The following is a 57,671-nucleotide window of genomic DNA, read 5'->3' on the forward strand; positions in this document are numbered from 1 at the left end:
GCCCGAGGGTCGGATCAGCCCGCAGGACACCGGGTTGTGGTCCGGCGCGCACGTCGACGCGTGGCGTCCCGTGACAGCGTTCGTGGCCGCCCACGGCGCGGTGCCGGCCGTCCAGCTCGCGCACGCCGGGTTCAAGGCCTCCACGTACCGGCCGTGGGCACCGGAGCGCGGCGGCGTACCGGACGTCGAGGGCGGCTGGACGCCCGTCGGCCCCGGATCGGAGCCGTTCGCCGCCGACTACCGGACGCCGACAGCCCTCGACGCGGCAGGCATCGCCGGGGTCATCGAGGCATTCGCCGCAGCCGCCGAGCGGGCCCTCGCCGCCGGGTTCGCCGCCGTGGAGATCCACGCCGCGCACGGCTACCTGCTGCACGAGTTCCTGTCGCCGCTGAGCAACCACCGCACCGACGCCTACGGCGGTGACCGGGCCGCCCGGATGCGGCTCACAGTTGAGGTGGCCCGCGCGGTACGCGCAGCGGTCGGCGAGAGCGTGCCGGTGCTCACCCGCATCTCCGCCACCGACTGGGTCGACGGCGGCTGGACGATCGAGGACAGCGTGGTGCTCGCCGGCGAGTTGGCAGGTGTCGGCGTGGACCTCGTCGACGCGTCCTCCGGCGGCGTCAGCGTGGACCAGCGCATCCCGGTCGGCCCCGGCTACCAGGTGCCGCTGGCCGCCCAGATCCGCCGCGAGGCCGGCGTACCGACAGGCGCTGTCGGACTCATCGTGGAGCCCGAGCACGCCGAGCAGATCATCGCCAGCGGCGAGGCGGATCTCGTGCTGCTCGGCCGGGAGCTGCTGCGTGACCCGTACTGGCCCCGCCGGGCCGCCGCGAAGCTCGGCGTCGCGTACACCGGACCGGCGCAGTACGCCCGCGCCTCCTGAACCCGGCGCCCCCTGAACCCCGCTGGCTCGTGAGCTGCGCCGGCCGGGTGGCTGCCGTTGTTCGGCAGCCACCCGGCCGTTCAGCCAGCCAGGTGCGACCAGTCGCCCTCCAGGTCCCGCCAGGTGCCCTGGGCCGCCACAGTGCCGGCTTGCAGGACCACCACGTGGTCGGCCCGGACCAGCGCGGCCCGCTTCGCGGTCGACCCCACCACTGTCACCCCGTGCGCCCGCAGCGCCTGCCACAGCGCCAGCTCCGTCGTGACGTCAAGCGCCGACGACACGTCGTCGGCCACCAGCAATTCGGTACGCGGTGCCAGCGCCCGAGCCAACGCCAACCGCTGCAACTGCCCACCGGAGAGCCGGGTGCCCTTGTGCCCGATGAGCAGCCCCAGCCCTCCACCAGCTGCGGCCAGGTCGTGGTCGAGCTGCGCGGTGGTGACAGCCCCGGCAGCGTCCACCTGGTGCCCGAGCGCGATGTTGTCGGCCACCGTGCCGGACAGCACCCGGGGCAGCTGGCCGACGTAGCCGACCTGGTTGGGGCGCAGGAACAGCTCCGGCTCGGTGACCGGGTCGCCGTTCCAGGTCAGCTCACCGGTGTGGTGCACGATCCCGGCCAACGCCCGCAACAGCGACGACTTTCCCGCGCCGACAGGCCCCACGACCAGCACCAACTGCCCACGCTGCACGGTCAGGTCCACGTTGCGGACTGCGACCGTACCGTCGGAATGCACCACCCCGAAGCCGCGCAGCTCCAGCCGGCGCAGCGGATGCCGGGGCGGCATGGTCGGCGCGGGCGCGGTCCCGGCGGCCAGGTCGACCGCCGGGACCCCCGCGGAGTACACGTTCGTCCCGGTCATCGCCACCGTCCGTCGGGTCCAGACCCGCGCCGAGGGCATCTGGGAGATCAGCGACGCTGTCGTCCAGGCGAACCAGCGGGCCGCACCCAGTGTGGAGACGGCGACCAGCACCGCCCCGGCGGAGAGCCCGCCGCTCAGGTAGAGCGCCCACGCGCCGATCGGCAACAGCCCACTGGCCACCGACGGCGTGGAGCGCGACCACACCTGCACCGAGATCTCCCGCCGCTGCCTGTCACTGCGCAGCACGTCCAGGTCCGCCAGGTGACGCAGCACCGCGGCGGTCGCACCGGCGAGCTTCACCGTCCGCGCCGCGGACAGCGCGGAGACCAGCGCGGTGGCGAAGGAGGCCCGCGCCGCCACAGTCGCCCGGGCCGCGCGCTCCAGCTTCGGGCCGAACAGCGTCGCGGCAAGCCCGGAAACCACCATCGTGCCGAGGAAGAACAACGCGGGTACGACGCTGCCGGTGACAGCCGTCATGGCGACCACCATCACCAGCGCGACGGCCTGGTCCAGCACGTTGTCGGCGAGCTGGACCACCCGCTCGGTGTCGCCACCCTGCGCCACCACCTCGGCCGGGGTATGTGAGCTGACCCGACGCGCCCCGGTCTGGCCGTGGACCAGACGAAGGCCGATCCGCAACATCTGCCGCACCCACCACCCGGGGAACCAGACGTGGGTGTAGTACGGCACCGGCAGCGTCACCAGCAGCCCGGCCATGATCCCCAACGCCGGTAGGTACGGGCTGCCCGTCCCGTCGACAACATCGGCCCAGAGCCAGGGCAGCACGGGGCCGTCCAACCCCAGCAGGGTGACCACGAGGAACAGCCCGACCGCGGCCAGCCCGTACCGGGGATCGTTCGTGCAGAGCCGGGCGATCTCGCGAAGCGTCCGCGCCGGTGGCATGGGCGGCAAAGGCGGCGGATCGGCGCGAGGCGGCGCGTCCTGCTCGGCCGGTGCGAGCGCCGGCTCGGTCGGCCAGGCATCAGCAGGGTTGGGGCCGACCAGCAGGTCGGTGCCGGCGCCGCTGCGGCCAGCCGGCGCCGCCGCCGCATAGGCGGCGGCGTGACTGGTCGCCAGCAGTTCGGCGAAATGCGTCGACGTCTCCAGCGGGCCGGCCTCGACCACGGCGCCGTCGGAAAGCACCACCACCTCGTCGCAGCGGCGTACTGACGAGAGGCGGTGCGCGATGACGATCCCGATCCGGTCGCGCAGCAGCCGTTCGGTGGCCCGCTGCACCCGTGCCTCGGTGACCGGGTCCAGCCGTGCGGTGGCCTCGTCGAGGACCACCACGTGCGGCTCCCGGACCAGGATCCGGGCGAACGCCACCAACTGCTCCTGACCGGCGGAGAGCACGTGCCCGCCCTCCCCCAGCCGGGTCGCCAGCCCGTCCGGCAGCTCGGCGATCCAGCCGGCCAGACCCAGCTCGTCGAGTGCCCGAGCGGCGGCGTCGAGCAGCGCAGGGTCGAAGAGCGCGACGTTCTCGACGAGCGTGCCGGCCAGGATCTCGGTGCGCTGCGGTACGAGCGCCACCCAGCGACGCAACTGCTCCACATCGAGGTCGCACAGGTCGGTGCCGCCGAGGAACACCGTTCCCGGCGGCACGTCGACAGCCCTGGTGAGCACCTTCGCCAGTGTCGACTTACCCGAGCCGGTACGCCCGATCAGCGCGTACGAACGGCCACGCGCGAAGGTGAGGCTGAGCCCCCGCAGTGCGGCCCCCCGGCCCGTCTCCTCACCGCTCACGTCGTACCGGAATGTCAGGTCACGGATCCGCAGGTCACCCTCGGTCGGGGCGGCCCCGCCGACGGGCTCCTGCCGGGCCTTCTGGAGCAGTTGCACCCGCGCCCACGCGCCGAGGGCCTCCTGGATCTCCGGCACCATGCGACTGACGTGCTCCGCAGTGGCGCCGAACGCCAGGGCGAGCAGCCAGATGGCGGTGAGCCGGGCGGCGTCGACCCGGCCGGTGGCCAACGCCCACGCCCCGCCGAGCACCACCACTCCGATGCCGGCCCGGATCGTCGCGGTGGCGGCCGTGGCCACCCGGGCGGACAACACCCAGACCACACGGCCCCGGGACAGCACTGCGGCGGCCCGCCGGGCGTACAGCCGGAGCACGTACGGCCGGGCCAGACTCGTCCGTACGTCGTCCTGGCCGTGCACCGCCTCCTCCATCACCGCTGCCAGATCCGACCAGGCCTCCTCCTCGGCCATCCGGGCCGGGCCGATCTTCGCAGTGGGCCGGCGCAGTCCGACCGCGAGCACCACAGTGAGCAGCAGCATCGCGAGCCCGGCCGGCCACCATACGACCACCGCGACGACCATCGACAGCAGGCCGACGCAGAGCCCCTGGGCGAGCCGCGTCCCCTGGTTACGGACCGCCGACGCCACCTGGTAGACGTCCCCGTCGATGCGGTCGAGCAACTCGCCCACCGGAGTGGTCTCCAGGGTGGGCAGGTCCTGCCCGAGGGCGACCCGGCAGAGCCGGCGGCGCACGTCAGCGGACCAGTCGGCGGTCAGACCGGCCATCAGCAGGCTCACCGCGAGGTCGCTGATCACCACGGCGACGAGCGCTGCGGCCAGCACCGTGAAGAAGCCGGCCGAGCGATGCACGAGCACCGCGCCCGCGAGCGCCGACGCGCCAGCTTGACCTGCGGCACCGAGCACGATCAGGACCGCCACCATCGTCATACGGCGTGCAGAGGTGCCCCACAGATCACGGAGCAGACGCATCGGAGTTCCTCCGGCTGTGGGTGGCTGAGCACCCAGCGTGCCGGCCCCAACGCCGCCGAATCAACCGATTTACCCGCCTTGAGGAAGCCCCGAGATCAGCGCCGCAGAGCGCCCCGTCGCTCGCGCCGGGCGCCCGGGTCACTTTGCCCAGGCCGCCGCCGCACAGCGGTTCCGACACGTCCTCGAACGGCCGACGGGTCGCCTCCGACCCCCGGCGGCTTCTGCCTCGCCGTCGGGGTCCGGCCGCTCCCGCGACCCCAGCCCACCGGCTCGCTGGCCACCCACGGTCGACGCGAGCATGCGGATTGACCGCGCCAGCGCTTGCAGGACAGCTGGAACAGCCTCGCCAGCATGGTCAACTCGTCTTCCTTGAAACCGGTGTGTCCGACTGCGAGGGATGCCCCGGTTTCAAGGAACCCGAGTCGATCACCGCCCGGCTGACCGATTCGGCGACGCCTTGCGGCGGACATGTGGGCGGTATGTCCATTGGCGGGGGTTTCTGGGTGTGACCGGTGGCATCCCCAGGCCGGAATCGCGGCGGCCCCGGCCGGGTTACATACCCCTGACGGTCGCAGTACCACCGGCCGCAGGCCCCCCTCTCGCGGGGACGCTGCCTGGACCGTGGAGCCGGCTCGACGCGGTAGCCAATGGATAGGCCGCCCCGGGAATGACCCCGACCCCCGGGTGGTTACACATGGACCGGCCGCCAGAGGCGCCCCCCGCGCCCAGCCGCCGTGAACGACCTTCCCCCCTTTGTTTTTGTGCAGCGCCGGACGAGGTGCTCACACCCGCGCGCCCATCCCCCTTTTGGGTTGGCGGGTGTTTCCTACCCCTGAAGGAGCTACCCCCATGAACACGATCATCCGTAAGAGCATGCTGTCCGTTGCCGGTCTCGCCTTCGCCGGTGGCATCTTCGCCGGCCCCATCGCCGCCCACTCCGCCGCGCCGGTGGATGGCAAGCCCGTCGCGGTCGTGCAGGCCGACAAGCCCGACACCGCCAAGCTGATCCCGCACGGCACCCAGGGCGCGCAGTCGCGCATCGCCCTGAATGACGAGCAGACCGCCAACGTCAAGGCGATCATCGCCGCGACGAAGAAGGCCGGTATGCCCGAGCGCGCCGCGGTGATCTCGATCGGCACGAGCTTGCAGGAGTCGAAGTTGGAGAACCTGGGTCACCTGGGTGAGCGCAACGACCACGACTCGCAGGGCCTGTTCCAGCAGCGCCCGAGCTCCGGCTGGGGCACCGTGGAGCAGATCACCGACCCCGACTACTCCACCACCGCCTTCCTCAAGGGTTTGAAGCAGGTCGACGGCTGGCAGGACATGCCCCTGACCGTGGCCGCGCAGACCGTCCAGGTATCCGCCTACCCGGACGCCTACGCCCAGTGGGAGCAGCAGGCCGCCGACCTCGTCGCCCAGCACTGGAACAGCTGACCCCACCCGCATGACGCACTGACTGATGGCCGGCACCCCCCAACACGAGGGGTGCCGGCCATCGGCATACGTGAACCGAGAGCGCAGCGCCAGAATCCGAGCGCTGAGCGTGCCTGCCTCCGAAGCTGAGGCCGTACCCCGAAGGGGCCGACCTCACCGCGGTCAGAAGAGGACGGTGGCGAGCGTGCCGATGGGTTGGAAGCCGCAGCGCTCGTAGACCCGGCGGGCCGGCAGGTTGAAGTCGTTGACGTACAGGCTGACTGTCGGGGCGACCCGCAGCAGCGCGTCGCGGACGACGGCGGCCATGGCGGCGGCGGCGATGCCCCGGCCGCGCCACTCCGGTGCCACCCAGACGCCCTGGACTTGGGCGGTCCGCTTGGTCACGACTGCCAGTTCGGCCTTGAACACGACAGTGCCGTCGACGAACCGGGCGTAAGCGCGGCCGGAGCGGACCAGGTCGTTGACCCTGCGGCGGTAGCTGCGGCCGGCGTCGTCGGCAAGTGGCGAGACTCCGACCTCCTCGGTGTACATGGCCACGGCTGCCGGAAAGAGTTTGTCGACCTCGCCGGAGCGGACCTGGCGTACCTCTGGGTCGGCGGGGATGGTCGGCAGCGTCTCGGTGGCCAACAGCGGCTGGTTGGGGCGCACGTCGCGGGCGGGGCCCCACGTGCCGGACAGGCGGTCCCAGAGACCGAGGACGGCGTCGGCGCGCCCGACGATGGATGAGCAGAGCCGTTCCTCGCCGGCGAGCAGGTCGGCGAAGGCCGCCACGGCGGCGTCGTTGGCGAGCACGGGGGTGAGGTTGCCGCCGAGCCAGCAGAGTGATTCGAGGTTGCGTCGCGCGCCGTACCCCAGAATTCTGCCCTCGGCCCGCCACCAGGACAGCCCGCGCGCGGATATCCGCTCGGCGACCTGCGCGCCCGCGAACGGGTCGCGGTCGAGCAGGCGTTCGACCGCGCGGCGTTCCGATTCTCCCAGTTGCCGTACCGGCACCGTCAGCACGACCACCAGCCTGCCAGATCAACCTGCCACCTCGCCGGCCGAGTGGCGAGGCCGAGCAGGAGACGGTCACCAGCCGGGCGGGTCGGACCCTCAGACGGCCACCGTCTCGCCCGAAGGGACGGTCGTGCGGGTGCGTGCGGCCCACCGGACAACCGGGGGTACCAGGGCGCCGAGGAGGAGGAACAGCCCACCGAGCGCAACCCATCCCGGCACGCCCCAACCGAGGGCGAGGCTGGTCACCACGACCGGCGCGAGCATCTTTCCCAGTTCGTAGCCCATGCCGTACGTGCCCTGGTACTGCCCCTGCGCGTCGGCCGGAGCGAGACCGAAGGAGATGCCCCAGCCGGCGGCGGAGTGCCACAGCTCGCCGGTGCCGTGCACCAGCGACCCGCAGCAGAGCAGTCCGATGGCGCCGGCCGCGGGTAGGGCGCCGCTGGCGGCGAAGAGCAGGCAGGCCAGCGCGATGGCCACGCCGGCTCGGCGGGAGGAGCGGGCGGCGCCGAGCAGAGTGTCGGCGCCGCGTGCGGCGCGCACCTGAAGGAGCACCACAAGCGCCGTGTTGACAAGCGTCAACACGGAGATCATCCACAGGGATGCGCGTGTGTGCCCGGCGATCCAGAGCGGCAGCGCGATGGTGAGCAGGCTGAAGTGCATGGACATCAGTCCGTCGAGCAGGGTGAATACGAGGAACGGGCGGTCCCGCAGGGCGATCAGACGGGGCCCGTGTGTCGGTGCGGCGACGGGGGCGACGGTGGGCAGCCGGAGGAGGACGGCCGCCGCGACCAGCGATGCCGCCGCCGCCGTGAGGATCAGTGCGACGTATCCGGTGTGGGTGTCGCTGGCGATGGCGAAGCCGCCGAGGACGGCACCGACGGAGATGCCGACGTTTGTGGTGGCCCGCAGGTACGCGCGGGTCTGGACCCGCTGGTCGGCGGGGACCGTGCCGGCGATCAGCGCGCCGCGGGCACCGCGCTCGACCGCGTCGGCGAGTGCCGTGGCGGCACCCACCACCAGGAATGCGGGAAACGACCGAACGGCGATCAGGCCCGTGGTGAGAGTGCCGGCGGCGACAAGTGCCCCGACCTGCATGCCCCGTGGCCCGACCCGATCGGCCAGGTAGCCGCTCGGGGCGCTGGCCAGGACGCCGACAAGCGCCGAGATGGTCAGTCCGATACCCACCTGGGTGGGCGAGAGCCCGACGGAGCGGGTGAGGAAGAGCGCGCTGGAGACCAGCCAGAGGCCCCGCCCGATCGTCTTGACCAGGGTGCCCAGGGTGAGCGTCCGGGCCGGACCGGACGGTGGAAGCAGCCGCATGCCGATACCGTAACAAGACGTACGTACGGTTTGCAGCCCCGTTCTTGTCGGCGATGAACGCGCTACGTCAGGTGATGATGAACGGCACCGACGACCAGCGTGAGCGGGCCGCACAGGTGGGCCGGCATGCAGAAAGAGCGGCCGCTCCCGTGGGGGAACGGCCGCTCTTTCCCAAATGGAAAGTCAGTGCACGGTGACGGTCGGGCCGGTGACCAGGCCGCGCAACTCCTCGGGAAGCTCGGCGCCCATCTCGTCGGCGATGCGCAGCGCCTCCTCGATCAGGGTCTCCACGATCTGCGCCTCGGGCACCGTCTTGACGACCTGCCCCTTGACGAAGATCTGGCCCTTGCCGTTGCCGGAGGCGACGCCGAGGTCGGCCTCGCGGGCCTCGCCGGGGCCGTTGACGACACAGCCCATGACGGCGACCCGCAGCGGCACGGGCAGCCCCTCCAGGCCGGCGGTGACCTCCTCGGCCAGCTTGTAGACGTCCACCTGGGCGCGCCCGCAGGACGGGCAGGAGACGATCTCCAGGCCGCGCTCGCGCAGACCCAGCGACTCAAGGATCTGGTTGCCGACCTTGATCTCCTCCACCGGCGGGGCGGACAGCGACACCCGGATGGTGTCGCCGATCCCCTCGGCCAGCAGCGCGCCGAAGGCGACAGCCGACTTGATGGTGCCCTGGAACGCCGGGCCGGCCTCGGTGACACCAAGGTGCAGCGGGTAGTCGCACTGCTCGGCCAACTGCCGGTACGCGCGGATCATCACGACCGGGTCGTTGTGCTTGACCGAGATCTTGATGTCGCGGAAGCCGTGCTCCTCGAACAGCGAGCACTCCCACAGCGCCGACTCGACGAGCGCCTCGGCGGTGGCCTTGCCGTACTTGGCCAGCAGCCGCTTGTCCAGTGAGCCGGCGTTGACGCCGATCCGGATCGGCACCCCCGCCGCCCTCGCGGCACGGGCGATCTCCTTGACCTTGTCGTCGAACTGGCGGATGTTGCCCGGGTTGACCCGGACGGCCGCGCAGCCGGCGTCGATGGCGGCGAAGACGTACTTCGGCTGGAAGTGAATGTCGGCGATCACCGGGATCTGCGACTTCTTGGCGATCGCGGGCAGCGCCTCGACGTCGTCCTGCGAGGGCACCGCCACCCGGACGATCTGGCAGCCGGACGCCGTCAGCTCGGCGATCTGCTGGAGGGTCGCGTTGACGTCGGAGGTGAGGGTGGTGGTCATCGACTGCACGGAAACCGGCGCGCCGCCGCCGACGGGGACCGGACCGACCATGATCTGACGGCTGGCCCGGCGAGGAGCGAGCGGCGGGGGCGGTACGGCGGGCATACCGAGACTGATTGCTGTCACTTCAGGCACTCACCTTGAGAAGAGCGTGATCGGGTTGACGACATCCGCGGCGATTGTCAGCAGCGTGAACGCGCCACCGATGAGGATCACCGCGTACGTGAAGGGCATCAGTTTCAGGTAGTCGACCCGACCGGGGTCGGCCCGGCCGATCCGAGCGTAGACCCAGGAGCGGGCACGCTCGAACCAGGCGACGGCGATGTGGCCGCCGTCCACAGGCAGCAGCGGCAGCAGGTTGAACACGCCGATGAAGAAGTTCAGCGACACGAAGAGCATGAAGAAGACCAGCCAGGCGTTGTTCTCCACGGCCTCGCCCCCGAGCCGGCTGGCGCCGACCACGCTGATCGGGGTGTCGATGTCCCGCTCGCCGCCGGTGAGGGCGGTCCACAGGGCGGGGACCTTCTGCGGCAGGCGTTGCAGGGCCTGGGCGGTGCCGACGGCCAACTGGCCGGTGAAGTCGGCGGTGGCTCCGAAGGCGCCGACCGGCCCGTACGTCACGCGGGTGGGGGTGCTGGGAACGAGGCCGACGCCGAGCGCGGCCACCGGCCCGGCGGCACCGGTCGGGTTGTCCAGCGGTGGACGCTGGGTCTGCGCGAGCACGGTGCTGGTGTTGCCCTGCTGCCCGTCACGCACGTACTGGATCTGCGCGGTGTCACCAGGCTTGAGGCTGCGCAGCGTGGTGAGCATGTCCCCGTAGTTGTTGATCGGGGTGCCGTTGATCGAGGTGATCCGGTCGCCGTCGCGCAGTTGCGCCTGAGCTGCCGGGCTTGCGGCGTCGGCCGGGGTGCACGCCCGCACCGCGTTCTCCGGCACCACGCAGTCGCTGAGCTGGATGACAGCGGGCTCCTGGCGGGCCTGCGCGTCGGTGGTCGGGAAGTCCGGGTTGGGCAGGCCGGCGGAGACCGCGAGGATCCAGATGGTGATCAGGGCGAGCGCGAAGTGTGTGACCGACCCGGCGGCCATGACGATGGTCCGCTTCCAGACGGGGTAGCGCCACATCACCCGCGACTCGTCGCCGGGCTCGACGTCGTCGTCCTGCGGGGTCATTCCGACGATCTTGCAGAAGCCGCCGAGTGGGATGCCCTTGAGGCCGTACTCGGTTTCACCCCGCTTGAACGACCAGATGGTGGGGCCGAAGCCGACGAAGTACTTGGTGACCTTCATCCCGAATGCCTTGGCGGTGAGCAGGTGCCCCGCCTCGTGCAGACTCACCGAGATGAGGATGGCCAGGGCGAAGAGAACCACCCCGAGCAGGTACGACATCAAGCTCCTTCCACCGAACCCGCGATGATCTCCTGCGCGTGCGCGCGTGCCCACGACTCGGCGGCGAGCACGTCCTCGACGGTACCTGGTTCGGCGAAGTCAGGAGCGTCCTCCAACACGCGCTCGAGGGTGTCGACGATGCCGAGGAAGGGCAGTCGGCCGGCCACGAAGGCCGCAACGCACTCCTCGTTCGCCGCGTTGTAGATCGCCGGACGGCAGCGCCCGGTCTCCCCCGCGGCCTTCGCGAGGGCGACGGCCGGAAACGCCGCGTCGTCCAGCGGCGCGAACTCCCAGGTGTGCGCGGTCGTCCAGTCGACAGCGGCGGCTGCCTCGGGCACCCGGTCCGGCCAGCCGATGCCCAACGCGATGGGCAGCCGCATGTCCGGTGGGCTGGCCTGGGCGATCGTCGAGCCGTCGACGAACTCGACCATCGAGTGGATCACCGACTGGGGGTGCACCATCACTGTGATGTCGGCGTACGGCACGTCGAACAGCTCGTGCGCCTCGATCACTTCAAGGGCCTTGTTGACCATGGTGGCGGAGTTGATCGTGACGACCGGGCCCATGTTCCAGGTCGGGTGCGCGAGAGCCTGCTCGGGTGTGACCTGCGTCAACTCGTCGCGGCCCCGACCCCGGAACGGGCCGCCGCTGGCCGTGACGATCAACCGGCGTACCTCGCCGCGCGTCCCCGACCGCAGGCACTGGGCCAGCGCCGAATGCTCCGAGTCGACTGGCACGATCTGCCCCGGCCGCGTCACAGCGGCCTTGACCAGCGGGCCGCCGGCCACGAGTGACTCCTTGTTGGCCAGGGCGAGAGTACGGCCGCAGCGCAGCGCGGCAAGCGTAGGAGCGAGGCCCAGCGAGCCGACCACACCGTTGAGCACGATGTCGCACGGCCACTGCGCCAACTCGGTCATCGCATCCGGGCCGGCCACGATCTTGGGAAGCTTGAAGTCGCCGGTGGCCCAGCCGCGCCGGCTCGCCTCGGCATAGAACGCGAGCTGGAGGTCCTGCGCGGCGGACGCCTTCGCCACCCCTACCGCATCGACACCCAACTCCAGTGCCTGGGCGGCGAGCAGTTCGACGTTGCCGCCGCCCGCACCCACCGCGACCACCCGGAACCGGTCCGGGTTGCGCCGAACGATGTCGATGGCCTGCGTGCCGATCGAACCGGTTGACCCGAGCAGGACAAGGTCGCGGGGGGAAGTCACGGGACCATTCTTCCCCACCCCCGCTGCGCGCCCGCTGGGAGCCTCAACCCCTGCCCGCCCGACGTCCCCACCTCGTCATGATCGGCTCGCCGGCACGGAAATCGCGGTATCCCCACCCTTCGGACACCCCGATTTCCATGAACCCGTGTCGATCAAGCCGTGCCGTCGGCAGAGTCGGTGGCCGCCGTCTCCGGCGGTGCCTCCTCACCGAGCAGGTCGGCGGGGTCGATGGAAAACTCAAACGGTTCCCGCATGACGAATCGCGTGCCGGCAGCAGCGGCGGCGACCGGCCGGTACTCCCCCTCGGTCAACTCGTACAGCGCCAGGGTCGGAACCCGATTGCGCAGGTCGACACGGAGGAAGAAAGGCACGCCGACTGCGGCGTACTCGCGCGGCCGATCGATGATGTCCTTGCGTCGGTTCCCGGGAGAGACGATCTCACCCAACAGCACGGCATGCCTGATATCCATCGTCGTTCGGCCGCCGCCCGGCACGTCCAGAATGACGATGTCGGGGATGAAAAGATCCTCACCCGAGACGACGTTCGTCTCCAGGTAGAGCCACAGCTTGGCGCGGCGGGCTGCCTGCTTGAGGTGATACGCGAGATCCAGCTCCGCGTCCTGATGGTCGTACCCGGCATGTGGTGTCACGATCACGCTTCCGCCCAGGACCTCAACCTTGGGGCCGTTGGTCTCCGGCAACAGGTCGAGGGCGAGCTGCGCGGTCCACGGCTCGTCGTGCCACCGCAACACGTCGAACGACGGCTCGGCGTGCTCCGGCGCCGGCTGCGGCTGCGGCTGCGGCTGCGGCTGCGGCTGCGGCTGCGGCTGCGGCTCGAACGCTGCCTGGGCCATCCGGACTCACCCCCTCAGCGGACCATCCTCCTCGGCTCAGCCTAGCGACCGCAGCCCGCGAAACGCGCCATCGCACACCTGGTCCGTCCGAAGCAGTCGCGCGGCGCGGCGGACCTCGGCGAGAACAGCCGGCGCCCGCGAGACGAGCCCGACGCCCACAGCCGGCGCCGGCAGCGACGATCAACTCGGGTTCGTGGAAATCGGGGTGTCCGCAGCGCGCGGACACCCCGATTTCCATGAAGGCGTGTGGATCAGGGAGTGATGACGAACTGCGAGCCCGGCTGGACGACGATGTTGCCGTCGGCCGAGTTCGTGATTGTCACGTTCGTCAGGTTGGCGTTGCCGCGCGCGCCGCTCATCGCGAGGATGCCGGCGCCGTTGTTGGACCTGTCGATCCGTACGTTGGTGATGGCGACGTTCGGCATGTTGCCGCCGCCGTTCTTGAACTGGATGCCGTCGTACGTCGAATCGACGATGTCGGTGTCGCGGATCGTGACCCCGACGATGTCCCTGGTGGAGGGGAAGAGGGTGATGGCGCCGAACTCCTGGTCCTCATTCCAGAAGGCGCCGCCGGTGCGGTAGAGCCCGTTGTTGGCGATGAGCGTCGTGCCGGAGAAGGGCAGCGGGTCGTGGTCGGTCGCCAGCATGATGCCCGGGTAGTTGGCGGTGTCGTAGATCAGGTTGTTCTCGATCGAGTTGTCGTAGCCGCCGTAGATGGCGATGCCGTTGGCCCGCCAGGGCAACTGGATGGTGTTGTTGACGAAGTGGTTGTCGTGGGCGATGTCGACGTTGCGGTCCTTGACGTACGGGTTGGCCCAGATCGCGAGGGCGTCGTCGCCGGTGGTACGGAATGACGAGTTGAAGACCCGGGAGTTGCGCGTGCCGTTGCTGAAGTTGATGCCGTCGGCGTAGGTGTTGCGGATCCGCATGCCGGTGAACTGCAACCCGTCGGCCGGCCCCCACAGGTCGGGGATGTTGTCGTAGTCGCGGCCCACCCAGACACCCACGTTGGCGTGCTCGATCCAGACGTTGCTGATCCGGGTGCCGGTGCCGAAGCGACCGTTGAGTCCGACGCCGCCCTCGGCGTTGCCCTCACCGCCCCGGATCCGCCCGGAGCCGAAGATGGCGATGTCGGAGATCTGGGTGTTCTTGTCGATGTCGAAGCCGAAGTTCCCCTCGTGCGGGTGGTTGATGCCACCCGCGTTCTGTGGCTCGGTGAGCGTGTAGAGCTGCGAGTGCCACATGCCGGCGCCCCGGATGGTGACGTTGCTGATGCCTACCTGGTTGTGCGTACCCCGGTTCAGCGGGTCGTCGGTGAGGATCTTCTGCTCCTGCCGCCACTGCCCGGCGGGGATCCAGACGCAGTTGATGACGCCGTTCTGGTCGTCGGTCACCGCACGCTGGATGGCCGCGGTGTCGTCGAGCCCGTCGTTGGGTACGGCGCCGTACGAGGTGATCGAGGTGCACTCGGCGGGCTGGCTCGCCGCCGGTGCCACCTGCTCCAGGTCGATCATGTCGATGACGTAGAACGAGGCGGTGTCGCCCGAGTCGCGCTGCAACTTGAACCGGGTGCCGGCCGGGTACGACTGCGCCAGCAGCGCGTTGGACTCGTCGAACAACCGTCGGGCGTCGGCCTGCGGGGTGTTCGTCAACGACTCCGGCTGGTCGGTGTTGCCGTAGAGCCAACTGTGCCGCGACGACAGGGTGAGCTTGCGGGAGAAGACGTCGTTGACGTAGAGGCTGATCGTCGCCTCGATGCCGCCGCCACCGGGCGCGTCCGGGATGGAGTTACGCACCACTATGGAGTTGGCCTGGTTGGTGGAGGTGAACTCGACGAACTGGCCGGTGCTGTTCAGGCGTACCGACTTGCGGCCCGAGGACTCGGTGGCGAAGTTGGTGTGCCCGAAGGTGCGCAGCGGGTCGGTCTCCAACAGCGTGCCCTGGTAGCGGGCGGACTCGGCCTCGTAGGAGACGTACGGGACGGCGGCCCCGCGCCCGACCACTATCGACTGGCTGAGGGCGTTGTTCGTCTCGTTGGTCTCGGTGACCACGTTCGTGGCGTCGGCGGTTGCGGTGATGGTGGCGCCGCCGCTGGTGGCGGTCCAACTGCCGGTGACGGCCACGGCGACGGTCGCGCCGGCCGCGATCGGGGCTGTGGTGGTGTTCAGCGTGGTGCCGCCCACCACCAGCCGGGTCACAGTTGTCGCGCCGGTCGCGGCGGTGCCGCGGTTGCGGACCCCCACGGTGAAGGTGACGGACGCCCCGACGGCCGGGTTCGACGGGTTGGAGGCGATGCTGAGGACCTGGAGGTCCGGGCCGAGGGCCTGCCCGACCACGAGCGGCGACGCCGCCGTGAAGCTGTTGTTGCCGTTGTTCTGCTCGACGATCGTGTTCGCCGGGTCGACCACCGCCGCGACGGCGTAGCTGCCCATCGACCGGGTCCCGGCGTTGAACGACACTGTGGTCGAGGCGCCCGCGCCAAGGGCGCCAACGGTGGCGCTGCCGACGACCCCGCCGGCAAGGCTGAAGTTCACAGTGGTCGCCCCGGCGGCGGCGGATCCGATGTTCTGCACGACGGCCGAGAGCGTGACCGGGCTGACCTCGCTCGGCGACGTGGGCGACCAGGTCACCGAGCTGACGACCAGGTCCGGGTTGGGCGCCGGGGTGCCGCACACCTCCAGTTCGGCCACCTGGCCGGACGGGGCGCCGGTGTTGCCGGTGAACCGCAACTGCACGTCCGCGGTGGTCGCGCTGACCGGGATGGCCACCGTGTTGGATCCCTGGACGAACTGGTAACCCGCCGCCGACACCAGACTGGTGTACGCCGACGAGGCCTGGTCCCGGCCGAGAACCTGGATGGTCTGGGTACGGGTGCCCCACGCCGGGTCCGGGTTGAGCTTGACTGTGACACGGGAGATGGAGTGGTTCGCGCCCAACGCCACTGTCAGGTTCTGCGGATAGCTGGCCGCGCCCTCCCAGTAGGTCGTGAGTTGTCCGTCGTTCGCCTTCTCGGGGGTGAAGGTGAAGGTGGAGCCGGTCGCCGTCATGCTCTTGCCCTGGGCCACGTTGGTGCAGGCGGGAGGTTGGGTGCCGGTCCGGGTGACGGTGTTGCTGTTGCCGGACAGGTTGCCGGCGCCGTCGCGGGCGCGCACGTGGTAGGACACCGTCGCCGTCGAGGGTTGGGTGTCCTGGTAGGTGAGGACGGTGCCCAGCGTCGCGATCAGGCTGCCGTCGCGGTAGACGTTGTAGCCGGCGAGCCCACTGCCACCGGAGTCGGTCGAGGCACCCCAGTTGAGGGTGACAGTGTTGCCTGACGTGCTCTGCGACAGAGTGCCCGGGACGCTCGGCGCGGTGGTGTCACCGCCGGTGCCGCCGTACACCTCAAGCTCGGAGAGCTGCCCTGCCGGCCAGCCGCTGTTGGCGGTGATGGTGATCCGCACGAAGCGGGCGGCGGCCGGGTTGACGTTGATCGTGACCGTGCTGCCGCTGGCCGGATTGAATGTGTACGTCTGCGACCCGACCATGTCGCTGAACGACGACCCGTTGGCGCTGCCCTGCACGCTCAACGTCTGCGTCCGGGTAGCCCAACCGGAGGTCGGCAGCTTCAGGACGACCTGGTTGACGGTCTGCGACGAGCCGAGATCGACCTGCACCCACTGGGGAAAGGAGTTGTTGACGCTCTCCCAGTAACTGCCCGGGTTGCCGTCGACGACCCTCGACGAGTCGTAGACGTCGGCGTGGCCGCTCTCCTGGGTGGGGCGGCCTTGGGCGAGGTTTGTGGCCGCCGGGGCGAAGCCGGCGCTCGACGCGGCTGTCGTGTCGGCCGGGCGTGCGGCGCCTGCCGGGTTCGCGACCACCGTCGACCCGGCCGTCGCGATCATCATGGCCGCGACTTGCGCCGCCACCATCCTGAACAGATTCGTTCGTCTCATCACTGTCCTGTCGTTGGGGGACGGTGCCGCGGCGGCTCGACACGGCGTGGGCGTGATTCGGCGCGTGACCGACCGACGCGGGCCGCCGCGCCAGCCGCGGGGGGAGTAACCCCGCCCTCGCCCGGTCGATCATGGAGTTGTGGTGCCCGTTATGAAAACGGAAGCGGCGTTTGTCACCCACCACAACTCCATGATCGACGAGGTGGGGTGGGTGGAAGGGTGGGGAAGGGCGCGGCGGGGCCCGGGCGCGGCTCTGGAAGTTGCGGCCTTATGCGAGGAATCAGGCACGTCTTTGTCGAGATTTTGCATAAGGTTGAGCAGATGTTACTGACGTGCTACGGGAGCGTCAATGCTTCGACTGCCGTGACTATTGACAGCTACCCATCTGCTCGGTGCCCGGACGACAGGAAGGCCCCCTGTCGACAAGCGTCGACAGGGGGCCTTCGCCCAGCGGGTGGTTGATCAGCCGGCCGGGGCGCTCAGCACGAACGTCTCCAACTCCTCGCCGCCGTACCAGTCGGTGCGCCGGCCCACATGCGCCATGCCGAGCCGTCGGCACACCGCCATCGACGGCTCGTTGCCCGGCGAAACGACCGCGTAGATCTCCCGCGTACCGGTGGCGAACTCCCGCGCCAGGACCGCGCGGGCCGCCTCGGTGGCATACCCGTGGCCCTGTGAATCCGGGTGCAGGTGCCAGCCCATCTCGATGTCGTCGGTACGCACCACCTCGTCCTGCCCTGGCAGCGGCTTGAGCAGTATCGTGCCCGCCACCACACCGGTGTCGCGTACCTCGATCGCCCAGGTGCCATACCGGCCGCCGTCGTCCGCGTGCCGGTCCTGCCAGATCTTCAGCCGGTCGGCAGCCTGCGCCGGGTCGGTCATCGGCAGCCCCGGCGAAACCCCCAACCAGCGGGTGATCTCGGGACGGGAGTAGATGTCGTAGATGCGGGCGAGGTCGGCCGGGGCGGCGGTCCAGTCGCGCAGGATCAGGCGTTCGGTGGTGGCAACCGTCATGGCAGGCGATCTTAATGAGTGACGCACTCCCCGCCAGGGAAAGAGATTGCGATGGGCAGCGGATGGCAGCGGGCGAAGCGGATCACCAGTGCCGCGTTCCGTCCCGTACGTGGACGGGACCTGTCGCTGCACGCCGCCGCGATCACCTTCTACGGGGCGATAGCCGTGGTGCCTGTGGCGTTGCTCGCCATCTGGCTCACCTCTCTTGTCGCCGGGGCCGATCGGGTACGCCGGCTCACCTCGTACGCCGTGGAGGCCCTGCCCACCGCGATCGGCGCGCCCCGGGCTGTGGAGGCGCTCGTCACCGCCGGGGTGGAGTTGACACCGCTCCTGGCGTTGGCGTCGCTGCTGCCCGCGTCGCTGTACGGCGAGGGCCTGCGCCGGGCGTTCATCTCGGTGGCGGCGCCCCGCACCGACGAGCACCTGGTCGGCTGGCGGGGCCGCCTGCTGCTGCTTCCACTGCTCGCGCCGGCCCCCGCGCTGCTGCTGTCGATCCTGCTGGCGCTGCCGCTCACCACCCGCCTGGTCCGGCAGGGCGGCTGGGCCGGCGCGCTGGGTGTGGTGCTGTCGTTCCTGGCGGTCTGGCTGGTGCTCACACCTGTGCTGATGTGGGTGTTCCGGGTGGTCGGGCCGGCCTCACCGGACTGGCTCTCCACGCTCGGAATCGGCTCGTTCACGGCGGCCAACCTGTCCGGCTTCATGCACGGCTTCGTGCTCTTCGCCTCGCTTCCCCTGGACCTTGGCGTGCCGTTCGGCGGCTTCGACGAGATCGGTGCCGGTGTCGCCGTTCTCCTCTGGCTCTACCTGTTCCACGTGATCGTGCTGGCTGGCTACTCCGCCACCCTGGCCCTCTCGCACTGGCGGGCCAAGCGCGCAGGGTGATCACGCCGCAGCCTGGCAGGTGGCCTGCCACGGGCGCGACCAGCAGCGGAAGGGCTCACCGAACGGATGGCTGGCGACTAGGCTGGCGCGGCATGAGCAGCGAACTTCCCGCACGCGCCGACGTCGTGATCGTCGGCGCCGGGCACAACGGCCTGGCCTCCGCCATCCTGTTGGCCCGCGCCGGCCTGGACGTCCTCGTGCTGGAGGCGGCCGACGTGATCGGCGGTGCGGCCCGCACCGAGAACCCGTTCCCGAAGGTCCCGGGCCTACGCCACTCCACAGGCTCGTACCTGCTCGGGCTGATGCCACCGGAACTGCTCGCCACCCTCGACGTGCGCATCCCGGTCATGCGACGCGACCCGCACTACTTCCTGCCCACACCGGGCGGCCTCGGCTCGCCGTACCTGCTGGCCGGCAGCGACACCGCCGCCAACCGGGCGCAGCTCGTCGAGTTCTTCTCCCCCGCCGACGTGGCCGCCGACGACGCCATGCAGGACGAGTTGGCCGCGCTGCGCGCTGACCTCGCCCCGGCGTGGCTGACCGAGCCGCTGAGCGCCGAGGAGACCGCCGAGCGGCACGTCCGCCCGGCACTGCGGCAGGTCTTCGTCGACCTGGTCCGGGGCTCGGTCGCGGACTACCTGGCCCGGTTCGAGTTCCGCTCCGAACTGCTGATCAGCATGTACGCCGTCACCGACGGCCTCTCCGGCCTCAACGCCGGCCCGGACGACCCCGGCACCGGCCACAACTTCCTTGTGCACAACATGTGCAGGCTCCCCAGCTCCGGCGGCACCTGGATGATCGTCGAAGGCGGAATGGGCACCGTCTCCGCGACGTTCGCCGGGGCCGCGCGCGCCGCCGGGGCGACGATCCTGACGGGTACGCCGGTGAGCGCCGTGACACTGGACGGTGGCGCGGTGAGCGGTGTCGTACTGGCCGACGGCCGGCAGGTCACCGCCGGCGTGGTGCTCGGCGCGTGTGACCCGTACCGGCTGATGGACCTGGTGCCCGACGGCGCGCTGCCGGCGGCGCTCGGCGAGCGGATGGCGGCGGTCCGCCGGCCCGGCACCACGTTGAAGCTCAACCTGGCGCTGACCGGACTGCCGCGGTTCGCCTGCCTGCCTGCGGACGCGCCGAGCCCGTTCGGCTCGACCATCCACCTGCTGCCCGGCTCGGCGTCGCTTGTCGGTGGGGACACCACCTCACCGATGACCGCGCTGCGCGCCATGTGGGCGGACGTGCAGGCCGGACGGCTTCCGGCGGAGCCCACTATCGAGTGGTACCTGCACACGACAGTCGACCCGTCGCTCTCCGACGCCGCCGGCCACCACTCGTCGGCGCTGTTCGTGCAGTCGGTGCCCTACGAGCTGGCCGGCACCACGTGGGACGCGGAACTGCCCGGCTACACCGACCGGCTCATCGAGATCGTCGAGCGGTACGCGCCCGGCACCGGTGACCTGATCGCCGACGCGGTGCCACTGGCGCCGCCCGGCATCGAAGCGCACTTCGGCATCACCGGCGGGCACATCCACCACGTCGACAACACCGTCTCGTTCACCGACCGGATGCCCTACGCCACAGGCGTCGACGGCCTGTACGCCGGCAGCGCCGGCTGCCACCCGGCCGGCAGCGTGATCGGCGCCGCCGGCCACAACGCAGCCCGCCGAATCCTGAAAGACCTAAACCGCTAACCCCCCGCCCTGGCCCTGGCCCTGGCCCTGGCCCTGGCCCTGGCCCCGGCCCCGGCCCCGGCCCCGGCCCCGGCCCCGTCGATCATGGAGTTGTGGTGCCCGTTGTGGGAACGAAAGCGGCGTTTGTCACCCACCACAACTCCATGATCGACGGGTACCAGCGAGGCAGCCCGGGGATCAGCGGGGTCAGCCCGAGGGCGGCCTGCGGTTAGGCCAAGGCTTCCCCTGCGGGGGCTGGGGTTTCTGCGTCTACCCGGTGGGCTCTCACCTTGTGGCCGACGCTTGTCAGGCAGCGGCCGGAGGGGAGGTCGAAGCGCCAGCCGTGCAGCTGGCAGGTGAGCTGGTCGCCCTCGACGATGCCGAACCGGGTCAGGTCGGCCTTCAGGTGCGGGCAGCGGCGCTGCACCACCCAGTCGCCCAACGTGATGTCCTCGGCGTCGGTGCTGCGCTCGTGCTCGTCGTACCAGCCCTCCGCGTACTGGAGCCGCTCCTCGGAGAGGCACTTGAAGAACGCGTAGACGAACTCGTTGTACTGGCCGATCCGGGCCGCCGAGAAGCGACAGGACAGGAACAGCGAGTTGACCCAGTCCACCTCGTCGATGAACAGCAGGTGCTCGATCAGCGCCCGCTCGGTCCGGAACCGGTAGCGGACCTTCTCGTCGGCGTACGGCCGGACCTCCTGGCCCGGGAAGTCCACCACGATGGATTCAACGGTCTCCCCGCCGGAGTCGTCGGTGCCCACCAGGTCGAAGCGCACCGGACCGCCGACCCCCTTGGCCAGGTAGATCGACTCTTCGAGCAGCGGCTCGATCCGGCTCTTCATCTGGCCGAGCACATCCACCTCGGGGTGCCGCCAGGACGCCTTCTCCGCCTCGATGATCGGGCGCTTGCGCTCCCGCATCTCCTCCAGGTGGGCGACCTTGTTCGCGAAGAACTCCTCGATCGGCACCGGGTGGGTGGTGGTCGCGCCGTCGGTGGTGACCTCCGCGACGCTGCCCGGCAGCAGCACGATCCCGTTGGTGCCGCCGACCTTCGCGTACTCCGAGAGGAAGACCGACTGGTCGGGGAAGATGTTGCCCTCGTCGCCGTGGATGTCGTTGAACTGCCACAGCGCGTCGTCGAGGAAGCACGGCGGCCCGGCGATCGGGAAGACGTGGTCGGCCTTCAGGTCGTCGATGTAGCGCCAGGTCCGGTCGAACTGCCGGTCCCGCTTCTGCTTGCCGAACGCGGTCTTCGCCGCCTGCGGCAACTCGTAGACCATCGGGTACCAGATCGCACCGGAGAACTGGAGCATGTGCGCGTGCACGTGCCCCAGCTCGGCGAACACGCTCAGGTCGGTGGGGCGGGCGTCGTTCTGGTTGAGCAGCCGCACCCCGTCGTACTCGACCCAGAGCGACGAGTCGCCGATCGGCCCGTCGGTCGGGCTGGTCAACGCCTGAATCATGATCTTCAGGCCGCCGGGAAGCTCCACCACCTGCTCGTTCGGCGCCTTCAGGAACTTGGTGAAGCCCAGCGCCCGGAACTCGTCCTCCATCTCCGAGGTGGGGAACTCGGGGAGCAGGACAGTGGCGTCCTTGGAGATGAAGTCCCGCAGGTGCTTCGCGTCGAAGTGGTCCCGGTGCAGGTGGGAGACGTACAGGTAGTCGACCTGCCCCAGCGTCTCCCAGTCGAGCAGGGAGTTGTCCGGGAAGGGGAACCAGGAGGCGAAGTAGGCCGGATTGACCCATGGGTCGCACAGGATGCTGCCCGCGGCAGTGTCGATCCGCATGCTGGCGTGCCCGGTTCCGGTCACTCGCACCGCACAGTCCCCCTCAAACAGACAATCAGGTGTACGACAAACGCTACCGGAGCGAGTCTGGCCTCCGCCCCGCGACGCCCGTAGTGCCATCAGGCCCAACTGGGCCGGGCCGGACGACCAGGAAACCCCCACCGCGTCGCCCCGGGCAGGAGGCGTGCCAGACTAACCAAAGATCCGATCGCGAGGGAAGGACCGACAGTGGCAGGAAGCGAGCCGGTAACGTCGCCAGACCAGCACAAGCCCGGGCACCGGAAGTCCGGGCGAATCGGCGCGGTGGTGACCGCGCTGGCGCTGCTGGCGATGATCTGCGGCAACCACGAGGGCAGGGTCGAAGACATCTGGCTGGTCGGCCTGGCCGCGCTGCTGCTGATCATCGTGATCGGCGACGCCGTGCTGCGGCGCAACGGCCTGCGTTCCTGACCCGACCGGCCGCCGGACGACCGGCTGACGACGCCGAGGGCCCGCCCCCACCCGGGGGACGGGCCCTCGTCCGTACGCGTCGTCGGCGTCAGCGGCCGAAGAGGATGTCCTGTACGTCCTTGAGTGCGGCGTCGACCTCGGCCTCGAAGTAGCCGCCGGGCACCAGGCCGAACCGGAGCGTGTCCAGATCCTTCGGGTTGACAGGCATCTGGTTGCGGCCCTGCATTCCGCCGAGCAGGGTCTCGAAGAACCGGTCCACCTGGTCCGGGTCGTACCCGCTGCCGAACCGGCGCACCTGGAAGCTGCGGCGGATCTGGTCGACCCGATACAGGTCGCTGCCGGGCGGGCCGGCCATCGGCGGGCCACCCATCGGCGGACCGGCAACGGCGGGCGGACCGGCCATCGGCGGACCACCGATGCCCTGCTGCGGCATCGGGGGCGGACCGGCCGGGCCACGACGCATGTCGCGCAGGTCCCGCTCGGGCATCCGGATCTCAGCGGTCATGTCGGCGCGACCGTGCCGGCCTGCCTCGAAGCCGTCGAAGCGCGCCGGCTCCTCCGGCGGGTAGCCGCCCGGGCCACGCGGGTCGTCCGGAGGACCGTAGCCACCCGGGCCACGCGGGTCATCGGGAGGGCCGTAGCCACCGGGCATCCGCTGGTCATCGGGAGGGCCGTAACCGCCCGGCATCCGCTGATCGTCGGGGCCGTAGCCACCGGGGCCGGCGGGCAGGCCACGAGGCGGGACGCCATGCCCACCCATCGGGCCACCCGGGCCCAGCTGACCGGGGCCACCCGGGCCGCGCGGCGCGTCGTACCCGCCCCGGGGGTTGTCGTAACCGCCGGCGAACGCGCCGGTGGGCTCGTCGTAGCGGCCGTAGCGATCGGCGGGCGGCCCGGCCTGCACCGGCGGCATCGGTCGGGGAGGCAGGGGCTGCATGCCGCGGTCGTCGCGCATCGGCGGACCCATCCGGTCCGGCGGGCCCATCCGGTCGGGCATCCGGGGGTCGGCACCGCGCCCGGCGCTGCTGCGCTCCTCCATCTCGGCCAACTGCCGCTCGACCCGGTCCAGGTGCAGGTCGACCTGCCACTCGTCGTAGCCGTTGAACCGGACCCGGAAGACGACGTCGTGGACCTCCTGGGAGGCCACCGGCGCGCCGACCTGACGGCCGTCGAGCGTCGCCTCGACCCGGTCGAGGAAGGCGTCAACCTCGTCGACCTTGTATCCCCGGCGGAGCGCCTTGCGCCGGAAACGCTGACCCTGACTCGCCACTATGTCTCCTGGTCTCGTTCGCCACGCCCGGTCACGCCGGTGCCTCTCCGGCGCGGTCGGTGAAGGTGTCGGTGTCCTCGGCGGCGGCGAGTTGGCCACACGCACCGTCGATCTCACGACCCCGGGTGTCCCGCACGGTGGTGGACACCCCGGCGTCGCGCAACCGGCGGACGAACTCCCGCTCGACCGGCTTCGAGCTCGCGTCCCAGCGGCTGCCCGGCGTCGGATTGAGCGGAATGAGGTTCACGTGCGCCAACTTGCCGGCCAGCAGCCGTCCGAGCAGGTCAGCTCGCCACGGCTGGTCGTTCACGTCCTTGATCATCGCGTACTCGATCGACACGCGGCGGCCCGTCCGGGCGGCGTAGTCCCACGCTGCGTCCAGCACCTCGGCTACCTTCCAGCGCTGGTTTACCGGCACGAGTTCGTCGCGCAGATCATCATCGGGGGCGTGCAACGACAACGCAAGGGTCACAGAGAGGTCTTCGCTGGCCAGTCGGCGGATGGCCGGAACCAGGCCGACAGTGGAAACGGTGATGTGCCGCTGCGACAGGCCCAGCCCCTCCGGAGCAGGGCTGACCAGGCGACGGATGGCCGCGATCACCCGGTTGTAGTTGGCCAGCGGCTCGCCCATGCCCATGAAGACGACATGCGAGAGCCGCGCCGGTGAGCCGACGACCGCGCCGGAGGCCGCCACACCCGCCAGGTAGACGGCCTGGTCGACGATCTCGGCCGTGGACAGGTTGCGGGTGAGCCCGGCCTGCCCGGTGGCACAGAACGGGCAGGCCATGCCACAACCCGCCTGGCTGGAGATGCAGACAGTGACCCGGTCCGGGTAGCCCATCAGCACGCTCTCCACCAACGCGCCGTCGTGCAGCCGCCAGAGCGCCTTGCGGGTCGCGCCGTCGTCACAGGCCAGCTCGCGGACCGGATTGAGCAGCGTGGGGAGCAGTTGGCCGGCGAGCCGTTCCCGGGTGGCGGCCGGCAGGTCGGTCATCTCCTGCGGGTCGCGGACCAGTCGCCCGAAGTAGTGGTTGGAGACCTGGCGGGCGCGGAACGCGGGTTCACCAAGCTCCGTGACCAGCGCCTGGCGGCCAGCCAGGTCCAGGTCAGCGAGGTGCTGGGGCGGCATGGAGGCCCGGCGTGCGGCGGAGGCATCCGAGAGGGCGGGGATCAGCGGCAGGCTTGTCATGGCTGGTCCAGTGTGTCACGCCTTCGGCCGTGCGCACCCGGCCGGAGGTCCCGAACCCGCCCCCGCGGACGTCTCGAGAAGGTCGGACCCCCGAGATACATGCCTCACCCCACCACCGGCACGAAGATCACCAGCAACAGGTACGCCGTCGGCAGCGCGAACAGGATCGAATCCAGCCGGTCCATCAGGCCGCCGTGACCGGGCAGCAGGTTGCTCATGTCCTTGACGCCGAGATCCCGCTTGATCATCGACTCGGCCAGGTCTCCGAGGACCGCCGCGACGGAGACAGCCACCCCGAACAGGGCACCCCACCAGGGGGCCACATCGAGCAGCACCCACAGCAGCACGGCGCTACCCAGCGCTGCCGCGGTGACCGAGCCGGCGAACCCCTCCCAGGACTTCTTCGGGCTGATCGACGGCGCCATCGGACGGCGGCCGAACGAGACGCCGGCCGCGTACCCACCGGTGTCGGACAGGACCACCGCCACCAACGTGACCAGGATGCGCAGCGGCCCGTCGTCGGGGGCCGCCGCCAGTAGCGCCGCGAACCCACCGAGGAACGGCACGTAGACGGCGATCAGGGTGGCCGCTGTGAGATCACGCTGGAAGCCCGCCGGACCGTCACCCAACCGCCAGATCATCGTGCCCAGGACGGTCACCAGCAGACCCAGGCTCAACGCGTCCGGGCCGGCGAACCACGCCAGGCCGATGGTCAGCACGCCACCGGCGATCAGCGGCACCAGCGGCGGGTGCGCGCCACTGCGCCGGACCGCCCGGGCCATCTCCCAGATGCCGACGGCGACAGCGGCGGCGACCACCACGAGGAACGCCAGAGGGTAGAAGACCAGCGGCACCACGATCAGCGCGCCGAGGCTGAGCCCGACACCGATGGCCGCTGGCAGGTTCCGGCCGGCACGCCCCGTACCCACCTGGTGGGTGGCCGGTCGGTCGACGCTGGCCCGCCGCCGGCCCTTCGGCCGCCGACCGGCCGGGGGCGTCGGCTCGGTCACCGGGTCCGGCCCGAGGTCTGCGCCGATCGGCGCGAGCTGGACTGTGGGAAAGCCTGCGTCATCGTCGTGGCGAACGGGCCCGTCGCCGTTCTCGTAACGGATCGGCCCGGCGCCGTTCTCGTGACGAACCGGGCCGTCGGGCGCCGGCGGGCGGTCGTCGGGGCGGGCGGGCCGATCACGCTCGGCGTACGGTTCTGCCAGGTGCGGCTGGGCGTCCGGACGGGTACGCGGCTCGGCGTACACCTCGGGGCCTGCTGCCGGACGGCTGTTCCACTGGCCTGCCTCAAGCTCAGGCTCGGGCCAGGGCAGGGCAACCCGGCGCTCCGGCCGGTCCCAGCCGGGAGGCTCACCTGTGTAGGGGTCGGGGCGGGACATCACGCACCGCGACGCGGCACGAGAACCACCACATGACGCAAGACCACAAGCATCCCCTACAAGCGCGATGTTCCTCCGACTTGACCGCCCCGACGGTCGGTCGATTCCCGGTGTTCACCGCCTGGTGGCCGGGAATCCTGACGAGCCTACTGCACACGTGGCCGGGGCGAAGCGGACGAGGGCCCCAGCCCGCTCCCCGCTTCCGCCGAGCGCCGCGACGCCGACATCGGCTCGGGTGCCTCGCTGTCGACGACCGCGCCACGTCGACAGTCGATCCGCCGATGCCTATCCGGTCGGCAGGTGAGGCTGGTCTTCCACCAGCCGTCGGTACGACACGAGGCCCGGCCCCGGGATCGGGTCGGGCCTCACGTCGACTGCGTACCCGGCGGCGGCCGGGGATGGTCCTCAGACCTCCAGCAGTTCGGTCTCCTTGTGCTTGACCAGGTCGTCGACGCTGGCCACGTAGCGCTGGGTCAGGTCGTCCAGCTCCTTCTCGGCGCGGCGACCGTCGTCCTCGCCGGCCTCGCCGTCCTTGACGATCCGGTCCAGCTCCTCCTTGCCACGGCGGCGGACGTTACGGATGGCCACCTTGGCCTCCTCGCCCTTGTGCCGGGCCACCTTGATCATGTCGCGGCGGCGCTCCTCGGTCATCTGCGGGAGCAGGATGCGCAGCTGGTTGCCCTCGTTGTTCGGGTTGACCCCGAGGTCCGAGTCGCGGATCGCCTTCTCCATCGCGTTGATCTGCGAGTTGTCGTACGGCTTGATGATGGCCATCCGCGGCTCGGGGATCGCGACGGACGCCATCTGGGTCAGCGGCGTCGGCGTGCCGTAGTAGTCAATGATGATCTTGGAGAACATGGCGGGGTTGGCGCGGCCGGTACGGATCGCGCCGAACTCCTCCTTGGCGTGCTCAACCGCACGCTCCATCTTCTCCTCGGCTTCAAGGAGGGTGTCGTCGATCACCGGTCTCCTCGCCTCCTTCTGTGCTCGTCGTGGGCTCTGCGGAAAGTCGTCAGGGCCACCGTTGCCGGTGCCCCGGAGGGGCGGGATCAGGCGGTGATCAAGGTGCCGATCTTCTCGCCACCCACCGCGCGGATGATTGTGTCGTCACCCTGCGCACCGAAGACCAGCATCGGCAGGCCGTTCTCCATGCAGAGGCTGAACGCCGCCGCGTCGGCCACCCGCAGGTTGCGTTGCAGCACCTCGGAGAAGGTGATCGAGTCGAACTTACTGGCGGTGGGGTCGACCCGCGGGTCGGCGGTGTAGACGCCGTCCACGCCGTTCTTGCTCATCAGCACCACGTCGGCCCGGATCTCCAGCGCCCGCTGGGCGGCCACCGTGTCGGTCGAGAAGTACGGCATGCCCGCGCCCGCACCGAAGATGACCACACGGCCCTTCTCCAGGTGCCGGATCGCCCGCAGCGGGATGTACGGCTCGGCGACCTGGGCCATCGTGATCGCGGTCTGGACCCGGGTCTCGATGCCCTCCTTCTCCAGGAAATCCTGAAGGGCGAGGCAGTTCATCACGGTGCCGAGCATGCCCATGTAGTCGGCGCGGGCCCTGTCCATCCCACGCTTCTGCAACTCCGCGCCACGGAAGAAGTTGCCGCCACCGACCACCACGGAGACCTGCACGCCTCGGCGGACCACTGTGGCGATCTGCCGGGCGATCGCCTGGACGACGTCCGGGTCGACGCCGATCGCCCCGCCGCCGAACACCTCACCGGACAGCTTCAGCACCACCCGGCGTGCCCGGCCGGGCGGCGGCGCCGTCGGATCGTCCACCGCCAGCGTCCGGTCACTCACAACCTGCGTCATCCGCCCCGCCTTCCCCCACGCGCACGCCCCGTGCGTCGCGTTACCGCGAACCTGCCGCTGCCGACCCTATGCGACGAGGAGGCCGCGGTGGCTATCACGTACACCGGCGGCCTCCTCGTCAACGTCTCCTGCCCACGGGCGCCCACGGCACCCGGTGGCGGCTCAGGCCTGGCCGACCTCGAACCGCACGAACTGGGTGACCTCGATGCCGGCCTCGGCCAGCATCTGCTTCACCGACTTCTTGTTGTCGGCAACCGACGCCTGCTCGATCAGGACGTAGTCCTTGAAGAACGAGTTCACCCGACCCTCGACGATCTTCGGCAGGGCAGCCTCGGGCTTGTTCTCCTCGCGGGCGGTCTGCTCGGCGATGCGCCGCTCAGCCTCGACGACGTCGGCCGGAACCTCGTCCCGGGTGAGGTACTTCGGCCGCATCGCGGCGATCTGCATCGCGACGCCACGGGCGTCGGCGTCGCCAGCCTCGTCGGTCTTGCCGGTGTACGCCACCAGCACGCCGACGGCCGGCGGCAGGTCCTGCGCCTTGCGGTGCAGGTAGACAGCCGTGGTGCCCTCGACCCGGGCGAACCGGTTGAGCACCAGCTTCTCGCCGATCTTGGCGGACTGCTCCTGGATCAGGTCCGCGACGACCTTGCCGTCGAGCTCGGTGGCGAGCAGCTCCTCGGCGGTGCTCACGCCGGCGCGCTCGCCGTGCTCGACGAGCTGCTGGGCCAGCGCGATGAACGACTCGGTCTTGGCGACGAAGTCGGTCTCGCAGTTGAGCTCCAGAAGCGCCTTGCCGGAGTGGGCGACCAGGCCGTTGGCGGCCGTACGGCCGGCCCGCTTGCCGACGTCCTTGGCGCCCTTGACGCGCAGGATCTCGATGGCCTTGTCGAAGTCGCCCTCGGCCTCGGTCAGCGCCTTCTTGCTGTCCATCATGCCGGCGCCGGTGAGGTCGCGGAGCTTCTTGACGTCCGCGGCGGTGATTTGGGACATGGCTCTCTCTTCGATGTTGAGACGGCGTGTGGATGGTCAGAGGTGCCGGTTACCCGGATCCGGGCGGTTCGTGCCCGGCGTACCGCCGCTGCCCCGCGTCTTCCGGAAAACGGACGGCGGGGCAGCGACGGTGCGATCACTCCGCGGTCGCGGTCGCCGGCTGCTCGGTGGCGGCCTGCGCCGGCTGCTCGGCCGGAGCGGCGGGCTGCTCGGCGGCGGCAGCGGCCGGCTGCTCGGCCGGGGCGGCCGACTCGTCGGCCTTCTTCGGCTCGAGAAGCTCGCGCTCCCACTCGGTCAGCGGCTCGTCGCTCGCGACACCCTCGGGCTTCTCGTCAGCGCCCCGACGACGGCCGGAACGCGCGATCAGACCGTCCGCGACGGCGGCGGCGACGACCTTGGTCAGCAGCTCGGCCGAGCGGATCGCGTCGTCGTTACCCGGAATCGGGAAGTCGACCTCGTCCGGGTCACAGTTGGTGTCCAGCACCGCGATCACCGGGATGCCCAGCTTGCGGGCCTCGTCGACGGCGATGTGCTCCTTCTTGGTGTCGACGATCCAGACCGCGGCCGGCAGCTTCTGCATGTCCCGCAGACCACCGAGGGTGCGGGTCAGCTTGATCTTCTCGCGGGAGAGCTGCAGGGTCTCCTTCTTGGTGTAACCGGCGGCGGTGCCGCTGAGGTCACCCAGGCCCTCCAGCTCCTTCATCCGCTGGAGCCGCTTGTACACGGTCTGGAAGTTGGTCAGCATGCCACCGAGCCAGCGGTGGTTGACGTACGGCTGACCGACCCGCGTCGCCTGCTCGGCGATGGCCTCCTGGGCCTGCTTCTTGGTGCCGACGAAGAGGATGCTGCCACCCTCGGCGACGGTCCCACGCACGAACTCGTACGCCTTCTCGATGTAGTCGAGGGTCTGGCGCAGGTCGATGATGTAGATGCCGTTGCGCTCGGTCATGATGAAGCGCTTCATCTTCGGGTTCCAGCGCCGGGTCTGGTGCCCGAAGTGGACACCGCTCTCCAGCAGCTGACGCATGGTCACGACGGCCATGGTTGGGGTACTCCTCAAGGTCCCTGGTTGTCACGCCCGGCCGGTGACCGGGCGTCCTGGCGCCTGGTCGCCGGCCCATGGTGGACCCGACCAAGATCGGGACCAGGGAGGCCGTCGCTCCGCGACGATTCGTGGAGAGGGCGCGCGAGGTCGACCGCGCAAGGCGGTCGCCAGTCGACCAGTGTACGCCCCTCCCCCGCCCCCCAACCTCCGGGTGCGAGCGCCGCCCCCAGCCCCAACCTCCGGGTGCACGCGCCGCCCCGGCCCCTTGATCGCGCTACTTCATGGAAATAGTGGCCTCCGCGTCGCCGGAGGCCACTATTTCCTGGTTCTTGGGGATCACCGGTCGCCCAGTTCCTGGTTGCGGGGGATCGGCCGGCCGCTCGGAGGTCGTCGAGCGCGCGGCGGGCCGGGCGGATCAGCCCGCGGCGAGTGCGGCGGCCACGAAGAGCACCAGGCCGACGGTCAGGTAGGCAGTCGGCGGGCGCAACCAGCCCCTGCCGCTGTCGGAGAGCGCCAAACCTCCGGTTCGCAGCCCGTACAGCCCGGTTGCGAAGATCGGCAGCCCGGCGACCAGGGCGATACCCACCACCACGTTGCCGGCGTCCACGGGATCGCCTGTGACGCCCGCCAGCAGCACCCGCACCGCGGGAACCTCGAAGATCAACACCAGCAGGGCGAAGAGTACGGCCAGGGCCGGGCGGCGGGTGCGATACACGCCATCGGTGGCCGGCGGATACGTGGGCGGCTCGACTGCGGGCAGGTCCGGGCGGGGGCCGATCCCCGGCATCGGTCCGGTCGGCATCTCCAGCGGGTGCGGCTGCTCACCGCCCCGGTTCGGTTCGACGATCGGGTACCCGCCGAACGGTGCGGGACGGGCATTGTCGGCGAGCGCGGCGACCGGCGGATCCGCAGCGGGCGTCACCTGTGCGCCCTCGTCGGTGCCCGCCGCCAGCGGGGAACCCGTCCCGGTCGACTCCCGGGCGACCCGACGTCCGGGTAGCTCGCCGGAGACCTCCGAAGGGTCCCGGGCAGCCCGGCGCCCGGGCAGCTCACCGGAGACCTCGGAAGGGTCCCGGCTCGCCCGACGTCCGGGCAACTCACCGGAGACCTCGGAAGGATCCCGGGCAGCCCGGCGCCCGGGCAACTCACCGGAGACCTCCGAGGGGTCCCGGTCCGCCCGCCATGACCGGCTGGCCCGGTAACCGTCCGGATCCGGCCGGGTCTCACCCAGCGGATCGACCGATGCGGTACGCCCGGAATCGGCCTCGATCGCGCCGAACCGCCCGGGTTGGGCGTCGACGGCACCGAAGCGTCCCGAGTCTGGCTCGGTCGAGGCGAACCGGGCGTTCTCCACAGCACCGAAGCGGCCGGAGTCCGGCTCGGTCGAGGCGAAACGCGCGATATTCACCGCGCCGAAACGGCCGGAGTCCGGCTCGGTCGTGCCGAACCGCGCGGCATCCACAGCGCCGAAACGCCCGGAGTCCGGCTCGCCGACCCGGTCCGGTACGGCAGCGAATCGACCAGACTCGCTCTCGCCGAGGCTGTCCTTCTCGGCGCCCCGCTGCTCGGGAACGTTGTCGTCCCGGTACCGCGGCTCACCCGTGCCACGCCAGTCCGACTCGCCGTAGGCGCGACCGCGCTCGTCGGAATACCAGCGCGGCTCCTGGTCTTCGGGAAAACTCCGTCGTCCGTCCACGTCCGGCACCGTATTCGACCGGCTGCGTCGACGCCATTCCAGGCCGGCGCGTTGAGTGGTCGCCCACCTCACCTGGGCACCTGCACCGCATCGAGGTTCGCCTAGCACACCGCAGGCATGATCGTTCGGCTGTCCACAGGACACCCGTTGTCCACAGGCGCGGGCATTCGGGGTCGCGGCGGTCGGGTCCGGGCAGGCACCGTGCCGCCCATGACGAAGCGGAACCAGGCGGTCGGCGCGTACGGCGAACGGTGCGCCGCCCGACACCTGACCGAGGCGGGGTTGCGGCCCATCGCCCGGAACTGGCGCTGTCCCGACGGGGAGATCGACATCATCGCCTGGGACGGGCCGGTCCTCGCCTTCTGCGAGGTGAAGACCCGCCGGGGCGACGCCTTCGGCACCCCGGCGGAGGCGGTCGTGCCGGCCAAGGCCCGCCGGCTGCGCGGACTCGCCGCGCGCTGGCTGGCCGAGACCGGTACGACAGCCGACGAGGTGCGGTTCGACGTTCTCTCGGTGCGGCTGCCCGACACCGGCGCGGCCCAGGTCGACCACCTCAAGGGTGCGTTCTGAGATGCGCGCCGTCCGGGGCCGGGCCGGCGGTGACGTGCCGTGAGCTACGCGAAGGTGCTGTGCGTGGGGCTGGTCGGGGTCACCGGCCACCTCGTCGAGGTCGAGGCCGACCTGGCCGCCGGACTACCGGCGGTGGTGATCTCCGGGCTGCCGGACACCGCTCTGCACGAGGCCCGGGACCGGGTCCGCGCCGCTGTGGTCAACTCCGGCCAGCGCTGGCCCAACCGGCGGATCACGCTGAACCTGCTGCCGGCCACGCTGCCGAAGTTCGGCTCGGCGTTCGACCTGGCCATCGCCGCCGCGCTGCTGGGCGGTTCCGGCGAACTGCCGCTGCTTCCCCTGGAGGGGGTGGTGGTCCTCGGGGAGCTGGGGCTGGACGGGACGGTCCGACCGGTGCGTGGAGTCCTGCCGATGGTCGCGGCAGCAGCCAAGGCCGGTGTCGGCCGGGTGATCGTCCCCGTCGGCAACGCCACCGAGGCAGCGGTCATCCCCGGCGTACGGGTGCGGGCCGTGGACACACTGCACCGGCTGGTCGCCTTCGTCCGCGACGGCAGCCCTCTGATCGACCCCCCGGCGGCCATCCCGGCACCGAGCACCGGCGGCCCGGATCTCGCCGACGTCGCCGGGCAGCAGATGGGTCGGCGCGCGCTTGAGGTAGCCGCCGCAGGCGGGCACCACGTGGCGCTGCTCGGCCCGCCGGGAGCCGGCAAGACGATGCTCGCCGAACGACTGCCGTCGATCCTTCCCGAGTTGGAGGACGACGAGGCGCTGGAGGTGACGGCGCTGCACTCGGTCGCCGGGCTGCTGCCACCGGGCGGCCGGCTGCTGCGCCGCCCACCGTTCCAGGCCCCGCACCACACCGCCACGGTCCCGTCCCTGGTCGGCGGTGGTTCGGGGTTGGCCCGTCCCGGGGCGGTGTCGCTCGCCCACCGGGGGGTGCTGTTTCTGGACGAAGCTCCCGAATTCAGCAAGGGCGCCCTGGAGGCGCTGCGGCAGCCGCTGGAGAGCGGCCAGGTGCAGTTGAGCCGCAGCGGAGGCGGCACCGTCTACCCGGCCCGGACCCAGCTGGTGTTGGCGGCCAATCCTTGCCCGTGCGCGAAACCGGCAGGCGACGCGTACTGCGAATGCTCGCCGCTGGCCCGTCGCCGCTACCTGGGTCGGCTCTCCGGGCCGCTGCTCGACCGCATCGACGTGCAGGTGCGGCTCATGCCGTTGCGGGCCGCGGAGCTGATGGCGGCCGAGGGCGACGCCGAGTCCTCGGCGACGGTCGCCGCCCGGGTGGCGGCGGCCCGGCAGGCGGCGGCCAAACGCTGGGCCGTCCTCGGGCGGCGGCTCAACGCCGAGGTGGAAGGCCCGCACCTGCGCCGGCCGCCGTGGCGGTTGCCGGCGCAGGCCACCACCGAGCTACGCAAACGGCTCGACTCCGGCTCGCTGTCGGCGCGTGGCTTCGACCGGGTGATCCGGATGGCGTGGACGATCGCGGATCTGGACGGCCGGGAGCGGCCGGACCGCGATGACGTACGGGAGGCGATTCAACTACGGACGGGGGAGCACGCATGAGCGGCACCGATGAGGAGCGCAGGCTGGCCCGGGTGGCACTGACCTGGCTTGCCGAACCAGGCACCCGGGCCGTGTACCACCTGGTCGACCGACTGGGCCCGGTGGCGGCGCTGGACCTGCTGCTCGACGGCGGCAGTCCGGACGCCCAGCTGAACAGCACTGTGGCGGCCCGATCGGCGGCCGGCGACGCGCGGGCGGTGGCTGCCGAAGCCCTCGCCCGGGCCGACCGGCTCGGCGCCCGGCTGGTCACCCCCGACGACGACGAGTGGCCTGCCCGGGTAGCCGGGCTGGCCACCCTGCGCCTACCGGACGCCGGCCGCCGGGTGGACGTCGAGACCGCCCCACCACTCTGCTTCTGGGTACGCGGGGGTTGGCCGCTCGGCGAAGCGCTGGACCGCTCGGTGGCAGTGGTCGGGGCACGGGCCGCCACCGGTTACGGGCAGCACGTCGCCACCGAGTTGGGGTACGGGCTGGCCGAGCGGGACTGGACTGTCGTCTCCGGTGGGGCGTTCGGCATCGACGCGGCCGCCCACCGGGGCGCCCTCAACGCCGGCGGTGTGACAGTGGCGGTGCTGGCCTGCGGGGTGGACCGGCCGTACCCGGTCGGCAACACCGCGCTCTTCGACCGGATCGCCGACACCGGCCTGTTGGTCAGCGAGTGGCCGCCCGGCGCCGAGCCGCTGCGGCCCCGGTTCCTGATCCGCAACCGGGTCATCGCCGGAGGCACCGTCGGCACCGTTGTGGTCGAGGCGTCGGCGCGCAGCGGCGCAACGCAGACCGCGCGACGGGCCATCTACACCGGCCGGGTGGCGATGGTGGTCCCCGGGCCGGTGACCTCGGCGATGTCCGTCGGCGCGCACGAACTGCTCCGCGAGCAGCCGAAGGCGCGGCTGGTCACCGGCGTGGCACACGTCCTGGAGGAGGTGGGCCGGATCGGCGCCGACCTCGCCCCGCTCGCCCGAGGTCCGCAGCGGCCCGCCGACACCCTCGACGACGACGCGCGGTCCCTGTTGGAGGCGCTGCCCCGCCGAGGCGTACGGGGTGTGGACGCCCTCGCTGCCCGCGCCGGTGTCGACCTGCGAACCGCGTTGCGCAAACTGTCGCTGTTGGAGGAGCTGGCCCTCGTGGTGCGCCGCGAGGACGGCTACGCCCTCGCCCCACCCGCCAACCCGAAGCGCGGGACGCGGGCACCAACGGAGACGGAAGCCCTCAGGTCGTCCTAGGTCCCCTGTCCACGGCCCAGAACACCTACCATCGCCGGCATGGCAACGCGGCTCGTACAGATCAACATGAAGGCTCGGGACCACTCCGCGCTCGGCGCATTCTGGGCGGCGGCGCTGGGCTGGGAGATGTCCAGCGAGGGACCCGGCGTGACAAACCTCGAACCGGCGGGCTTCGTCTATCCCGATCCCACGGCCGTCTGCATCGACCTCGTCGGCTACCCCGAGGTCAAGACGGTGAAGAACCGTGTGCACGTCGACCTCGCCACCGATTCGGCGGCCCAACACGCGGAGTTGGTCACGCGCCTGATGGACCTCGGCGCGACACCCGCCGACGTAGGCCAGGGTGACGTCCCCTGGACGGTCCTTGCCGATCCGGAGGGCAACGAGTTCTGCGTGCTGGACTGGCGCGACCCGATCCGGGACACCGGACCGATCGCCACTGTCGTGGTCGACTGCGCCGACCCGCGGGCGATGGCCGAGTTCTGGGGCAAGGCCACGGACTGGACCGTGCACAAGGTGACCGACCACAACGCCGTGCTGCGGTCCGCAAAGGACGTCGGCCCGTATCTGCAGTTCCTCCGCACGCCTGACGTGAAGACCGGCTGGAACCGCGTCCACCTCGACGTCCGCCCGTACCCGGATGACGACGTGGAAACCGAGGCGGCCAGATTGCGCGCTCTCGGGGCCACAGTCATCGACCTGGGCCCGGACGTCCCGTGGACGGTCCTCGCCGATCCGGAAGGCAACGAGTTCTGCCTCCTCTCCCCAGCCTGATACCGACCCTCGTCAGCCACGCAGGAGGCCACAACGGTCCGGCTCGACCGTAGGCTGGTCCCGTGTGCGCAGTCACTGAGGACGCCCGGCCCGAGCGACGGGCCCGCGTGACCGCGCGACTGGCACGGCCGTGCCAGTCGGCTCGGTCGGCTCGGTCGGCTCGGTCGGCTCGGTCGGCTCGGTCGGCTCGGTCGGCTCGGTCGGCTCGGTCGGTGCGGCCGCGATGAGCCGGACCGACCGGGGCAGCCGGGCCATGCACCAGGCTCTACCACCGCCGCTGCGCGACGCCGTCGACGACTTCGCCGAGCACCTGTCCCGGGTGCGTAACCGTTCGGCGCACACCGTCCGCGCGTACGTCACGGATCTCGTCTCGCTGCTCGACCACGCCGTACGGATGGGGTGCGTCGACCTGGCCGAGCTGGACCTGTCCGTGCTGCGCAGCTGGTTGGCGCGGCAGCGAACCACAGGCGCGGCCCGCACCTCGTTGGCGCGGCGGGCCGCTTCGGCGCGGGCGTTCAGCGCATGGGCGCACCGGGCCGGGCTACTCCCCTCCGACGTGGGTGCCGCACTGGCCAGCCCTCGCGCGCACCGGGAGCTGCCCACCGTCCTGCGCGCCGACCAGGCCGCCGCCCTGGTCGAGGCGCCGGCCCGACCGGCGCCGCCGGCAGCCGGGCCACCATCGGATCCGACAGAAACCGCGGCGGCCGAGGCGGTGCCGCTGCGCGACCGGGTTCTGCTGGAACTGCTCTACGCCACCGGCGTGCGGATCAGTGAGGCCTGCGGCCTGGACATCGGGGATGTCGACCACGGACGTCGGGTGATCCGGGTGTTCGGCAAGGGCGGACGGGAGCGGTCGGTGCCGTACGGGGTGCCGGCGCAGCGTGCCCTGGACGACTGGCTGCGCCGGGGCCGCCCGGCACTTGTCGGCGACCACTCGGGTGACGCGCTGCTGCTCGGCGCGCGGGGTGGACGGCTCAACCCCACCACGGCGCGGCAGGTCGTCGGCGCGTACGCCGAAGCAGCCGGCCTCCCCCGGACCAGCCCGCACGGCCTGCGTCACTCCGCAGCCACCCACCTGCTGGAGGGCGGTGCGGACCTGCGTGCCGTGCAGGAGTTGCTCGGCCACTCGTCGCTTGCCAGCACCCAGATCTACACGCACGTCTCGGTGGAGCGGCTGCGCGCCGCGTACCGGCAGGCGCACCCCCGCGCCTGATCAACGGGCAGAGGACGAAAGACCCCGGCGGTTACGATCATCAAGTGAGCGTCCCGCAGCCTCCTGAGCCGATCCCGGGCGCCCGCCTGCTCTTCTCCCTGGACCCGGCGGTCAGCCACCTCAACCACGGCTCGTTCGGCGCCCTACCGATCGCCGTGCAGCGAGCCCAGCAGCGGTTGCGCGACGAGATGGAGTCCAACCCGCTGCGGTTCTTCACCCAGGGGCTCGTCGACCGGATCGCGCACACCCGCCGGCACCTCGCCGGGTTCCTGGGTGCCGACCCCGACGGCAGCGCCCTTGTGGGCAACACGACCACAGGCGTCGCCGTGGTGCTCCAGTCGGTGGGCCTGCAACCCGGTGACGAGGTGGTCAGCACCGATCACGGGTACGGGGCGGTGAGCCTTGGCATCCAGCGCGAGTGCCGGCGCACCGGTGCGGTCAGCAGGGTCCTGCCGATCCCGTTGGACGCCGCCGACGAGCAGATCGTGCAGACAATCCGCGCCGGCCTGCGCCCGGGACGTACCCGGCTGCTCGTCGTCGACCAGCTCACCTCGGCCACGGCCAAGCTCTTCCCGACCGCCGCCATCGTCGGGGTTGCCCGCGAACATGGCGTGCCGGTCCTGGTGGACGCCGCGCACGCCCCGGGCATGCTGGCGACAACTGTGGCCAGCATCGGCGCAGACTTCTGGGCCGGCAACATGCACAAGTGGGCGTACGCCCCACGGGGGACCGCAGTACTGGCTGTGGCACCCCAGTGGCGGGACCGGATCGAGCCGCTCGTGGTCTCCTGGGAGCAGGATTCGGGCTTTCCGGCCCGGGTCGAGTGGCAGGCGACTCTCGACTACACCTCCTGGTTGGCAGCCCCGGCTGGTCTGTTCACGATGCGCAGTCTCGGCGTGGACCGGGTACGGGCGCACAATGCCGCGCTCGCCGCGTACGGCCAGCGGGTGGTGGGGGACGCTCTGGGAGTGCGCCCCGCCGACCTGCCCGAGCCCGGCGGGCCGGGGGTGTCCCTGCGCCTCATTCCGCTGCCGGCCGGCACGGCAACCACCATCGACGCGGCGCGGGCGTTGCAGACGCGGATCAGCGAACGCCTCGCCACCGAGGTCGCGGTGATGAGCTGGAGCAACAGGGGGTGGCTGCGGCTCACCGGCCAGGTCTACAACACGGCCGACGAGTACGAGCGGCTGGCCGTGCGCCTGCCGGCCCTGCTCGCCCAACGCTGACCCTCACCCACCGGGCGCTACCCGTGAAGCCGGACACTGCCCGTGAAGCCGGGCGCTACCGCGTGAAGTAGGTGGCGCTCTCCGGATCTGCCGGATAGTAGGACTCGATAGCGATCTCGTCGATAGCGATGTCCATCGGGGTGCCGAATGTGGTGATGGTCGAGAACAGCCGCAACTCTCGTCCGCCGATCCGGAGGATCATCGGGATGACCACGTCGGCGTCGACGTGTTGGCCCATCGGGTCCTCGGGCAGCGGGTTCAGCAGTTCTTCGTAGAGTGCGGCGAGTTCCGCGTCGGGAGCGGCGGCGAGTTGGCGCGAGATCCGGCTGCGGAACACCGCACGCACGTCTGCCAGGTTGACGACCAGGGGCGCGAGCCCGCGCGGGTCCAGGCCCAGCCGAACGAGGTTCACCGGGGGCCGCAACAGATCCGGAGCGACGTGCGCGAAGAACGGGTCGACCGCGCGGTTGGTCATCACGATGTTCCACCTGCGGTCGAAGACCAGCGCCGGATAAGGCTCGTGCGCCTGGAGGACCCTGCGGACCGCGTCGAGGGCAGCCGACAGGGCGGTGTCGTCGAGCGGACGCTCCGCGTACCGGGGCGCGAAGCCTGCGGCGAGCAGAAGCCGGTTGCGGTCACGCAGCGGCACGTGGAGCTGATCGGCAAGCCGGAGGATCATGGCCGCGCTCGGCGTGGACTTACCGGTCTCGACCAGGCTGACGTGACGAGCCGAGACGTCCGCGGCGATCGCCAGGTCGAGTTGGCTGATCCCCCGGCGCCGCCGCCACTGCCGCAGGAGTTCCCCGACCGTATACACGATCATGAGCGTACTCATCGTCGCGCCGGATGCCATGAAGTGCGAGTTCATCGACAGTCGGACGGGCCGGGGAAACACTTGGGCCCATGACCACCGAGAACAAGAGCATCGTCAAGCGTGCGTTGGCGGGGCTGGTCGAGACGGGCGACGTCAACACGCTCGCCTCGTTCCTCAGCGACGACTTCGTCCACCACCGGCCGGATTCGACCTCGACCAGGGCGGAATGGCTCGCCGCTGTCCGCGCCGCGTTGGGCCCGACCGCCGGCATGCAGGTCGACATCCTTCACCTGCTGGCCGACGGTGACCACGTCGTTGTGCACTCGCGACGCCGGCTACCCGACGGCGGACCGGAGATCGTGGTCGTCGACCTCCTCCGTATCGCCGACGGGTCCATCGCAGAGGCCTGGGAGATCATCGAGCCGGTGGCCCACGCTGCCGCCAATGTGACGTGGTGGGAATCTGCTTCTCACTGACCGGGGCAGCCAGCCCATGATCTGACCGGGGGCGGCCAGCCCAGGACGCTGGTGTGCCCGGCTGCCCGGAACGGCAGGTTGGATAACAGCGCCGAGCGGAAGCAGCCGCACCCGGCCGAGGCCGAGCAGTGCCAGCGGGTCCAGATATTCCGTGCCCCGGCGCAACCCCCAGTGCAGGCACGCTGCGGCTGGGCAACCCAGGTGCCCGGGGAGCAGCTCACCCAGAGGCGCACCGGCGGCGACCGGCTGGCCGGGGCGTACGGCCGGTTGGACCGGTTCGTAGGTGCTCCGCAGCCCGTCGGCATGCCCCACGGTGATCACCGGGCGGCCGGCCACCATACCGGCGAAGAGCACGGTGCCCGAACCGGCGCTGCGGACCACCGCTTTGGCCGGGGCGGCCAGATCGACACCTCGATGTCCGGGAAGCCACGGCCGGGGCGGCGGATCGAAGCGACGCACCGGACGAGGTGGCCCGTCGACAGGCCAACGGAACCGCTGAGGGCCGGTGTCCACCGGGGCCGCCATCGCCACCGCGAGCGGCACGGCCGGCGCCGGTGATTGGCCGGGCACCGCCGCGACCAGCACGGCCAGCCCGCAGAGCTGGGCGGTCAGCGCGAGCGGCAACGCGGTGCAGAGCAGGGCGATGCGGCGGATCGAGCCGACGCACGGGGCGGATGGCTGTCGCATGACGGCAGCCTGCGGTTGAGGCTGGGTGATCCGCCAGCCCGGCCGACCGATCTGTGGACGACGGGAGCACCTGTGGACGACCACCCGACGACGTCGATGATCTGCTATGTCCGGGTTGGTGGACGCTGCCCACGTCGTCGGGGGGCCTAGGCTGGGCCGCGTGCGGCGGGTGCCGCCGTACGGACCGGGGAGGCCGCATGACCACTGTCGATGACCGGACGCCGACGGTGGCCGACGTGAGTGACCCGTCCCGACTCGCCGAGCCGGACGAGGCGATCAGTGCCGAGGAGTTGCAGCTTGCCACGCGCAACCACGGCATCCCGCTGGAGGCGCTGCGCTACGACGTCACGCCGGCCGGGCTGCACTACCTGCTGATCCACTACGACATCCCGGACGTGGATCCTGCCGATCACGTGCTGACCGTCGGTGGCGCGGTGGACCGGCCGTTGGCCGTCACCCTGGCGGAGCTGCGCGAGCGGCCCCGGGTCACGCACCAGGTCACCCTGGAGTGCGCCGGTAACGGTCGGGCGCTGTTGCATCCCCGGCCGGTGAGCCAGCCCTGGCTGGTCGAGGCGGTCGGCAACGCCGAGTGGACCGGGACACCGCTGGCGCCGCTGCTGCGCGAGGCGGGTCTCGGGCCGGACGCTGTGGACGTGGTATTCACCGGCGCGGATCACGGTGTCGAGCGTGGGGTGGAGCAGGACTACCAGCGGGGCCTGCCGGTCGCCGACGCGCTGCGCGAGGAGGTGCTGCTGGCGTACGAGATGAACGGCGCTCCCCTGCTGCCGCAGCACGGCGCGCCGCTGCGGCTCATCGTGCCGGGCTGGTACGGCATGGCGCACGTGAAGTGGCTACGGTCGGTCGAGGTCCGGACGGAGCCGTTCGAGGGCTACCAGAACGCGGTGGCCTACCGGGTGCGCCGCGACGCCGACGACCCGGGCGTGCCTGTCACCCGGATCGAGCCTCGCGCGCTGGTGCGCCCGCCTGGTTTCCCCGACTTCATGTCGCGGCGCCGGGTGGTGCGGCCGGGACCGTGCACCCTGGACGGTCGGGCCTGGTCGGGGCACGCGCCTGTGGTGTCGGTGGAGGTGACTGTCGACGGCGGGGCGACCTGGGTGCCGGCCGAGCTGGACCCGGCAGCGGGCGGGGAATTCGCCTGGCGGCGGTGGCGGCACGAGTGGACGGCGACGCCGGGCCGGTACGTGCTCAGCGCACGGGCTACCGACGCGTCGGGGCGTACCCAGCCGGTCGAGCAGCCGTGGAACCGTGGCGGTTTCGCCAACAACCTGGTGCAGCGCGTCGAGGTCGTGGTGCCGGCCGAGTGACCGGCTAAGACTGCGCCACGGGTGGGGGCCCGTGGTGCGGCCGAGTGGGTCAGCCCCCGAAGCCGGAGTCGGCAGGCAGCGAGATGTCGGGCTTCTCCAACTCTTCGACGTTGACGTCCTTGAACGTCATCACCCGGACGTTCTTGACGAAGCGGGCAGGACGGTACATGTCCCACACCCAGGCGTCGTGCATCTCGACCTCGAAGTAGACCTCGCCGTCGGAGTTACGCACGTGCAGGTCGACCTGGTTCGCCAGGTAGAACCGGCGCTCCGTCTCCACCACGTAGGAGAACTGGCGGACAATGTCGCGGTACTCCCGGTAGAGCTGCAGCTCCATCTCGGTCTCGTACTTTTCGAGATCTTCCGCGCTCATCGCACTCCGCCTTCCATGGCCACATCTTCCCCCACCGGCGCCGGAGGCCGAGGCTGCTCGCCCAACGCCACGCCGACGGTACCCCCTGACGCCCAGGAGCGCCCCATCGGCTCGTCCGAGGCCGGGCCCACGGGCCGCCGAGCGCGCGGCGGCCGACCGTCGCGGCCGGAGACGGCTGCGACATTGACGTACGAGAACCTGTGCTCGCGGCACGGCCCGTGCTCCCGCAGCGCCGCGCTGTGCTCCGGGGTGATGTAGCCCTTGTGCTCGGCGAAACCGTACGCCGGGAACACCTCGTCCATCTCCACCATGATCCGATCTCGGGTGACCTTCGCGAGCACGCTTGCCGCCGCCACGCACGCCGCCACCCGGTCGCCCTTCCACACTGCCAGCCCCGGTACGCCCAGGCCGTCCACGCCGAAGCCGTCGGTCAGGACGTACTCGGGTCGGGTGGTGAGCGAGGCCAGCGCCCGACGCATCGCCGCCAGGTTGCACACGTGCAGCCCTCTGGCGTCGACCTCCTCGGCCGGGATGATCACCACGGCGTACGCCAGCGCACGGTCCACTACCTCGGCGTACACCCGTTCCCGGCTGGCGGGGGTGAGCAGCTTGGAATCGGCAAGCCCGTCGATCTCGCCACGCCGGCCCTCGGGCAGCACCGCCGCGGCGGCGACAAGCGGGCCGGCGCACGCTCCCCGCCCGGCCTCGTCGGCGCCGGCCACCTGCCGGAAGCCGCGCCTCTGCAGGGCCCGCTCCAGGGCGTACAGGCCGGCCTCGCGGCGCACGACGGTCCGCGGCGGTGTCAGCACGACGCCTCCCCCCGGCCTGCTCCGGCAGTCGGTTGCAGCAGGCGACTCAGCAGAGCGGGCAACTCGGCCGGGTAGTACCGCTCGTCGCTGGCCGCCAACTCGGCCGGCGGCCACCAGCGGTGCTCGGCGATGCTGCGCCGCTCGACGTCGTCGAAGCCCGCGGTGTCCACCTGCCACGACGACACCCGGTGCAGGAAGAAGTCCTGATGTTGGCGGTACCAGGTGCCGTCGAACGGGAACTCGATGTCGTCGGACCAGACCGGCTCGCCCAGGTCGGACGGGGTCAGCCGCAGGCCGGTCTCCTCGGCCAACTCCCGGGCCGCGCCGGCCGCCGGCGACTCCTCCGGGGCCAGCCCGCCACCGGGGGTGAACCAGTAGTCGTGCCCCTGGCGGGCCGGGTCGAAGCCGTGGAAGAGCAGCACCCGGCCGGCCGCGTCGACGAGCAGCACGCGGGCCGCGCGTCGAAGGGTGTAGGCGGTCACCGCACCAGACTGCCAGACCGGCGACCGATCGCCCACGCCCGGTGTCGGTTACGGCTTGGGGATGCCGTCGTACTGATCCGGCACTGTCAACCAGGTGGCCCTGTTGACCGGCCAGAACACAGTGAACGCCCGACCGACCACGTCATCCTCGGGGATGGTGGCCTCCGTGATGTCCTGCCCGGACTGCTGCCAGTGCTCCAGCGAGTCACCCGAGGCCGACCGGTGGTCGCCCATCACCCACAGCCGCCCCTTCGGCACGGTGATGTCGAACTCCTGGTCGGCCGGCTTGTCGCGGACCCCCTCCATCGAGAAGATGTACGGCTCGTCGAGCGGCTTGCCGTTGATCACCAGTCGTTCCTGGGGGTCGCAGCAGACCACGTGGTCGCCGCCGACGCCGATCACCCGCTTGATGAAGTCCTCACCGTCGGGGTTGCCGCTCCACGCCGTGGGGGCCTTGAACACGACGACCTCACCGCGGTGCGGTGACCGGAAGTCGTAGACCAGTTTGTTGACCAGCACCCGGTCATCGATCTTGAGTGTGTTCTCCATGGACGGGGAGGGGATGAAGAAGGTCTGCAGCACGAAGGCGCGGACCAGCACCGCGACCAGGATCGCCACACCCAGCAGGATCGGCAGTTCCTTCCAGAAGGAGCTGCGCGGCTTGTCGGTCTGCTCGTCAATCACGCCAAGGAGCCTACGTTGCCGGACCGGACGTCACCGTCCGGAACGCGCGGGAACGCCCCAGCGCGGCCACCAGCGGGAGAATCAGCACCACACCACCCTGTTGCGTGGGACGGACCGGAGGCGCCTGCGTGGAGGCGACGGTCGGCCCGGACACGTCGTCGAACGTCGACGGCACCGGCAGAGCGCTCCAGCGCGACGACGGCCACACCACCATGAAGGCACGGCCGACGACGTTGTCGATCGGCACCGGGCCCTGGCAGCGCGCGTCCTGGGAGACCAGCCGATGGTCACCCATCACGAAGATCTGACCCGGCGGTACGACCACCTCGTCGAAGCGCCGCGAGCGGCACTCCCCCGGGTTGGGTGGCAGATCCAGCGGGGAGTCCCGCACCACGTACGGCTCGTCCAGCGGGGTGCCGTTGACGGTGACCCGGCCCTGGCTGTCGCAGCACTTGACCCGGTCGCCGGGCAGGCCGATGACCCGCTTGATGAAGTCCTTCTCGCCGGGGCGGCTCACCCCGACCAGGTCGCCGACCGTACGGGCGATCTTTCCGGTGAAGCCCGGGTCGGGCTGCTCGTCGACCTGCGGCGCCCAGCGGTCGGTGCCCCGGAACACGACGACCTCACCGCGCACCGGGTCACGCGTGTCGTAGACGACCTTGTTGACAAGCACCCGGTCGCCGATGAGGAGGGTGTCCTCCATCGACCCGGACGGGATGAAGAACGCCTGGAGCAGGAACGTGCGGATCAGCACCGCGAGGCAGAACGCGACCACAAGCAGCAGTGGAAGCTCCTGCCACAGGGGCATCTGACGGCGGCTGCGGCGGGCCCGCCTGCGCCACGGATCGACGGCGCCGTCCTCGTCAAGCGTCTGCACCACGCCACTCCCCGGTCCACAGAAACACAACCGCCCGTGGAGCCTCGACGAGGCTCCCGGGCGGTTGTGGACGGCTGCCCGCCGCTAGGGCGGGGCCGCCGCCTGACTGCGCCCGTACGACCAGGGTAGTGCGGTCCGGTCGGTACGGCATACGCGCAGTTCAGGCGGCGTGGCGAGCGGAGGTCAGCTGGGCTGCTTCTCGCGCTTCTCCTTGATCTTGGCCTTCTTGCCGCGCAGCTCGCGCAGGTAGTAGAGCTTGGCGCGACGCACGGCACCGCGGGTCACGACCTCGATCCGGTCGATGCCCGGACCGTTGATCGGGTAGGTCCGCTCGACGCCGACACCGAAGCTGATCTTGCGGACCGAGAAGGTCTCGCGCAGACCGTCACCCTGGCGGCGGATCACGACGCCCTGGAAGATCTGGACACGGGACCGGTTGCCCTCGACGACCCGCGCGTGCACCTTGACGGTGTCACCGGCACGGAAGTCGGGAAGGTCGGTCCGCTTCGACTGGGCGTCAAGGGCGTCCAGGATGTTCATCGCTGCGTCCTCGTAAGGCTCACGGCGCACCGTCACTCGGTGCGCGGGTGGGTGATTCTGAACCCCGGGTGGCGGTCGGCGGGCCGATCCCGGTCGGGGCTCCTCGCAGCCGTCCACGGGCGCGGACGGATGCGGCAACCCCCCTACTTTGCCACATCTCCCGGCGGCAGCTGAAATCCGGCCCGATCCAGGGCCGTGATGTCCCGTTTGTCGAGCTGGTCGGCGGGCAACGCCGCGAGCAGATCCGGACGCTGGGCGGCGGTACGCAGCAACGCCTCCTCGCGCCGCCAGCGGGCGATCCGGCCGTGGTCGCCGGAGCGGAGCACCTCCGGGACGTCGTGGCCCCGCCAACTCGCCGGCTTCGTGTAGATCGGCGCCTCCAGCAGCCCGTGCGCGTGCGACTCCTCGTCGAGCGAGCCGGCGTTGCCGAGCACCCCGGGCAGCAGCCGGGTGACCGCCTCCAGGACGACAAGCACCGCCACCTCGCCGCCGAAGAGCACGTAGTCGCCGAGCGAGACCTCGGTGACCGGCATCCGGGTCGCGGCGTGCGTCAACACCCGCTGGTCGATCCCCTCGTACCGCCCGCATGCGAAGAGCAGGTGCGACTCGGCGGCCAGCTCGTACGCCATCGCCTGGGTGAACGGCACCCCTGCCGGCGAGGGCACCAGCAGCCGGGGCGGCGGGGCATCGGCGGGCGCGAGCGCGTCCAGCGCCGCACCCCACGGCTCGGGACGCATCACCATTCCCGGCCCGCCACCGTAGGGGGTGTCGTCGACTGTGCGGTGCACGTCGTGGGTCCAGGTCCGCAGGTCGTGCACGGCGATCTGGAGTACGCCGTTGGCACGGGCCCGCCCGATCAGCGACAGGTCCAGCGGGGCGAAGTATTCGGGAAAGATCGACACGACGTCGACGCGCATGCGGGGTGGCCCTTTAGAGATCGAGCAGACCGGCTGGCGGGTCGACGATGACGCGTCCACCGGCCAGGTCGACCTCCGGCACTATCGCCCGGACGAACGGGATCAGCGCGGTACGCCCCTCGGGACGCCGCAGCACCAGCAGGTCCGAGGACGGCGCGTGGTCGATGCGGACCACCTCGCCCAGCCGTTCGCCGGACGGGGTGACGGCGGCCAGCCCGACGAGCTGGTGGTCGTGGAACTCCTCCGGATCCTCCGGCGGGGCCACCTCGGAGCTGTCCACAACGAGCAGGGTGCCGCGCAGCGCCTCGGCACCGTCGCGGTCCAGGACACCGTCGAACGCGACGAGCATCCGACCCTGGTGCCAGCGCGCAGCCTCGATGGTCAACTTGGCCGGAACCCGGAACAACACCCCGGGCCCGTCCGCCGACTCGGGCGGCGGAACCGCCCCCGGCTCAGTGTTCATCACTGTGCCGGGGGCGAACCGTGCTTCGGGCTCGTCGGTCCGCACTTCCACGGTGACCTCACCGCGGACGCCGTGCGGCTTGCCGATCCTTCCGACGACGAGCTGCATCAGTACGAGTCGACGATGTCGACGCGTACCCCGCGCCCGCCGATGGAGCCGATCACCTGGCGCAGCGCCTTGGCGGTCCGACCGGACCGCCCGATCACAGTGCCGAGGTCCTCGGGGTGGACGCGGACTTCGAGCCGCTTGCCCCGACGGGAATCGACCATCCGCACCCGGACGTCATCCGGGTGCTCGACGATGCCCTTGACCAGGTGCTCCAACGCCGGACGCAGAGGCATGTCAGGCCTGCTCACCAGCGTCGGCGGCGGGGGCCTCGGCCGGAGCCTCGGCAGCCGGAGCCTCGGCGGCGGGCGCCTCGGTCTTCGGAGCCTCGGCAGCCTTGGCGGCCTTCTTCGCCGGCTTGGCCGGGGTCTCCGGGGTCAGACCGGCAGCGGCCTTCGACTCGGCCTCGTACGCAGCCTTGCGGTCGGCCTTCTCGGGGGCGACAAGCAGCGGCGGCGGGGCCGGCAGGCCCTTGAACTTCTGCCAGTCACCGGTCAGCTCCAGCAGCCGCTGCACCGCCTCGCTCGGCTGGGCGCCGACGGACAGCCAGTACTGGACCCGCTCCGACTTGACCTCGATCACCGAAGGGTCTTCCTTCGGCTGGTACACACCGACGAACTCGATCGCACGACCGTCACGCTTGGTACGCGAGTCGGCGATGACGATGCGGTACTGCGGGTTGCGGATCTTGCCCATCCGCAGGAGCCGGATCTTTACGGCCACAGTTGTTTCGCTCCTGTTGCGATCTCACCGGCCCGTGCGGGCGGTGTGCATGGGTGAGCGCCGACCGGCACAGTGGGGTTGGGCCGGAGACAACTCGGTGGACTGGCGACGCGCCCGGGTTAGAGGGCGCCGGACGCGCGCCGGATACCAGCGACCTATTCTGCCAGATCCGTCGCCGATCGCTCACACCGGACCCGTACAGCGGGTCACCGGTGACCAGGAACACCGCCTCAGCGCACCGGCGGGCGGTCCCACCCCGGGGGCAGTTCATCCGGTACGTCCCATTCCGGCGAGGGCTGGTAGTCGCACCAGGTGCCGTCGAACGGGAATTTGCCGGCCTCGGCGAGCGCGATCACCCGTTCGCCCTCGGCGCGGACCGCCTTCTCGTCGGTCACCCAGTAGTCGTCGCCGAAGGCGAGCCGCTCGACGAACTCGCCCTCGTCCTTCCACTCCCAGCTGCGGTCCGCCCACACCACCACGTCGAGGTCCTGGTCCACCACGTCGACCCCGGCCACCGGGCCGTCGTCCCAGCGCACGCCGGGCTCCTCCAGATTGACGTACCAGTTGACGAACCGGCCGTGGGCGTCCCAGAACCACCAGACGGAGTGCGCCGCCCCGGTGGGCAGGAACTTCAACAGCGGCGGGCCGTTCCAGCGGCCGTGCGCCAGCCGGTACGTCGACGAGATCCACTCGGCGAACGGCACGGCCCGCATCCCCAGCCCGGCCTCGGTCACCTCGTGGGCCACCGGGGAGTCCCGGGCGATCCAGAGCAGCAGACCCCGCTCGTCGTCGCTTACCACCCGGCCCGGCCGGACCCATCCGATCCGGCCGTGGCGCACGTTCCGGTGCATGATCAGCCGACCCGGCGCGAAGCGCACGGCAAAACCTCCGGAGCTGTTAGCAGGGGGCCCTTCCTCTACCGCAGGCGTTAGTAGGGGGCCCTTCCTTACACCTCAGTAGGCTCGGGCGAGGATGGCGACCAGGTCCGGCTCGTCCTCCGAGTCCGGCACCGAGCCGTCGGCGCGTACCAGGCAGCGCACCGTGACGCCCTGGCCGTTGGCCTCCGCCTCACCTGCCACGCCGACCGCCGACCACGGCACCCGGGCCCAGCCGGTCGCGGCGGCCTCGATCGCCTCGGCGAGGGTGGCCACCTCCACCGTGCGGGAGTTCCGGTTGGCAAGCGCCTGGTCGTGCAGCGCCTGCTGGTCGGTCTCCAGCGCCGCCAGCACCGCGGCGACCACGTCGGCTACCGGCGTCGGGGACTTCGATCCGTCGGTACGGCGCACCACTACCGCGTTGCCCGCGGCCAGGTCACGGGGGCCGACCTCGACGCGTACCGGATAGCCCCGCAGCTCGGCGTCGACCGCCCGGCGGCCGAACGCGGTGTCGGTCCGGTCGTCGAGCGCGACTCGGACACCGGCGTCGCGCAGGGCGTCGCGCAGCTTGGCCGCCGCCTCGCCGACACCTTCGCCATCCTTGACGATCATGACGTACGCCTGGATCGGGGCCAGCCGCGGCGGCACCCGCAGACCGTTGTCGTCGCCGTGGGCCATGATCAGGCCACCGAGCATCCGCGTCGACGTGCCCCACGAGGTCGTCCAGGCGTGCTCCCGGCCACCTTCCTTGGCGGAGTAGCTGATGTCGAACGCCTTGGCGAAGTTCTGGCCCAGCTCGTGGCTGGTGCCCAACTGAAGCGCCTTGCCGTCGCCCATCATGCCTTCGCAGGTGTACGTCGCCGTCGCACCGGCAAACCGCTCCCGGGTGGTCTTCAGACCCACCACCACCGGGATGGCGAGCACGTTGACCATCAGGTCCTCGTACGCCTCGTGCAGGATCCGCCGCGCGTACGCCCGAGCGTCCTCGCGGGTGGCGTGGGCGGTGTGCCCCTCCTGCCACAGGAACTCGCTGGTACGCAGGAAGATCCGCGGGCGCAGCTCCCACCGGACCACGTTCGCCCACTGGTTGAGCAGCAGCGGCAGGTCCCGGTACGAGTCGATCCACTTGGCCATGAACTCGCCGATCACCGTCTCGCTGGTGGGGCGCACCACCACCGGCTCGGCGAGCTGCTTGCCGCCACCGTGGGTGACCACCGCCAACTCCGGCGAGAAGCCCTCGACGTGCTGTGCCTCACGCTTGAGGTAGCTCTCGGGGATGAAGAGAGGGAAGTACGCGTTCTCCGCCCCGGCCGCCTTGATTCGGGCGTCCATCTCGGCCTGCATCCGCTCCCAGATGGCGTAGCCGGCCGGTCGGATGACCATGGTCCCGCGGACCGGGCCGTTGTCGGCCAGCTTCGCCTTGGCGATCAGGTCCTGGTACCAGCGGGGGAAGTCCTCCGCACGGGGAGTGAGCACGCGTGCCATGACCGCACATCCTATGCGCCGCACGGTGAGCCACCGCGCCCGGGAGGCGCCACGCCACGCCGACCGGTGCTCCGCCAGCACCTTTGAACGGCAGCGCCGCTTCCATCTGCGCTTCGCTACAGCTGTGTCCGGCTACGGCGACGCTGGGCTGATGTGTTGGCGCGACCGTAGACTTCGATCATCATGACTGAATCGACGCATTCACCGCGCCAGCGGCTGCGGGACACGATCGTGGACGCGGCGCGGGCGCGGACCATCGCCTCCGGCTGGGATGCGGTACGGATGGGCGGGGTGGCCACCGCGGCCGGGGTGAGCCGGCAGACCGTCTACAACGAGTTCGGCAGCAAGGCCGGGCTGGCCGAGGCGCTCGCCCGACGTGAGGTAGACAGGTTCGTCGGCGACGTCCGGGCCGCACTCGTCGCGCACGGTGACGACGTTCGGGCCGGCGCGTACGCGGCGATCTCGCACACCCTCGCCACGGCTGCGGACAACCCACTGGTCAAGGCGATCCTGACCAGCTCCCGGGGAGGCTCGGACGAACTGCTGCCGTACCTCACCACCCGGGCCGAGGTGGTGCTCGGCGAGGCGTCCGGAGCGCTTATCGAGTGGGCCGACGGGCAACTGCCCGGGGCGGACCGGGCCGCGCTGACCTTCGCCGCCGACACGATCGTCCGGCTCGTGGTGAGCCACATCGTGCTCCCCGCCAACGCGATCGACCAGACCGCCACAGCCCTGACCAACCTGGCCGTACGCCTCTTCGCCGCCGCCGCCCGCCCCTACCCGTGACCCCGCAGCCCCGCCCCCCTCACCCCTGCCCCCGCCCGGTCAAGATCGCGCTCGATCCTGGATGTAGTGGCTTCGACGTCGTGCGATACCACTACATCCAGGATCATGCGTGATCTTGCGGCACGACAGACAACGCGTGGGCGCGTGGGGTCAGCGGATGACGCGACCGCGGAGGATCGTGCGGGACGGGGCACGGACGACGCGCAGGTCGCGGCGAGGATCCTCGGGGTAGACGGTCAGGTCGGCGAGGCCGCCTTCGACCAGCCCGGGGAAGCCGAGCCATTCCCGGGCGCCCCAGGAGGCGGCGGCGAGTACGTCAAGCGCCGGCATTCCGGCCTGCTCGTGCAGCAGCAACATCTCCTCGGCGGCGAGTCCGTGGTCGATGCCGCCGCCGGCGTCGGTACCGACGTAGATCGGCACGCCCGCCTCGTGGGCCGCCCGCACCACCTCGGGGAAGCGGTCGCGCAACGAGAGCATGTGATCGGCGTACTGGGGGAATTTGTCCCGCGCCTGGTCGGCGATGCCCCCGAAGGTGGCGATGTTGATCATCGTGGGCACGAGCGCGGTGCCTCTGCGGGCCATCTCGTCGATCAGGTCGAGGCTCAGCCCGGTGCCGTGCTCCACCGAGTCCACTCCGGCCCGCACCATGATCTCGACGGCGGATTCGGAGAAGGTGTGCACCGCGGCGCGTACCCCGGCGTCGTGGGCGGCCCGCACGGCGGCGGTGAGGGTGTCGGCGTCCCAGGCCGGCGCCAGGTCACCCACGCCCCGGTCGATCCAGTCGCCCACCAGTTTGACCCAGCCGTTGCCGGCCCGCGCCTGCTCGGCGACCGTCGCGGCCACGTCGGGCGCGCCGACCTCCACCCCGATGTCGCGCAGGTAGCGCTTCGGCGGCGCGACGTGCCGGCCGGCGCGGGCCAGTCGCGGCAGGTCCGGTTCGTCGCCCAACTCGGCGTACGGGTACGGCGAGCCCGCGTCGCGAATGGCCAGCACGCCGGCGTCCCGGTCGGTGCGGGCCAACGTGCGGGCCTGGTCGAGGGAGGTGATCGGGGTGCCGCCGCGCGCGATGCCGATGTGGCAGTGCGCGTCGACGAGGCCGGGGAGAACGAACCCACCGTCCACGACGGTCTCCGCGCCGGACACCGGGGTGAAGGTCACCTGGTCGTCGACCAGCCAGAGATCCCGGACCTCGTCGTCGGGGAGCAGCACACCGCGCACATGAAGAGCCATGGGCACAGTCCTACCCGATCAGCGCACATCGAGGGCGAGCAGGTCGTTCTTCCGGGCGGTCGACACCGCCGCCCGCCGTCACCGACAGGCTCAGCGGGGGCCCTTGTCGCCGCCGCCCTTGCCGAGCTTGTTGAAGTCGATCTTCGGAAGCTTGAAGCCGGGCGGGAGGCCCTGACCACCCGCGAGGTCGTTCGGGTCCATCCCCGGCGGGAGCTGCGGCATGCCGCCCGGGAAGCCACCCGGCATCCCTGCACCGGTACGCGGACGACCGCCGCCCTTGGTGCCCTTGCGCTTGTTCTTCGGCGACTTGGTGGCCTTGCGCCGGCCGGCGCCGGGCAGGCCCATCATGCCGCCCATCTGCTTCATCATCTTCTGCGCGTCGGCGAAGCGGTTGAGCAGCTGGTTGACGTCCATCACTGTGACGCCGGAGCCGTTGGCGATGCGCGCACGGCGGGACCCGTTGATGATCTTCGGGTTGGAGCGCTCGCCCGGGGTCATCGACCGGATGATCGCGGTGACCCGGTCGAAGTGGCTGTCGTCCAGCTCGGCCAGCTGGTCCTTCATCTGCCCCATGCCGGGCATCATGGCCAGCACGTTGGCGATCGGCCCCATCCGCCGTACGGCGATGAGCTGGTCGAGGAAGTCATCAAGGGTGAACTGCTCGCCGCCGACAAGCTTGGCGGTCATCTTCTCCTTCTGATCCGAGTCGAAGGCCTGCTCGGCCTGCTCGATCAGAGTGAGGACGTCGCCCATGCCGAGGATGCGGCTGGCCATCCGGTCGGGGTGGAAGACGTCGAAGTCCTCAAGCTTTTCACCAGTGGAGGCGAACAGGATCGGCTGCCCGGTCACCTCGCGCACGGACAGCGCGGCACCACCACGCGCGTCACCGTCGAGCTTGGACAGCACCACACCGGTGATGCCGACGCCGTCGCGGAACGCCTCGGCGGTGCGGACGGCGTCCTGACCGACCATCGCGTCGATGACGAAGATGACCTCGTCAGGCTGGACGGCGTCACGGATGTCGGCGGCCTGCTGCATCATCTCGGCGTCGATGCCGAGTCGACCGGCGGTGTCGACGATGACGATGTCGCGCGCCGCCCGCTTCGCGTGCTCGATCGACGCGCGGGCCACCTGCACCGGGTCGCCGGTGCCGTTGCCGGGCTCCGGGGCGTACACCTCGACGCCGGCCCGGCCACCGAGCACCTGGAGCTGCCCGACGGCGTTGGGGCGCTGGAGGTCGGCGGCGACCAGCAGCGGCTGGTGCCCCTGGCTCTTGAGCCAGCGGGCGAGCTTGCCGGCCAGTGTGGTCTTACCGGAACCCTGGAGACCGGCCAGCATGATCACGGTTGGCGGCTGCTTGGCGAACTGGAGCCGTCGCCCCTCGCCACCGAGCACGTTGATCAGCTCTTCGTTGACGATCTTGATGATCTGTTGGGCCGGGTTCAGCGCCTGGGAGACCTCTGAGCTGCGGGCACGCTCCTTGACGGCCGCGATGAAACCCTTGACCACCGGCAGCGCGACGTCCGCCTCCAGCAGCGCAAGGCGGATCTCGCGCGCGGTGGCGTCGATGTCGGCGTCGGTGAGCCGGCCCTTGCCGCGGAGCTTGGTGAAGATCCCGGACAGGCGGTCACTCAAGGTGTCAAACACGCGAACATCCCGTTTGTCAGTGTTCCGGCGGGCACAACCCGGCCGGCACTGCGGAGTCCGGCCACCGCTAGGGTAACCGGCCCACCGCACGGCCGCTGTCGCCCGGCCCGGCCTGCCTCGCCGGCCCCACGCGGGCGGGCCCTCGCCCACCCGCCTGCGCTCCCGACGGTGGTGGGTTGAGCGGCCACGGCCTGGGCCCGCCTCGGTGCTGGACTCCGTTGCGAGCGTGATGACGCAGAGGTATCAATATGACTGTGAGGTATCACGCTCACCACACGGCAGGACCGGGCGCGAGCACGGCAGCCAGGACCAGGCGGGAGCCACGGCAGCCAGGACCAGGCGGGAGCCACGGCAGCCAGGACCGGACGAGGGCTACACGGCGGCGAGGACCGCGGCTTCCAGGCGGGCCCGGGTGGCGTCGTCGGGCCAGCCGCCGACCAGGTAGAAGGCGTCGACCACGTCGCCGCCGAGCGTGGAGATGCGGGCGGCGCGGACCAGCGCGCCCGCCTCGTCGAGCGCGCAGGTGACCCGGTAGAGCAGCCCGGCGGCGTCGGCGGCGCGGAGTTCGAGCAGTACGGCGTCGGTGGCCGCCTCGCGGTGCCAGACGACCCGGGGATCCGCGCCACCACCCCGGGCTGCGAGCGCACGACCGCGTAGCCGCTGGGTGACCGACACGTCGCCGCCGACCGCCCGGCGCAGGTCGGCGCGCAGCGGTACCGGATCGGCCGGCAGGCCGTAGCGGGGTTGCACCCGGCACTCGACAAGGGCCCGGCCGTCGACCACGGAGGCGTCCGCGGAGATCACTTCCAGCCGGTGCAGGGCCAGGCACCCGGCCACCGTGGCGAGGAGGCCGCGCCGGTCGGCCGCGGCCACCGCCACCCGGTCGCCGGTCAGGTGGACGACCGGCAGCGGCCCGTCCAGCAGCGCCGGGTCCGGGGCCGGGGGTTCGGGGAGTACGCCGGTGTCCAGTGCGGTGCGGACGCGGGCGACCAACTCGGCGACGAGCCTGCCCTTCCAGTCCGACCAGGCGGCGGGGCCGGTGGCCGCCGCGTCCGCGCGGACCAGCGCGTGCAGCAGGTCGAGGGTGCCGGTGTCGCCAACCGCCTCGGCCACTGACCCGATGGTGACCGGGTCGGAGAGATCCCGGCGGGTGGCCACGTCGGGCAGCAGCAGGTGCAGCCGGACCAGCCGGCCGATCAGGTCGACCTCGGCTGCGGGCAGGCCGATCCTTGTCGCCACCGCCTCGGCGACCGGCACGCCGACGGTGCTGTGGTCGCCGGGGAGGCCCTTGCCGATGTCGTGCAGGAGCGCGCCGAGCAGCAGCAGGTCGGGGCGTTCCACGTCGCGGGCGTGGTGGCTGGCCTCGTGGGCGGTCTGCACGAGGTGCCGGTCGAGGGTGTAGCGGTGCACAGGGTTGTGCTGGGGCAGGCTGCGCAGCCTCGTCCACTCGGGCAGCCAGCCGTCGACAAGGCCGTACCTGTCGCAGGTTTCCCAGGCGGGCACGAGGCCGGGACCGGCGCCGAGGAGGGTGGTGAGCGCGGCCCGGGCCTCGGCCGGCCACGGCGCGGGCAGCGGCGGGCAGTACGCGGCCAGCCACTCGCAGGTGGCTCGGGCGATCGGCAGCCGGGTCGCGGCTGCCGCGGCTGCCACCCGCAGGGACAGGCTCGGGTCGGGGCGTGCGCCGATCGCCGTGCGGGCCAGCACCAGCTCGCCGTCGTGCTCGACCACGTCGCGGGCCACCGGGCGGCGGACGGGCCGACCGTTGCCGCCCCGGGCGCGGCCGGAGCGCAGCCGGTCGGCGGCGCGGAAGGCGTCGTCCAGGGCGTGGCTGACAGTGCGGGCGTCCCCGGCCACCCGGCGCAGGAGCGCGTCGCCGTCGTCGAGTGCGAGGAGCGCGGCGACGCCGTCGCGTTCCTGGGCGACCAGCCGGTCCACCCGGCGGCCGACCTGCTGGTGCAGGGCGTCCCGGGTGTCCAGCAGGCGCAGGTGGGCGGCGCGGACGGCGGGTCGCAGCGCGTCGGTGATGCCGGCGGCGGAGATCGCCCGCAGCAGCCCCACGTCGCGGAGCCCGCCGGCGGCCTCCTTGAGGTCACCTTCCAGCAGGAAGGCGAGTTCGCCGTGGGCCTGCCAGCGGGCGGTGGTGACCTCCCGCAGGCCGACCAGTTGGCGGACGGCGGTGCGCCGCCAGTGGTCGGCGGCGGTGCTGACAAGCGCGTCGGCCAGCGCCGGGTCCCCGGCCACCAGCCGGGCGTCGAGCAGCCCGAGGGCGACCTTGACGTCGTCCTGGGCCACCGAGAGAGCTTCGGAGACGGTCCGCACCGAGTGGTCCAGGCGCAGGCCGGCGTCCCAGATCGGGTACCAGACCGAGGCGGCCAGTTCGTCGGTGCCGGGCACGCCGGCGTGCAGCAGGACCAGGTCGAGATCGCCGTACGGGGCGCACTGCCGCCGGCCCAGCCCGCCCACAGCGATCAGCGCGACACCGTCCCGCGGAGGAAGTAGACCGCGCAGGAAGTCGTCGTACGCCGCTGCTCGCGCCTGGCGGGCGGGCTCGCCGATGCCCCCCAGTACGCCGACGACCTCGTTGATCAAGAGGTTCGCGCCACCGTCGGCCGCTGACGCGTTCCCCTTGATCAACGAGGTCATGTCTGTCGCTTCCGAATCAGAGAGCGTCGAGGCCGCGCTCGCCGGTACGCACCCGGACGACCTCCTCGACACCGGTGACCCAGACCTTGCCATCGCCGATCTTGCCCGTACGGGCCGCACCGACGATCGCGTCCACGATCTTTTCCACGTCGATCTCGTCGGTGAGCACCTCGACCCGGATCTTGGGCAGGAACTCGACCGTGTACTCGGCACCCCGGTAGACCTCGGTGTGCCCCTTCTGCCGTCCGTACCCCTGCACCTCGCTGACGGTCAACCCGGCCACCCCGAGGGCGTGCAGAGCTTCCTTCACCGCGTCCAGTTGGTACGGCTTGATGACCGCGGTCACCAGCTTCATGTCCAACCCCTCCATCCCAGGAACGTTAACCGGCGACCTTCTCGCTGACCGGCGCGGAGGAGTCCGCTTCCGGCGTGGCACCGCTCGTCGCGCCGCCACCAGGGGTGCCGATGCCGGCCATCGCGAACGCGCTGCCCGTACCGCCACCTGACGGGGACAGGTCGTAGCCGCTCTCGGCGTGCTCGGCGATGTCGATGCCGTCGACCTCAGCCTCACCCTTGACGCGGAAGCCGATCGTCTTCTCGATGGCGAAGGCCAGCACCCAGGCGATGGCGAACGACCAGACGGTGACGATCAGACCGGCGAGGGCCTGCCGCCCGAGCTGGGTCACGCCGCCGCCGTAGAACAGGCCGTCGGAGGCACCCACCACGTCGCTGATCGCGGCGTTGACGGAGTTGGTGGCGAACAGGCCCAGCCAGAGCGAGCCGATCCAGCCGCCGACGAAGTGCACGCCGACCACGTCGAGGGAGTCGTCGTAGCCGAGCTTGTACTTGAGGCTGATGGCCGCGGCGCACACCGCTCCGGCGACGAGGCCGAGCAGCACGGCCGCCCACGGTGCGATGAAGCCGCAGGCCGGGGTGATGGCGACCAGACCGGCAACAGCGCCGGAGGAGGCACCGACCATCGTCGGCTTGCGGTCCTTGATCCACTCGACCACGATCCAGCCGAGCACCGCCGCGGCAGTGGCGAGCTGGGTGTTGATGAAGGCGAGCGCGGCGACCGAGTCGACGGTCAGCTCCGAGCCGGCGTTGAACCCGAACCAACCGAACCACAGCAGACCG

General features: G+C 71.1%; 51 protein-coding genes and 1 pseudogene (2 of these 52 running past the window's edge). 15 read left to right on the top strand and 37 right to left on the bottom strand.

The annotated features are described in order from the left end of the window. Window positions 1-883 carry the 3' portion of an NADH:flavin oxidoreductase/NADH oxidase gene (locus tag ACLQ23_RS13940; RefSeq protein WP_355628481.1) on the top strand. The gene continues 185 nt to the left of window position 1, outside the view, so only the last 883 of its 1,068 coding nucleotides appear in the window; its start codon lies off the left edge, out of view; its stop codon occupies window positions 881-883. Between the two features lie 80 nt (window positions 884-963). Here the strand turns inward: ACLQ23_RS13940 and ACLQ23_RS13945 are convergent, their stop codons facing one another. Continuing rightward, window positions 964-4,470 carry an ABC transporter ATP-binding protein gene (locus tag ACLQ23_RS13945; protein WP_355597901.1) on the bottom strand — a complete coding sequence of 1,169 codons (3,507 nt, stop codon included), beginning with the start codon at window positions 4,468-4,470 and terminating at the stop codon, window positions 964-966. 849 nt (window positions 4,471-5,319) lie between these two features. On the opposite strand from ACLQ23_RS13945, the gene ACLQ23_RS13950 reads away from it, so the two are divergent. Then, a complete protein-coding gene (locus ACLQ23_RS13950; protein ID WP_425880712.1) occupies window positions 5,320-5,904 on the top strand; it encodes a hypothetical protein in 585 nt (194 codons plus the stop codon). Window positions 5,905-6,066: 162 nt separating this feature from the next. On the opposite strand, the gene ACLQ23_RS13955 is transcribed toward ACLQ23_RS13950, so the two are convergent. From ACLQ23_RS13955 to ACLQ23_RS13990, 8 genes are all read right to left on the bottom strand, one after another. Further along, complete coding sequence (locus ACLQ23_RS13955; RefSeq protein WP_355593771.1) at window positions 6,067-6,906, bottom strand: GNAT family N-acetyltransferase; 840 nt, start codon at window positions 6,904-6,906, stop codon at window positions 6,067-6,069. Window positions 6,907-6,996: 90 nt separating this feature from the next. Next, a complete protein-coding gene (locus ACLQ23_RS13960) occupies window positions 6,997-8,220 on the bottom strand; it encodes an MFS transporter (protein ID WP_355593769.1) in 1,224 nt (407 codons plus the stop codon). Between the two features lie 183 nt (window positions 8,221-8,403). Further along, window positions 8,404-9,576 (bottom strand): flavodoxin-dependent (E)-4-hydroxy-3-methylbut-2-enyl-diphosphate synthase, encoded by a 1,173-nt coding sequence (ispG, locus tag ACLQ23_RS13965; protein ID WP_355593767.1) that lies wholly within the window; start codon window positions 9,574-9,576, stop codon window positions 8,404-8,406. A 9-nt stretch (window positions 9,577-9,585) separates the two neighbouring features. After that, on the bottom strand, window positions 9,586-10,836 hold the full coding sequence (locus ACLQ23_RS13970) for a M50 family metallopeptidase (protein ID WP_355593765.1): 1,251 nt from the start codon (window positions 10,834-10,836) through the stop codon (window positions 9,586-9,588). Then, window positions 10,836-12,047 (bottom strand): 1-deoxy-D-xylulose-5-phosphate reductoisomerase, encoded by a 1,212-nt coding sequence (dxr, locus tag ACLQ23_RS13975; RefSeq protein WP_355593763.1) that lies wholly within the window; start codon window positions 12,045-12,047, stop codon window positions 10,836-10,838. The genes ACLQ23_RS13970 and dxr overlap by 1 nt, the downstream gene beginning before the upstream one ends. A gap of 152 nt (window positions 12,048-12,199) precedes the next feature. Then, window positions 12,200-12,901 (bottom strand): Uma2 family endonuclease, encoded by a 702-nt coding sequence (locus ACLQ23_RS13980; RefSeq protein WP_425880713.1) that lies wholly within the window; start codon window positions 12,899-12,901, stop codon window positions 12,200-12,202. A 251-nt stretch (window positions 12,902-13,152) separates the two neighbouring features. After that, window positions 13,153-16,809, bottom strand: a complete 3,657-nt coding sequence (locus ACLQ23_RS13985; RefSeq protein WP_425880714.1) for a CARDB domain-containing protein — start codon at window positions 16,807-16,809, stop codon at window positions 13,153-13,155. Window positions 16,810-17,295: 486 nt separating this feature from the next. Continuing rightward, complete coding sequence (locus ACLQ23_RS13990; protein ID WP_355593757.1) at window positions 17,296-17,847, bottom strand: GNAT family N-acetyltransferase; 552 nt, start codon at window positions 17,845-17,847, stop codon at window positions 17,296-17,298. Between the two features lie 51 nt (window positions 17,848-17,898). Here ACLQ23_RS13990 and ACLQ23_RS13995 point away from each other — a divergent pair, with 51 nt between their 5' ends. Both ACLQ23_RS13995 and ACLQ23_RS14000 read left to right on the top strand, forming a co-directional pair. After that, window positions 17,899-18,729, top strand: coding sequence for a YhjD/YihY/BrkB family envelope integrity protein (locus ACLQ23_RS13995; RefSeq protein WP_355593755.1), 831 nt, complete (start codon window positions 17,899-17,901; stop codon window positions 18,727-18,729). A 92-nt stretch (window positions 18,730-18,821) separates the two neighbouring features. Continuing rightward, window positions 18,822-20,417 carry a phytoene desaturase family protein gene (locus ACLQ23_RS14000; protein WP_355593753.1) on the top strand — a complete coding sequence of 532 codons (1,596 nt, stop codon included), beginning with the start codon at window positions 18,822-18,824 and terminating at the stop codon, window positions 20,415-20,417. 208 nt (window positions 20,418-20,625) lie between these two features. On the opposite strand, the gene ACLQ23_RS14005 is transcribed toward ACLQ23_RS14000, so the two are convergent. Beyond that, a complete protein-coding gene (locus ACLQ23_RS14005) occupies window positions 20,626-22,215 on the bottom strand; it encodes a Rieske 2Fe-2S domain-containing protein (protein WP_425735908.1) in 1,590 nt (529 codons plus the stop codon). Window positions 22,216-22,413: 198 nt separating this feature from the next. Between ACLQ23_RS14005 and ACLQ23_RS14010 the strand changes: the two genes are divergently transcribed. Continuing rightward, window positions 22,414-22,635 carry a DUF2631 domain-containing protein gene (locus ACLQ23_RS14010; RefSeq protein WP_082377176.1) on the top strand — a complete coding sequence of 74 codons (222 nt, stop codon included), beginning with the start codon at window positions 22,414-22,416 and terminating at the stop codon, window positions 22,633-22,635. Between the two features lie 88 nt (window positions 22,636-22,723). Here the strand turns inward: ACLQ23_RS14010 and ACLQ23_RS14015 are convergent, their stop codons facing one another. The 8 genes from ACLQ23_RS14015 to ACLQ23_RS14050 form a co-directional block, all read right to left on the bottom strand. Next, a complete protein-coding gene (locus tag ACLQ23_RS14015; protein ID WP_355593749.1) occupies window positions 22,724-23,905 on the bottom strand; it encodes a DivIVA domain-containing protein in 1,182 nt (393 codons plus the stop codon). Window positions 23,906-23,936: 31 nt separating this feature from the next. Next, window positions 23,937-25,094 (bottom strand): 23S rRNA (adenine(2503)-C(2))-methyltransferase RlmN, encoded by a 1,158-nt coding sequence (gene rlmN / locus ACLQ23_RS14020; protein ID WP_355593747.1) that lies wholly within the window; start codon window positions 25,092-25,094, stop codon window positions 23,937-23,939. Window positions 25,095-25,198: 104 nt separating this feature from the next. Then, on the bottom strand, window positions 25,199-26,479 hold the full coding sequence (locus ACLQ23_RS14025; RefSeq protein WP_425735907.1) for a phosphatidate cytidylyltransferase: 1,281 nt from the start codon (window positions 26,477-26,479) through the stop codon (window positions 25,199-25,201). Window positions 26,480-26,884: 405 nt separating this feature from the next. After that, window positions 26,885-27,442 (bottom strand): ribosome recycling factor, encoded by a 558-nt coding sequence (gene frr / locus ACLQ23_RS14030; RefSeq protein WP_053652467.1) that lies wholly within the window; start codon window positions 27,440-27,442, stop codon window positions 26,885-26,887. Window positions 27,443-27,528: 86 nt separating this feature from the next. After that, entirely contained in the window at window positions 27,529-28,296 is a 768-nt protein-coding gene (gene pyrH / locus ACLQ23_RS14035; protein WP_355593743.1) for a UMP kinase, read from the bottom strand. 162 nt (window positions 28,297-28,458) lie between these two features. Beyond that, window positions 28,459-29,286 (bottom strand): translation elongation factor Ts, encoded by an 828-nt coding sequence (gene tsf / locus ACLQ23_RS14040; protein WP_355593741.1) that lies wholly within the window; start codon window positions 29,284-29,286, stop codon window positions 28,459-28,461. 136 nt (window positions 29,287-29,422) lie between these two features. Then, window positions 29,423-30,328, bottom strand: a complete 906-nt coding sequence (rpsB, locus tag ACLQ23_RS14045; protein WP_355593739.1) for a 30S ribosomal protein S2 — start codon at window positions 30,326-30,328, stop codon at window positions 29,423-29,425. A gap of 418 nt (window positions 30,329-30,746) precedes the next feature. Beyond that, a complete protein-coding gene (locus tag ACLQ23_RS14050; protein WP_425735906.1) occupies window positions 30,747-32,027 on the bottom strand; it encodes a hypothetical protein in 1,281 nt (426 codons plus the stop codon). A gap of 210 nt (window positions 32,028-32,237) precedes the next feature. On the opposite strand from ACLQ23_RS14050, the gene ACLQ23_RS14055 reads away from it, so the two are divergent. The 6 genes from ACLQ23_RS14055 to ACLQ23_RS14080 all read left to right on the top strand — a co-directional run bounded on the left by ACLQ23_RS14055 (window position 32,238) and on the right by ACLQ23_RS14080 (window position 38,593). Then, entirely contained in the window at window positions 32,238-32,597 is a 360-nt protein-coding gene (locus tag ACLQ23_RS14055; protein ID WP_355593735.1) for a YraN family protein, read from the top strand. 39 nt (window positions 32,598-32,636) lie between these two features. Continuing rightward, on the top strand, window positions 32,637-34,157 hold the full coding sequence (locus ACLQ23_RS14060; protein WP_355593733.1) for a YifB family Mg chelatase-like AAA ATPase: 1,521 nt from the start codon (window positions 32,637-32,639) through the stop codon (window positions 34,155-34,157). Then, window positions 34,154-35,380 (top strand): DNA-processing protein DprA, encoded by a 1,227-nt coding sequence (gene dprA, locus ACLQ23_RS14065; protein ID WP_355593731.1) that lies wholly within the window; start codon window positions 34,154-34,156, stop codon window positions 35,378-35,380. Before ACLQ23_RS14060 ends, dprA begins: the two co-directional genes overlap by 4 nt. Before the next feature lie 39 nt (window positions 35,381-35,419). Next, on the top strand, window positions 35,420-36,154 hold the full coding sequence (locus tag ACLQ23_RS14070; protein ID WP_425735904.1) for a VOC family protein: 735 nt from the start codon (window positions 35,420-35,422) through the stop codon (window positions 36,152-36,154). Window positions 36,155-36,377: 223 nt separating this feature from the next. Continuing rightward, window positions 36,378-37,367, top strand: a complete 990-nt coding sequence (locus ACLQ23_RS14075; RefSeq protein WP_355593727.1) for a tyrosine recombinase XerC — start codon at window positions 36,378-36,380, stop codon at window positions 37,365-37,367. A 44-nt stretch (window positions 37,368-37,411) separates the two neighbouring features. Further along, complete coding sequence (locus ACLQ23_RS14080; RefSeq protein WP_425880715.1) at window positions 37,412-38,593, top strand: aminotransferase class V-fold PLP-dependent enzyme; 1,182 nt, start codon at window positions 37,412-37,414, stop codon at window positions 38,591-38,593. A gap of 55 nt (window positions 38,594-38,648) precedes the next feature. Here ACLQ23_RS14080 and ACLQ23_RS14085 read toward each other — a convergent pair whose 3' ends face one another. Next, entirely contained in the window at window positions 38,649-39,416 is a 768-nt protein-coding gene (locus ACLQ23_RS14085; protein ID WP_355593723.1) for a helix-turn-helix domain-containing protein, read from the bottom strand. A gap of 80 nt (window positions 39,417-39,496) precedes the next feature. Between ACLQ23_RS14085 and ACLQ23_RS14090 the strand changes: the two genes are divergently transcribed. Further along, window positions 39,497-39,883, top strand: a complete 387-nt coding sequence (locus tag ACLQ23_RS14090; protein WP_425880716.1) for a nuclear transport factor 2 family protein — start codon at window positions 39,497-39,499, stop codon at window positions 39,881-39,883. A gap of 93 nt (window positions 39,884-39,976) precedes the next feature. On the opposite strand, the pseudogene ACLQ23_RS14095 reads toward ACLQ23_RS14090, so the two are convergent. After that, a pseudogene (locus ACLQ23_RS14095) lies at window positions 39,977-40,408 on the bottom strand (murein hydrolase activator EnvC family protein); the annotation flags it as partial. Between ACLQ23_RS14095 and ACLQ23_RS14100 the strand changes: the two are divergent. Together ACLQ23_RS14100 and ACLQ23_RS14105 are read left to right on the top strand one after the other, a co-directional pair. Beyond that, window positions 40,389-40,589: a hypothetical protein gene (locus ACLQ23_RS14100; protein ID WP_355593780.1), complete on the top strand. Its 201-nt coding sequence runs from the start codon at window positions 40,389-40,391 to the stop codon at window positions 40,587-40,589. The pseudogene ACLQ23_RS14095 and the gene ACLQ23_RS14100 sit on opposite strands and share 20 nt — an antisense overlap. Before the next feature lie 178 nt (window positions 40,590-40,767). Beyond that, the gene (locus ACLQ23_RS14105) at window positions 40,768-41,895 is read left to right on the top strand and encodes a sulfite oxidase (RefSeq protein WP_425880717.1); all 1,128 of its coding nucleotides are present in this window, start codon (window positions 40,768-40,770) and stop codon (window positions 41,893-41,895) included. A 49-nt stretch (window positions 41,896-41,944) separates the two neighbouring features. Here ACLQ23_RS14105 and ACLQ23_RS14110 read toward each other — a convergent pair whose 3' ends face one another. From ACLQ23_RS14110 to proS, 12 genes are all read right to left on the bottom strand, one after another. Beyond that, window positions 41,945-42,268 carry a DUF2469 domain-containing protein gene (locus ACLQ23_RS14110; RefSeq protein ID WP_007075222.1) on the bottom strand — a complete coding sequence of 108 codons (324 nt, stop codon included), beginning with the start codon at window positions 42,266-42,268 and terminating at the stop codon, window positions 41,945-41,947. Then, window positions 42,265-43,077, bottom strand: coding sequence for a ribonuclease HII (locus ACLQ23_RS14115; protein WP_355593717.1), 813 nt, complete (start codon window positions 43,075-43,077; stop codon window positions 42,265-42,267). The genes ACLQ23_RS14110 and ACLQ23_RS14115 overlap by 4 nt, the downstream gene beginning before the upstream one ends. Next, window positions 43,071-43,559, bottom strand: a complete 489-nt coding sequence (locus ACLQ23_RS14120) for an NUDIX hydrolase (RefSeq protein WP_355593715.1) — start codon at window positions 43,557-43,559, stop codon at window positions 43,071-43,073. Before ACLQ23_RS14120 ends, ACLQ23_RS14115 begins: the two co-directional genes overlap by 7 nt. A gap of 48 nt (window positions 43,560-43,607) precedes the next feature. Then, window positions 43,608-44,243, bottom strand: coding sequence for a signal peptidase I (gene lepB, locus ACLQ23_RS14125; protein WP_355593713.1), 636 nt, complete (start codon window positions 44,241-44,243; stop codon window positions 43,608-43,610). 10 nt (window positions 44,244-44,253) lie between these two features. Then, on the bottom strand, window positions 44,254-45,123 hold the full coding sequence (gene lepB, locus ACLQ23_RS14130) for a signal peptidase I (protein WP_355593711.1): 870 nt from the start codon (window positions 45,121-45,123) through the stop codon (window positions 44,254-44,256). A gap of 180 nt (window positions 45,124-45,303) precedes the next feature. Further along, window positions 45,304-45,660 carry a 50S ribosomal protein L19 gene (rplS, locus tag ACLQ23_RS14135; protein ID WP_053652452.1) on the bottom strand — a complete coding sequence of 119 codons (357 nt, stop codon included), beginning with the start codon at window positions 45,658-45,660 and terminating at the stop codon, window positions 45,304-45,306. 143 nt (window positions 45,661-45,803) lie between these two features. Beyond that, a complete protein-coding gene (gene trmD, locus ACLQ23_RS14140) occupies window positions 45,804-46,577 on the bottom strand; it encodes a tRNA (guanosine(37)-N1)-methyltransferase TrmD (protein ID WP_355593709.1) in 774 nt (257 codons plus the stop codon). 13 nt (window positions 46,578-46,590) lie between these two features. After that, entirely contained in the window at window positions 46,591-47,148 is a 558-nt protein-coding gene (gene rimM, locus ACLQ23_RS14145; RefSeq protein ID WP_355593707.1) for a ribosome maturation factor RimM, read from the bottom strand. Further along, window positions 47,148-47,381 (bottom strand): RNA-binding protein, encoded by a 234-nt coding sequence (locus ACLQ23_RS14150; protein WP_053652449.1) that lies wholly within the window; start codon window positions 47,379-47,381, stop codon window positions 47,148-47,150. The genes rimM and ACLQ23_RS14150 overlap by 1 nt, the downstream gene beginning before the upstream one ends. A 1-nt stretch (window position 47,382) precedes the next feature. After that, window positions 47,383-47,868, bottom strand: a complete 486-nt coding sequence (rpsP, locus tag ACLQ23_RS14155; protein WP_425880718.1) for a 30S ribosomal protein S16 — start codon at window positions 47,866-47,868, stop codon at window positions 47,383-47,385. Window positions 47,869-48,098: 230 nt separating this feature from the next. Then, a complete protein-coding gene (locus ACLQ23_RS14160) occupies window positions 48,099-48,746 on the bottom strand; it encodes a DUF402 domain-containing protein (RefSeq protein ID WP_355593703.1) in 648 nt (215 codons plus the stop codon). A 75-nt stretch (window positions 48,747-48,821) separates the two neighbouring features. After that, window positions 48,822-50,228, bottom strand: coding sequence for a proline--tRNA ligase (proS, locus tag ACLQ23_RS14165; RefSeq protein ID WP_425735899.1), 1,407 nt, complete (start codon window positions 50,226-50,228; stop codon window positions 48,822-48,824). A gap of 183 nt (window positions 50,229-50,411) precedes the next feature. On the opposite strand from proS, the gene ACLQ23_RS14170 reads away from it, so the two are divergent. Continuing rightward, window positions 50,412-51,014 carry a TetR family transcriptional regulator gene (locus ACLQ23_RS14170; protein ID WP_425735898.1) on the top strand — a complete coding sequence of 201 codons (603 nt, stop codon included), beginning with the start codon at window positions 50,412-50,414 and terminating at the stop codon, window positions 51,012-51,014. A gap of 150 nt (window positions 51,015-51,164) precedes the next feature. Here the strand turns inward: ACLQ23_RS14170 and ACLQ23_RS14175 are convergent, their stop codons facing one another. The 5 genes from ACLQ23_RS14175 to ACLQ23_RS14195 all read right to left on the bottom strand — a co-directional run. Beyond that, window positions 51,165-52,244 carry an amidohydrolase family protein gene (locus ACLQ23_RS14175; protein ID WP_355593697.1) on the bottom strand — a complete coding sequence of 360 codons (1,080 nt, stop codon included), beginning with the start codon at window positions 52,242-52,244 and terminating at the stop codon, window positions 51,165-51,167. Between the two features lie 90 nt (window positions 52,245-52,334). Next, window positions 52,335-53,891, bottom strand: coding sequence for a signal recognition particle protein (gene ffh, locus ACLQ23_RS14180; protein WP_355593695.1), 1,557 nt, complete (start codon window positions 53,889-53,891; stop codon window positions 52,335-52,337). Window positions 53,892-54,263: 372 nt separating this feature from the next. Then, complete coding sequence (locus tag ACLQ23_RS14185) at window positions 54,264-56,534, bottom strand: [protein-PII] uridylyltransferase (RefSeq protein WP_355593693.1); 2,271 nt, start codon at window positions 56,532-56,534, stop codon at window positions 54,264-54,266. Window positions 56,535-56,550: 16 nt separating this feature from the next. Then, window positions 56,551-56,889: a P-II family nitrogen regulator gene (locus tag ACLQ23_RS14190; protein ID WP_007456507.1), complete on the bottom strand. Its 339-nt coding sequence runs from the start codon at window positions 56,887-56,889 to the stop codon at window positions 56,551-56,553. Between the two features lie 25 nt (window positions 56,890-56,914). Further along, a protein-coding gene (locus tag ACLQ23_RS14195) for an ammonium transporter (protein WP_355593691.1) crosses the window boundary here: on the bottom strand, window positions 56,915-57,671 show its 3' portion. It continues 656 nt past the right edge of the window; 757 of the gene's 1,413 nt are visible here — the last part of the coding sequence; its start codon lies off the right edge, out of view — the gene reads right to left on this strand; its stop codon occupies window positions 56,915-56,917.

Source organism: Micromonospora sp. DT41 (assembly GCF_049841715.1).
Classification (GTDB): domain Bacteria; phylum Actinomycetota; class Actinomycetes; order Mycobacteriales; family Micromonosporaceae; genus Micromonospora; species Micromonospora profundi.

Bases quoted from the DNA above. Each gene is read 5' to 3' on its own strand.
- ACLQ23_RS14090 (WP_425880716.1), top strand. From the start codon at position 39,497: ATGACCACCGAGAACAAGAGCATCGTCAAGCGTGCGTTGGCGGGGCTG.
- ACLQ23_RS14070 (WP_425735904.1), top strand. From the start codon at position 35,420: ATGGCAACGCGGCTCGTACAGATCAACATGAAGGCTCGGGACCACTCC.
- ACLQ23_RS13995 (WP_355593755.1), top strand. From the start codon at position 17,899: ATGGGCAGCGGATGGCAGCGGGCGAAGCGGATCACCAGTGCCGCGTTC.
- rimM (WP_355593707.1), bottom strand. From the start codon at position 47,148: ATGCAGCTCGTCGTCGGAAGGATCGGCAAGCCGCACGGCGTCCGCGGT.
- ACLQ23_RS13960 (WP_355593769.1), bottom strand. From the start codon at position 8,220: ATGCGGCTGCTTCCACCGTCCGGTCCGGCCCGGACGCTCACCCTGGGC.
- ACLQ23_RS14170 (WP_425735898.1), top strand. From the start codon at position 50,412: ATGACTGAATCGACGCATTCACCGCGCCAGCGGCTGCGGGACACGATC.
- proS (WP_425735899.1), bottom strand. From the start codon at position 50,228: ATGGCACGCGTGCTCACTCCCCGTGCGGAGGACTTCCCCCGCTGGTAC.
- rpsB (WP_355593739.1), bottom strand. From the start codon at position 30,328: ATGGCCGTCGTGACCATGCGTCAGCTGCTGGAGAGCGGTGTCCACTTC.
- ACLQ23_RS14190 (WP_007456507.1), bottom strand. From the start codon at position 56,889: ATGAAGCTGGTGACCGCGGTCATCAAGCCGTACCAACTGGACGCGGTG.
- ACLQ23_RS14185 (WP_355593693.1), bottom strand. From the start codon at position 56,534: ATGACCTCGTTGATCAAGGGGAACGCGTCAGCGGCCGACGGTGGCGCG.
- ACLQ23_RS14150 (WP_053652449.1), bottom strand. From the start codon at position 47,381: ATGCCTCTGCGTCCGGCGTTGGAGCACCTGGTCAAGGGCATCGTCGAG.
- tsf (WP_355593741.1), bottom strand. From the start codon at position 29,286: ATGTCCCAAATCACCGCCGCGGACGTCAAGAAGCTCCGCGACCTCACC.
- ACLQ23_RS14105 (WP_425880717.1), top strand. From the start codon at position 40,768: ATGACCACTGTCGATGACCGGACGCCGACGGTGGCCGACGTGAGTGAC.
- dprA (WP_355593731.1), top strand. From the start codon at position 34,154: ATGAGCGGCACCGATGAGGAGCGCAGGCTGGCCCGGGTGGCACTGACC.
- ACLQ23_RS14085 (WP_355593723.1), bottom strand. From the start codon at position 39,416: ATGATCGTGTATACGGTCGGGGAACTCCTGCGGCAGTGGCGGCGGCGC.
- trmD (WP_355593709.1), bottom strand. From the start codon at position 46,577: ATGCGCGTCGACGTCGTGTCGATCTTTCCCGAATACTTCGCCCCGCTG.
- rplS (WP_053652452.1), bottom strand. From the start codon at position 45,660: ATGAACATCCTGGACGCCCTTGACGCCCAGTCGAAGCGGACCGACCTT.
- ACLQ23_RS14075 (WP_355593727.1), top strand. From the start codon at position 36,378: ATGAGCCGGACCGACCGGGGCAGCCGGGCCATGCACCAGGCTCTACCA.
- ACLQ23_RS13970 (WP_355593765.1), bottom strand. From the start codon at position 10,836: ATGTCGTACCTGCTCGGGGTGGTTCTCTTCGCCCTGGCCATCCTCATC.
- ACLQ23_RS14175 (WP_355593697.1), bottom strand. From the start codon at position 52,244: ATGGCTCTTCATGTGCGCGGTGTGCTGCTCCCCGACGACGAGGTCCGG.
- ACLQ23_RS14000 (WP_355593753.1), top strand. From the start codon at position 18,822: ATGAGCAGCGAACTTCCCGCACGCGCCGACGTCGTGATCGTCGGCGCC.
- ACLQ23_RS13945 (WP_355597901.1), bottom strand. From the start codon at position 4,470: ATGCGTCTGCTCCGTGATCTGTGGGGCACCTCTGCACGCCGTATGACG.
- pyrH (WP_355593743.1), bottom strand. From the start codon at position 28,296: ATGACGCAGGTTGTGAGTGACCGGACGCTGGCGGTGGACGATCCGACG.
- ACLQ23_RS14025 (WP_425735907.1), bottom strand. From the start codon at position 26,479: ATGTCCCGCCCCGACCCCTACACAGGTGAGCCTCCCGGCTGGGACCGG.
- ACLQ23_RS13980 (WP_425880713.1), bottom strand. From the start codon at position 12,901: ATGGCCCAGGCAGCGTTCGAGCCGCAGCCGCAGCCGCAGCCGCAGCCG.
- ACLQ23_RS13990 (WP_355593757.1), bottom strand. From the start codon at position 17,847: ATGACGGTTGCCACCACCGAACGCCTGATCCTGCGCGACTGGACCGCC.
- ACLQ23_RS14110 (WP_007075222.1), bottom strand. From the start codon at position 42,268: ATGAGCGCGGAAGATCTCGAAAAGTACGAGACCGAGATGGAGCTGCAG.
- ACLQ23_RS14055 (WP_355593735.1), top strand. From the start codon at position 32,238: ATGACGAAGCGGAACCAGGCGGTCGGCGCGTACGGCGAACGGTGCGCC.
- ACLQ23_RS13985 (WP_425880714.1), bottom strand. From the start codon at position 16,809: ATGGTGGCGGCGCAAGTCGCGGCCATGATGATCGCGACGGCCGGGTCG.
- ACLQ23_RS13950 (WP_425880712.1), top strand. From the start codon at position 5,320: ATGAACACGATCATCCGTAAGAGCATGCTGTCCGTTGCCGGTCTCGCC.
- rlmN (WP_355593747.1), bottom strand. From the start codon at position 25,094: ATGACAAGCCTGCCGCTGATCCCCGCCCTCTCGGATGCCTCCGCCGCA.